The organism is Streptomyces sp. NPDC007896, assembly GCF_042959425.1.
In the GTDB taxonomy this organism is placed as follows: Bacteria; Actinomycetota; Actinomycetes; order Streptomycetales; family Streptomycetaceae; genus Streptomyces.
Genome location: NZ_JBIBKX010000010.1, coordinates 345,662 through 402,554, shown reverse-complemented (window position 1 = coordinate 402,554; position 56,893 = coordinate 345,662). Strand labels below are relative to the sequence as shown.

Here is a 56,893-nt window from a genome sequence, read left to right as displayed (position 1 = left end):
CCCCGACGCGCCCCGCCCTGACCCCCGCTCAGGGCCCCGCCCAGGTCCCCGCTCAGTGCCCGGCCTCGACCCCGCTCGGGGCCCGGCCCCGACCCCGCTCAGGCCCCCGTCCCAGTCCCCGCTCGCCCCCGACCTAGTCCCCGTGCCACGTCCGCCAAAGTGCCGCGTACGCGCCCTCGGCCGCCGCCAGCTCGTCATGCGTGCCGAGTTCGGTGAGCAGTCCGTCCTCCATCACGGCGACCCGGTCCGCGTCGTGCGCGGTGTGCAGGCGGTGCGCGATGGCGATCACGGTGCGCCCCTCCAGTACGGCGGCGAGCGCACGCTCGGTGTGGCGCGCGGTCGTCGGATCGAGCAGCGCGGTCGCCTCGTCGAGGATGAGAGTGTGCGGGTCGGCCAGCACCACCCGGGCCAGGGCGAGCTGTTGGGCCCGCGACCCGTCCGTCCGGCGGCCGCCGGTGCCGAGCTCGGTGTCCAGCCCGTCCGGCAGCTCCCGGACCCAGCCGTCGGCACCGACGGCGGCCAGCGCCGCCCACAACGCCGCGTCATCGGCGGCGGGTTCGGCGATCAGCAGATTGTCGCGAACGGTGCCCAGGAACACGTGGTGCTCCTGGGTGACGAGGACGACCTGTCGGCGCAGCTGCTCGGGATCGAGGTCGGCGATCGGTACGCCCCCCACCGTCACCGACCCGGACCGCGGCGCGTCGATGCCCGCGAGCAGTCGGCTCAGAGTGGTCTTCCCGGCGCCGGAGGGCCCGACGACGGCCAGCCGTTCCCCGGGCCGGACGGTCAGGTCGACTCCGCGCAGCACCTCGCCCCCGCGGTCGTAGGAGTAGCGGACATCCGTCACGTCGATCCGGTCGTCGGCCGGGGTGGGCGAGTCCGACGGCACGGCCCGTGGCGCCCGGGCCAGCCCCTCGACACGGGCGAACGAGGCACCGCTGCTCTGGAGTTGCTCGACCTGCATCAGGATCTGGTCGAGCGGCTCCGCGAGCTGGCGCAGGTACAGGGTCGCGGCGACCACCGCTCCCAGGCTCATCGACCCCCGCGCGTGCAGGGCACCGCCCACCAGCAGGGCGGCGACCACGGGAACGACGTACGACACCTCCACGGCAGGGAAGAACACGCTGCGCAGGAACAGGGTCCGCATCCGCCTGAGGCGGGACGTCTCCAGCGTCCGACGGCTCGCGGTGATCCGGCCGCGCTGAAGCCCGAACGCCTCCACCGTACGGGCACCGGACGCGGTGGCCGCGAGGATCTCGGCGACGTCCGAGGTGGCGGTGCCCTCGGCGAGATACGCGGTGCGCGCACGGCGCAGATACCAGCGCAGGGCGAACCAGATGCCGACGAGCCCGAGCACCCCGCAGACACCGAGCAGCGGGGCGATGACGAAGACCGCGCCGAGGATGAACAGCGCCTGGGCGCAGGAGATGAGCAGTTCGGGTCCGGCGTCGCGCAGGGTGTTGCCCACCACGGTGACATCGGCGGTGCCGCGCGCGGTCAGGTCACCGGTGCCCGCCCGCTCCACGACCGACGCGGGCAGACTCAGCGCCCGCTCCACGAACTGTTCCCGCACCCGGGCCAGCGTCCGCTCCCCGAAGCGGTGCCCCACGTACCGGGCCCACCGCGCCAGCAGCAACTGCGCCAGCGAGCAGACCAGGATGACCGACGCCAGCCGGTCCACCACGTCCACACCGTCCCCGGCCCGTACGTCGTCGATGATCCGCCCGAGCAGCCACGGCCCGACCAGACCGGCCGCGGCGGCCAGCGCGTTGAGGCCGAGCACGGCGGAGAAGGCCCGCCCGTCGGCCCGGATCAGCCGCAGTGACGCCCGGCGCACCTCGGCGGGCTCGGCGACCGGCAGGTGCGCGCTCATCGCAGGGCCTCTTCCGTGTCGCGGGCCACCAGCGCCCGGTATCCCGGCTCCGCGCCGAGGAGTTCGTGATGGCTGCCGCTCGCCGCGACCTTGCCGTCGACCAGGAAGTACACGGTGTCCACCTGGTCCAGCATCAGCGGAGAGGTACTGGTGACGACGGTCGTACGGCCAAAGCGGACGGCCCGCAGCCGGGCCGCCACGGCCGCCTCGGTGTGCGCGTCGAGCGCCGAGGTGGGTTCGACGGCGAGCAGGACCTCGGGGTCGGCGAGCAGCGCCCGCACCAGGCGTACACGCTGTCGCTGGCCGCCGGAGAGGCTGCGGCCCTGGGCGGCGACGTCCGAGTCGAGACCGTCGGGGAGACCGAGCACGATGTCGTCCGCCGCCGCCGCGCGCACCGCCCGGGCGATCGCCTCCTCGTCGTGCTCCCGGCGACCGCAGACCAGCTCGCGCAGGGTGCCGGCGAACAGGTCGGCCTCGTTGTCCGCGACCAGGATCCGCTCGCGCACCTGCGCCAGGGCGATCTCGTCGAGCCGTACGCCACCCCACGTGACCGCCGACTCCGCGTACCGGCCGAGGCGGTCGACGACGGCCTCGGACTCCGCGGGAAGTGCTCCGACCAGTGCGGTGAGCCGCCCCGGCAGCACCCGTACCCCGGAGTCCGGATCGTGCAGCACCGCCGGGGAGTCGGGCGCGTCCCGGGCATCGGGATGGTCGGCGACGGGCTCCAGGGACAGGAACCGTACGACGCGCCGGGCGGCGACGACGGCCCGGCTGAGCTGGTAGCCGCTCTCGATGAAGAAGTACACCGGCATCACGAGGACCGCGACATAGCCGTACACGGACACCAACTGGCCGATGGTGATCTCCCCCTGGGCGGCGAGCCGGGCCGCGAGCCAGGTCACGACGGCGAGGAAGAGGGTCGGCAGTCCTGTGCCCAGTGCCTGGATCCAGCTGGTCGCCGCCCCGACCCGGTACCCCTGCGCCCGCAGCTGCTGCGAGTCGCGGCGGAAGGTGTCCGCGAACAGCCCCTTGCCACCGAGGCCGTTGAGGACGCGCAGGCCGCCCGCGAGGTCGCCGATCCGCGCGGTCAGCACGCCCTGCCGCTCGCGGTACTCGGTCTCCGCACCCTGGAGCCGACCCATCAGCGGGCCGACGAGCCCGGCGATCATCGGCACCCCGAGGAGGATCACCACCGAGAGCTGGAGCGAGACCGACATCAGCAGCGCGGCCACCACGCCGTAGGTCACGATCGCGGCGATGCCGGGACCGACGACGGTCAGCGACTGGCTGATGGTCTGGACGTCACCGACGCCGATCGTGACGACCTCCCCGGCGCCGACCTGGCGGCCCAGCGCGGCACCCAGCCGCGCCGACTGCCCCACCACGACCTTGACCGTGCGGAAGTTGGCGTCCATCCGGACCTTGGTCATGGTGCGATGCCGCATGATGCCCAGCCAGGCGTTGAACACCCCGATGCCCAGCACGGCGGCCGTCCAGCCCAACAGCGCGCCCTCGTCGCCCGGCTCCAGGCCGTCGTCGATCGCACGGGACAGCAGATACGGCGGCAGCGCCAGGAGCGTCATCCACACCGTGGCGAGCAGCGCGCCGGCCGCGCTGCGCCCCGACTGCCGGGTGACCAGCCACCACAGATACCGCCACCCGCCGCGACGGTCGGGCGTCCCCGGGTCCTCGTGAGCGTCGATCATCCAGCCCTCATGCCTTTCACTCGCCGTCCGCTGTACGAGTCACTCGTCGTCCGCTAGACGAGGCTTTCGCGCCACGCCTGGTGCAGGACCGCGAATCTGCCGGTGGACGCGACGAGTTCGGCCGGGCTGCCGTCCTCGACCACCCGCCCGTGCTCCATCACCAGCACCCGGTCGGCGATCTCCACCGTGGACAGGCGGTGGGCGATGACCACCGCCGTCCGGCCGCGCAGGACCGTCGACATGGCGCGCTGCACCGCCCGTTCCCCCGGGATGTCGAGGGAGCTGGTCGCCTCGTCGAGAATGAGGACGGCCGGGTCGGCGAGCAACGCCCGTGCGAAGGCGACGAGTTGGCGTTGCCCGGCGGAGATGCGGCCGCCCCGCTTGCGTACGTCCGTGTCGTAGCCCTCGGGCAGCGCGCTGATGAAGTCGTGGGCGCCGATCGCCTTGGCGGCCCGCTCGATCTCCTCGCGGCTCGCGTCGGAGCGGCCGATGGCGATGTTCTCGGCGACCGTGCCGGAGAACAGGAAGGCCTCCTGGGTCACCATCACCACCCCGCGCCGCAGTTCGGGCACGGACAGCTCGCGCAGGTCGACGTCGTCGAGCAGGACGCGGCCGTCCGTGGGGTCGTAGAAGCGGGCCAGCAGCTTGGCGAGCGTCGACTTGCCCGCGCCCGTCGAGCCGACCACGGCCACCGTCTGCCCCGCGGGGAGCGTGAGCGAGAAGGTCGGCAGCACCTCGCCACCGGTGCGGTACGCGAAGCGGACGTCCTCGAAGGCGACCTCGCGGCCCGGCTGCGCGGAGGCGAGCGCGGGCAGCCGCCTCGGCTCGGCCGGCTCCGGCACGGACGGCGTCTGGGCCAGCAGGCCCGCGATCTTCTCCAGCGAGGCCGCCGCGGACTGGTACGCGTTGAGGAACATGCCCAGCCGGTCTATCGGGTCGTACAGGCGGCGCAGATACAGCACGGAGGCGGCGAGCACACCTAGCGCCAGCGAGCCACCGGCCACCCGGTACGCGCCCCACAGCACGATCCCCGCGACGACCGTGTTGGCGACCAGCCGGGAGCCGACGACATAGCGGGCCATCTCCAGCAGGGCATCGCCGTTGGTGCGCTCGTGGCGCTTGTTGAGCACCCGGAACTCCGCGTCGTTGGCCTCCTCACGGCGGAACGCGCGCACCGGCCGGATCCCGTTCATCGTCTCCGCGAACTTCACGATCACGGCGGCGATCGCGGTCGAGCGGAGGCGGTAGATGCGGCCCGCACGGCGCCGGTACTGCCGTACGAGGAGGTAGAGCGGCACGAAGGACGCCACCGCCACCGCACCCAGGCTCAGGTCCAGCCAGAGCAGCATCGCCGAGATGTAGACGAAGGACAGGATCACCGTGATGAGTTCCTGCAGGCCCTCGCTGAGCAGTTCGCGCAGCGACTCGACGTCCGTCGTGGAGCGGGAGATCAGGCGGCCCGAGGTGTAGCGCTCGTGGAAGTCGATGCTGAGCGCCTGCGCGTGGCGGAAGATCCGGCCGCGCAGATCGAGCAGCACGTCCTGGTTGACCCGGGCGGACGCCTGGGTGAAGGCGTACTGGAGTCCGCCGGCGGCCAGCGCGCACAGCAGATAGCCGACTCCCACCGCGATCAGCGGGCCGTGGTCGTGCGCGCGGAAAGCGGGCACGGCGCGGTCGATGGCGTACGCGACGAGCAGCGGGCCCGCCTGGATGGCGGCCTGCTGGAGCAGGAGCAGCACCATCGTCACCACCACACGGGCCTTGAGCGGGGCGAGGAGGGAACGCAGCAGCGCGGCGGTGGCGCCCGGGGGAGTGGGCAGGGTGTCGCGGTCGAAGGGGTCCTGGTGCTTGTGGGACTCCCGCGCGTCCGGACGGCCCTTGCCGGGCTCCCCGCCCTCGGGTTCCGTGCCCGGTTCCTTGCCCGGTTCCCGGTCCGGCTCCTTGTTCGGCGCGGTCGTCGTGGGCGCCGTCATCGGTCGGCCTCCTCGTCACCTGACATCAGATGGGCGTACTCCGCGTTGCTGCGCAGCAGTTCGTGGTGGGTGCCGACCGCGGTGATACGGCCGCCGGAGAGCAGGGCCACGCGGTCGGCGAGCAGGACCGTGGACGGGCGGTGCGCCACGATCAGCGCGGTCGTCTCCGCCAGTACGCGGCGCAGCGCGGCTTCGACCGCGGCCTCCGTGTGGACGTCCAGCGCCGACAGAGGGTCGTCGAGGACGAGGAAGCCGGGGCGGCCGACGACGGCCCGCGCGAGGGCGAGGCGCTGGCGCTGCCCGCCGGACAGGCTCAGGCCCTGCTCGCCGACCTGGGTCGCGGTCCCCTGCGGGAGCGCGTGCGCGAAGTCGGCCTGGGCCACGGCGAGGGCACGGTCCAGGTCCGCTTCTCCAGCGGTGTCCGGGGCGCCCATGAGCACGTTCTCCCCGACGGTCGCCGAGAAGAGGGTGGGCTCCTCGAAGGCCACGGCCACGCGCGCGCGAAGCTCCTCGCGGGGCATCGCCGTGATGTCCTCGCCGTCCAGCGTGATCCGCCCGGCCGTCACCTCGTGCAGCCGTGGGACGAGGGCGGTGAGGGTGGTCTTCCCGGTGCCGGTCGCGCCGACCAGAGCCATCGACTCACCCGGACGGATGTGCAGATCGATGCGGTCGAGGACGGGGGGTGCGTCCGCCGGGGCGTCGGGATAGCGGAACCGGACGCCGTGGAAGCGGAGTCCGCCCTCGCCCTTCCCGGCGGCGCCCGCGGTCGTACCGGTGGCGACCGCGGTCGTACCGGCGGACTCCGGCTTCTCGTCCATCACCTCGAAGTACCGCTCCGTCGCCGTCGCCGCCTCCTGGCTCATCGCGAGGAGGAAACCGATGGACTCGACGGGCCAGCGCAGCGCGAGCGCCGTGGAAAGGAACGCCACCAGCGTGCCGGCGGACAGGCGGCCGTCGGCGACCTGGACCGTGCCGAGCACGAGGGCGGCGCCGATGGCGAGTTCGGGCAGGGTGACGATGACCGTCAGGATGGCGGCGAGGAGGCGCGCCTTGGCCAGCTCCGTGCCGCGCAGGGTGCGGGACAGCTCGCGGAAGGCGAGGGCCTGGCTGCGGTGGCGCCCGAAGCCCTTGATGATGCGGATGCCGAGCACGCTCTCCTCGACGACCGTCGTCAGATCGCCCACCTGGTCCTGGGCCCGCCGCGCCACCAGCGAGTAGTGCCGCTCGAAGAGCCAGCAGACGACCATGAGGGGCGCCGCGGGAGCGAGCAGCACCAGGCCGAGGGTCCACTCCTGGGCCAGCATGATCATGACCCCGACCAGGATCGTCACGGAGTTGACCAGCAGGAACGTCAGTGGGAAAGCGAGGAACTGGCGCACCAGCATCAGGTCCGTGGTGCCCCGGGACAGCAGCTGACCGGAGGCCCAGCGGTCGTGGAAGGCGACCGGGAGCCGTTGCAGATGCCGGTACAGATCCGCCCGCATGTCCGCCTCGACCCCCGACAGCGGCCGCGCCACCAGCCACCGCCGCAGCCCGAACAGCACCGCCTCCGCGATACCGAGCAGCAGCAGATACAGCGCGCCGAGCCAGATGCCCGCCGCGTCGTGGTCGGCCACCGGACCGTCCACCATCCACTTCAGGACGAGCGGGAACACCAGCCCCGTACAGGAGGCGAGGACCGCGACGAAGGCGGCGCTGAACAGCCGCGTGCGCACCGGCCGCACGTACGGCCACAGGCGCAGCAGGCTGCGTACGGTCGAATGGTCGGCTCGGCTCGGGGGCACCGCATCTGGAGTGGACATCAGGAGCGAGCCTACGGTTCGGCACTGACAGAGCCCACCGAGTTTTGGCCGGACCTGAATCGTTCCACGGGCCTGGGCTCGGTGCCCCTGGGCTCGGTGCTCCTGGGCCCGGGGCTCGGTCGTATCGTCGCATCAACCGATCGGCTGATGCCGCTTCGAGCGCGATGGACGATGTGCCCGCTCCCCTCCCGCCGGGATCCTCGGGACATGTCAGTCATCGAAGTCACCGCACTGCGAAAGTCCTACGGGGGCAGGCCCGTAGTCGACGGTGTCTCCTTCGCCGTCGAGGAGGGCGAGATCTTCGGGATCCTCGGCCCGAACGGCGCCGGCAAGACCACCACCGTCGAGTGCGTCGAGGGCCTGCGGATCCCCGACGGGGGCCGCGTCCGGGTCACCGGGCTCGACCCCGTCGCCGACCACGAACAGGTCGCCCGCGTCCTCGGCGCCCAGCTCCAGCAGAGCGAGCTCCAGGCCAAACTCACCGTCCGCGAGGCCCTGGAGCTGTACGCGTCCTTCTCTCCGCACCCCGCCGACTGGAAGCCACTCGCCGAGCGCCTCGGCCTGACCGCCAAGCTCACCACCCGCTTCGCGAAGCTCTCCGGCGGCCAGAAGCAGCGCCTGTTCATCGCGCTCGCCCTCATCGGCAACCCCCGGGTCGTCGTCCTCGACGAACTGACCACCGGGCTCGACCCGCGCGCCCGCCGCGACACCTGGCAGCTCATCGAGGACGTCCGGGCGAGCGGGGTCACCGTCCTGCTCGTCACGCACTTCATGGAGGAGGCGCAGCGCCTGTGCGACCGGATCGCCGTGATCGACAAGGGCCAGGTCGCCGCCCTGGACACCCCGTCGGGCCTGATCCGGCGCTCGGCGGGCTCCACCGTCATCAGCTTCACGCCGTCCGCGCCACTGGACGAGGGTGACCTGAACGCGCTGCCCGCGCTCGCGTCGATCGAGCACAAGGACGGCCGGATCACGCTGTCCGGCACCGACGAGACCGTCAACGCGGTCATCACCCTCCTCGCACGGGGTCACATCACCGCCCACCAACTCCGCGTCTCCGACGCCACATTGGACGACGCGTTCCTGGACCTGACGGAGGTCACCGCATGAACACCGCAGTCCTGCGCACCGAGCTGCGCCTCTTCCGTCGCGAACCGGGCGCCCTCTTCTGGATCCTGGCGTTCCCCACCCTGCTGCTGGTGATCCTGGGCTCCATCCCGGGCTTCCGCCACCACGACGCCGACCTCGGCGGCCTGCGCACGATCGACGTGTACGTCCCGGTCACCGTCCTCCTCGGCATGATCGTCGGCGCGCTCCAGTCGATGCCGCAGAACCTCACCGGCTACCGCGAACGCGGCATCCTGCGCCGCATGTCCGCCACCCCGGTCCGCCCCTCCGCCCTCCTCTCCGCGCAGATGGTGGTCTACGGCGCGGCGGCCCTGGCCTCCGCCCTGTGCGCGCTGATCGTCGGCCGCCTCGCCTTCGACGTACGACTGCCGAAACAGCCGTACGGCTATCTCCTCGCCCTGCTCCTGGCGATCCTGGCCGCGCTCGCGCTGGGCGCGGTGGTCTCCGCGCTGTCGCGGACGACGAAGATCGCGGGCGCCATCGGATCGGCGGTGTTCTTCCCGATGATGTTCTGCGCGGGCGTGTGGATCCCGGTGAACTCCATGCCGGACGTCATGGCCCGGATCGTCGGCTACACCCCGTTCGGCGCCGCCGCCGAGGCCTTGAACCGGGCGGCGGCCGGGCACTGGCCGGGCTGGACGCACCTGGGCGTCCTGGTGGCCTGGACCGTACTGCTCACGGCGGGTGCCTCCCGCTGGTTCCGCTGGGAGTAGGGGCGGCGGCCGTGCAGACTGGGGAGATGACCACCAGGGACCGGCAGATCGATCGGCGCTGGGAGCAGCTGCACACGTGGGGGCCGTACGGGCTGCTCGGTATCAGTGTCGTCCTCGCGGTCGCCTCCGCCGGTCTGTTCGACTACACCACCGAGTGGTACGTCGCCTGGGCCCTGACCGGCGCCGCGCTCGCCCTCCAGCTCTGGTGGCACGGCACCCGTGCCCGCCGCCCCGACCGCGGCCGGACCCCGTCGCGGGCGGGGACCCTGTACTACGTCCTCCGCTGGGCCCTCGCCTTCGTCCTTACCTGGATCGACCCGTTCTTCGCCTTCTATGCCGCCGCCGGCTACATGGACGCCGACGAGCTGATCCCCGGCAGGAACCGGCAGCGGCTCGGACTGGTCGCGAGCTCGGTGACCGTGGCCGGTGCGCAGGCCGGCGGGATGCCGTTCGGGAGCGCGGTCCAGTGGATCCTCTTCTTCGCGCTCCTGGTCGCCATGTCCGCCCTGCAGTTGGTGGTCGCCCATCTGCAGGAGGCCGAGACGCGGCGCTCCCGCGAGCGCACCGAGACCATCACCGAACTCGAACGCACCAACACCGCCCTGCAACAGGCCCTCGACGAGAACGCCGCCCTGCACGCCCAACTCGTCGTCCAGGCAAGGGAAGCAGGGGTCGCCGACGAGCGCCGTCGGCTGGCCGCCGAGATCCACGACACGATCGCCCAGGGCCTGACGGGCATCATCGCCCAGCTCCAGGTCGTAGCCAGCGCACCCGACCTGACCATGGCCCGCACCCACCTCGAACGCGCCTGCGGGCTGGCCAGACACAGCCTCGGCGAGGCCCGCCGCTCCGTGCACAACCTGGCTCCGGTGGCGCTGGCGGACGACGGTCTGCCGGAGGCGCTGAAGAAGACGGTGGCCGAATGGGCCGAACGAACGGGCATACGCGCCGAGTTCACCGTGACGGGCACGGCCGAGCAACTCCACGAGGAGGTCGCGGCGACCCTCCTTCGGATCGTCCAGGAGGCCCTGTCCAACGCCGCCCGGCACGCGCACGCCACCCGCCTCGGCGTCACCCTCTCCTTCCTGGGCGACGAGGTCATCCTCGACATCCGCGACGACGGACAGGGCTTCGACCCTCTCGCGCTTCCCGAGCGCACTCGCGCCGGCGGCTTCGGCCTCGACGGCATGCACGCCCGCGCCGAACGCATCGCCGGCACCCTCACCATCGAGGCCGAGCCGGGGCACGGCGCGGCGGTCTCGGCTCGCGTACCGTTGGTCCGCGATGACCGATGACGTGACCGATGACGTGACCGATGACGTGACCGATGACGCTGTGATCACCCTGCTCATCGTCGACGACCATCCCGTCGTACGGGACGGTCTGCGCGGCATGTTCGAGTCAGCGCCGGGATTCACGGTCCTCGGCGAGGCCGCGAACGGAGTCGAGGCCGTCGCCCTCGCCACCTCCCTCGACCCGGACGTCGTCCTGATGGACCTCCGCATGCCCGGCGGCAACGGAGTCGAGGCCATCGCGGAACTCACCCGCCGCGGCGCCCGCGCCAAGGTGCTCGTCCTCACCACCTACGACACCGACTCCGACACCCTCCCCGCGATCGAGGCGGGCGCGACGGGCTATCTGCTGAAGGACGCCCCGCGGGAGGAGCTCTTCACCGCCGTGCGCGCGGCGGCGCAGGGCCGTACGGTGCTCTCGCCGGCGGTCGCCTCCCGCCTGATCTCGGCGGTCCGCGCGCCCGCCTCGACCCAGGACTCCCTCTCGGCCCGCGAGCGCGAGGTCCTGGCCCTGGTGGCCAAGGGCACCTCGAACCGTGAGATCGCCCGCGTCCTGTTCATCAGCGAGGCCACGGTCAAGACCCACCTCACCCACCTGTACGCCAAGCTGGGCGTCAACGACCGCGCGGCGGCCGTGGCGGTCGCGTACGACCGGGGCATCCTGGGCTAGCGCGGCCCGAGGCGGGGCCGCGCCCCGAATCCCCGCGTGTTCCCGAGTCCGTCGCCTGCGGGCCGGTGGGGGCTGGTCGCGCAGTTCCCCGCGCCCCTTGAGGGCGCCGGCGCGCATCCTTCAGCCCGTCCGGCGTGTGAGGACGAGGCCGTTCAGGCCGGTCGGGGGTTTGGGGGCGGAGCCCCCGAGTAGGGATGGGACGGGTAGGGGCGGCGGGGGCGAGGACAGGTCTCAGCCCACCACCCGTAGCAACAACACCGCCCGCGCCGGCACGGTGACCGTGCCGCCCGCCCGATGGACCACGCCCGGCGCCCGCGCCTGATCCTCCGCCGAGGTGTCGACCACGAGTTCGTAGCGCGAGGCCCACGGAGGCCCCGGCAGGACGAAGCTCACCGGACGGTCCCCGGCGTGCAGCACCGCGAGGAAGCTGTCGTCCACGATCGGCGCTCCGCGGGCATCGCGTCCGGGGATGTCCCGGCCGGAGAGGTACATCCCGAGCGTCGCGGCCGGCGCGTACCAGTCCCGTTCCGTCATCTCCGCCCCGCGGGGGGTGAACCACGCCAGGTCCCGCAGCCCGTCGACGGAGTGCGCCCGGCCGGAGAAGAACGCGCGGCGCCGCAGCACGGGATGCCGGTGCCGCAGCGCGATCAGACGGGAGGTGAGGTCGAACAGGGCACGCCAGCCCGGTTCGTCGAGCAGGCTCCAGTCGACCCAGCTGATCTCGTTGTCCTGGCAGTACGCGTTGTTGTTGCCGCGCTGGGTGCGCCCGAACTCGTCCCCCGCGACGAGCATCGGCACCCCGGTGGACAGCAGCAACGTCGTCAGCAGATTCCGCAACTGGCGTCGCCGCAACCCCCGTACCCGCTCCTCGTCCGTCTCCCCCTCCGCCCCGCAGTTCCAGGCCCGGTTGTCGTTCGTGCCGTCCCTGTTGCCCTCCCCGTTGGCCTCGTTGTGCTTGCGCTCGTAGGAGACGAGGTCGCGCAGCGTGAAGCCGTCGTGGGCGGTCACGAAGTTCACCGAGGCGTAGGGGCGCCGCCCGCCCCACGCGTACAGGTCGCTCGACCCCGAGAGGCGGTACCCCAGATCCCGTACGTCCGGCAGCGCGCCCCTCCAGAAGTCCCGGACCGCGTTGCGATAGCGGTCGTTCCACTCCGTCCACAGGGGTGGGAAGGCGCCCACCTGGTAGCCGCCGGAACCGACGTCCCAGGGCTCGGCGATCAGCTTCACCCGGCGCAGGACCGGGTCCTGGGCGATGACCGCGAGGAAGGGGGAGAGCATGTCGACGTCGTGCATCGAGCGGGCCAGCGCCGCCGCCAGGTCGAAGCGGAAGCCGTCCACCCCCATCTCCGTCACCCAGTACCGCAGCGAGTCCGTGATCAGGCGCAGGACGTGCGGCTGCACCACGTGCAGCGTGTTGCCGCAGCCCGTGTAGTCGGCGTACCGGCGGGCGTCCGACTGGAGCCGGTAGTAGCCCCGGTTGTCGATGCCGCGAAGGGACAGCATCGGGCCCAGCTCGCCGGCCTCCGCCGTGTGGTTGTAGACCACGTCGAGGATCACCTCGATGCCGGCGGCGTGCAGCGCCCGCACCATGCGTTTGAACTCGCCGACCTGCTGTCCCGTCGTCCCGGAGGACGCGTAGCCCGCGTGCGGGGCGAAGTAGCCGATCGAGTTGTAGCCCCAGTAGTTCTTCATTCCGCGCCGCAGGAGGTGGTCCTCGTGGGCGAACTGATGGACGGGCAGGAGTTCCACGGCCGTGACGCCCAGCCCGACCAGGTGCTCGATCGCCGCCGGGTGGGCGAGCCCGGCGTAGGTGCCGCGCAGTTCCTCCGGGATCCCGGGGTGCAGCCGCGTGAAGCCTCGTACGTGCAGCTCGTAGATCACCGAGTCCGCCCACGGGGTCTTCGGGCGGTGGTCGTCCGACCAGTCGTCGTCATCGTGGACGACGACACCCTTGGGGACGTACGGCGCCGAGTCCCGGTCGTCGCGCACGGTGTCCGCGACCTGCTGCTGGGGCCAGTCCCGGACATGCCCGTACACCTCGGGCGGCAGACTGAAGTCGCCGTCCACCGCACGGGCGTACGGGTCGAGGAGCAGCTTCGCCGGGTTCCAGCGGGCGCCGGTCCACGGGTCCCAGCGGCCGTGCACGCGGTAGCCGTAGCGGCGGCCGGGCAGCACGCCGGGGACGAAGCCGTGCCAGATCTCGTGGGTCAGCTCGGTGAGCGGTACGCGTGTCTCGTGGACCTCGCCGTCCCGCTCGTCGAAGAGACAGAGGTCGACGGCCTCCGCCCCGCCCGCCCACAGGGCGAAGTTGGTGCCCGCCGCGCCGTCGGGGCCGACGCGGAAGCGCGCCCCGAGCGGGGTCGGGGCGCCCGGCCACACGGACACGGCGGGCGACGGCGCCCGCTGGGCGCCGTTCAGTACGGGAGACGACTGCGCGGGCAGCTTCTCGCCCGTGGCCCGCCCCTCCGGCACTGCCTCCTGCTCGGCTGCGCTCGACACCGTTCAGCCTCCTGCGGCTCGGTGGACGGCCCGAAAAAGAGCGTGCGGCGTCCCGACACCTCTTGTCGGCCCGTTCGCCTCCGGGGCGCCACAGCCGGTGCCGGGAGGCCGACCGTGCTCAGCCCTTCGGGCCTTGGCGCGCTCGACCTCCCGACACCGGCACGCCCCTGCGGCTCACGGGCGCGGCTCCCCTTCGCGTCGTCCTCCCCACTGTTCTGCCCAGCGCTTGGCTCGCACTCACGTTTCCCCAGAGGTGCACACTCGTTGGGCCCGCTGTGAAGCACGAACAGACACGCGCGCGGCACGCAGGGGCCGCACTGGCCGCCGTACTGACCTGGGCCGGCCTGCTCGCCGGAGCCGTCGGCTGCACCTCGCACGGGATGGAGGAGGTGCTCGGCAAACCCCCCGCCGCCGAGGACGTCATCCGGATCTCTCCCGACGACAACAGCAAGGGCGTACGCCCGCGACAGGCGCTGCGGGTGCGGGTGCCCGACGGGCGTCTGGAGTCCGTGCAGGTCGTCAAGGACCAGGACGCCCAGGACTCCGCGGTGCCCGGGCACATCTCTGCCGACGGCCTGACCTGGGCCCCCGACGACCCGCGGCTCGCGCTCGCCGCCAAGTACACCGTGGACGTGGTGGCCCTCGACGGGCACGGGCGGCGCTCGGCGCGGCACACGACGTTCACGACGTACGTCCCCGAGGAGCGGTTCATCGGATACGTGACGCCGGAGAACCGCTCCACCGTCGGCACCGGCATGATCGTCTCCCTCGCGTTCAACCGGGAGATCGAGAACCGGTCCGCCGTCGAGCGCGCGATCCACATCGAGGCCAGCCCCGCGGTGGAGGTCCGCCCGCACTGGTTCGGCAAGAGCCGCCTCGACTTCCGGCCCGAGAAGTACTGGAAGCCGGGCACGAAGGTCACCGTCGGGCTGCGGCTGCGCGACGTCGAGGGGGCGAAGGGCGTCTACGGACTCCAGTACAGGACCTTCTCGTTCACCATCGGACGCAGCCAGGTCTCGCTGGTCGACGCCGCCGCGCACACCATGGAGGTACGCCGCGACGGCGACCTCCTCGCCACGGTGCCGATCACGGCGGGCGCCCCCAACAGGACGACGTACAACGGGAAGATGGTCGTCATGGAGATGCTGGAGGTGACCCGGATGAACAGCCGTACGGTCGGCTTCGGCGGCGAGTACGACATCCCGGACGTCCCGCACGCGATGCGACTCACCGACTCCGGGACCTTCGTGCACGGCAACTACTGGGCCTCGAGCGTCTTCGGCAACAGCAACGTCAGCCACGGCTGCGTCGGTCTCCAGGACGTGAAGGGCGGCAGCTCCGACACCCCCGCGGGCTGGTTCTTCGACCGCAGTCTCATCGGCGACGTCATCGAGATCGTCAACAGTGCCGACAAGGAAGTCGCTCCCGACAACGGCCTCGGAGGCTGGAACATGGGCTGGAAGGAGTGGAAGGCGGGCAGCGCGGCGAAGTAGCCCGAAGAGGCGCGCGCACGCGCCGTAGGGCAGGGGACTCCAGCGCGCCCCCACACGGCCGAACTTGGGACTGAACGGTGACAATCCCGGGGAGCCATCTCTCGGAGCCGTGTGATTAATTAGCGCGATACGCGCGGTGACGCGCTGGGGTGCGGGCCTGATCAGGCCGTGCGAGGGGAGAACAGACTTGAACGGGCGACCGATATCGGGGGCGTCGGTTGGAACGCGGGCACGGGGGAGCCGGGGGAGCAAGGGAATCCCGGCGCTGCTGCTGGGCGTGCTGCTGCTCGCCGTGACCGCGTGCGGTGGGGGAGGGGACTCGGACTCCGGGTCCGGGAAGGGCAAGAGCACGGGCAGCTCCGCCAAGGCCGACACCAAGGTCTCGCAGGCCGTGGTGACCATAGCCCCGAAGGACGGCACGAACGGCGTGGCCACCAGCGGGGCCCTCAAGGTCACCGCGGCCAAGGGCAAGCTGACCGAGGTCACGGTCAAGGACGGCAAGGGCAACGCGGTCGACGGCGCGATAACCGGCGGGGGTGCCACCTGGACGCCCTCGACCCACCTCGCCTCCGCCACCAAGTACAAGGTCCACGCGGTGGCCAAGGACACCGACGGCCGTGAGGCCGCCGAGGAGTCCGCCTTCACCACGCTGACCCCGAAGAACACCTTCGTCGGTATGTTCACTCCCGAGGACGGTTCCAAGGTCGGCGTCGGCATGCCCTTCTCGGTCCGCTTCACCCGGGGCATCACACACCCGGACGCCGTCGAGAAGGCCATCAAGATCAAGACCGAGCCGGCCGTCGACGTCCAGGGCCACTGGTTCGGCAACGACCGCCTCGACTTCCGCCCCGAGCAGTACTGGAAGTCCGGTACGAAGGTCACCGTCACCCTCAACCTCGACGGCGTCGAGGGCCGGCCCGGGGTCTACGGCAAGCAGGCCAAGACCGTGTCCTTCACGATCGGCCGCAGCCAGGTCTCCACGGTCGACGCCAAGACCCACAAGATGGTCATCAAGCGCGACGGCAAGGTCATCAAGACCATCCCGATCACCACGGGCAAGCCGGGCTACGACACGTGGAACGGCCAGATGGTCATCAGCGAGCAGCTCCGGGTGACCCGTATGAACGGTGAGACGGTCGGCTACGGCGGCGAGTACGACATCAAGGACGTGCCCGACGCCCAGCGCCTGACCGACTCCGGCACCTTCATCCACGGCAACTACTGGGGCGGCGACGCCTTCGGCAACTACAACGCCAGCCACGGCTGCGTGGGCCTGCGCGACGTGCGCGGCGGCGGCGACCGCAGTGTGCCCGCCGCCTGGTTCTTCGACCACTCCATCACCGGTGACGTGGTGATCGTGAAGAACTCCCACGACAAGACGGTCGCCCCGGACAACGGCCTCAACGGCTGGAACATGTCCTGGTCGGCCTGGACCGCCTGATCGTTGTGCCTCGACGGGCCCGCTGTGCCAGGTCACCTCGGTGACCGGGCACACCGGGCCCGTCGTCGTTGGTCCCCGTGCTGCACTTGCCCCGGGGGACAACCCCTCAGACCCCCCGATACGGTGCCCTCATGACTGTGCATCTCGAAGTGGCCGAAGGCGTCGGCACCCTCCGCCTGGACCGCCCGCCCATGAACGCGCTGGACGTCGCCACACAGGACCGGCTCAAGGAGCTCGCCGAGGAGGCCACACGCCGCGAGGACGTGCGCGCCGTGGTCATCTACGGCGGCGAGAAGGTGTTCGCGGCGGGCGCGGACATCAAGGAGATGCAGGCCATGGATCACGCGGCGATGGTCGTGCGGTCCCGTGGCCTGCAGGACTCCTTCAGTGCCGTGGCCCGTATCCCCAAGCCGGTCGTCGCCGCCGTCACCGGGTACGCGCTGGGCGGTGGCTGCGAGTTGGCGCTCTGCGCGGACTTCCGGATCGCCGCGGACAACGCCAAGCTCGGCCAGCCGGAGATCCTGCTGGGCCTGATCCCCGGCGCGGGCGGCACCCAGCGCCTGTCCCGCCTGATCGGTCCCTCCAAGGCGAAGGACCTCATCTTCACGGGGCGGATGGTGAAGGCCGACGAGGCGCTGTCGCTCGGTCTTGTGGACCGGGTCGTCCCGGCCGACGAGGTGTACGCCCAGGCACACGCGTGGGCCGCGAAACTGGCGCAGGGTCCCGCGCTGGCGCTGCGCGCCGCCAAGGAGTCCATCGACGTGGGTCTGGAGACCGATCTCGAGACGGGGCTCGCGATCGAACGGAACTGGTTCGCGGGGCTGTTCGCGACGGAGGACCGCGAGCGCGGCATGCGCAGCTTCGTGGAGGAGGGGCCGGGGAAGGCGAAGTTCCTCTGATCCGCCGGTTCCGCCGCTTTTCCGGGGCGTCGATTCTCCGAATCACCGGTTCTCGAAATCACCGCCGGAGCCCCCGTGGTGCCGCGAAACTCACTCTCCAAGTTCCGCTGATCCACTTGCAGTTGACGCGATGTCTTGTCCGGCGTCCCTCGAAGGGCTGGTTTATGCCAGCCTTAAGGGAACCTTAAGCTTGCCTTGTCGGGAGCGAATGGCGATTGCCGCCAACCAGGGCATTCCGCCAGGTCAGATGGGCCCTTGCGGGCCCTGAACTGCCGGGGGCATATGCCGATCGGATGTCGTGGAATGGGCGGTTCCGGGGGGCGTATTCCTCCGGAACGGCCCCGAAGCGGGCTCTGGGCGGCCATGATGGGGGGCATGGCGGGGCTGGAGGGTATCGAACAGCCGCGGCGGCACGGGAGTGCGACCGCGGCGCGCTGGTCGCCTGCGGTCGAGGACGAGCGGGCGCTCAAGGCGCTCGAGTTGTTCGGCAATCCGACGGAGGGCGAGGTCCCGCTGCCGTCCCGCCCCGAGTCCGCCGCCACCGCGCGGCGGCTCACCCAGGTCATCGTCCTGCGTCACTGGGGGCTCTCCCCGAAGATGACCGAGGACGCCGTGTTACTGGTGTCCGAACTCGTCGGCAATGCCGTACGGCATACGGGCGCCCGCGTCTTCGGACTCCGGATGCGGCGCCGCCGGGGCTGGATCCGCGTCGAGGTCCGTGACCCCTCCCGCGGTCTTCCCTGTCTGATGCCGGTCCAGGAGATGGACCTGAGCGGCCGCGGTCTCTTTCTCGTCGACAAGCTCTCCGACCGCTGGGGAGTCGACCTCCTGCCCCGCGGCAAGACCACCTGGTTCGAGATGCGCGTCGCCGACCGCTGACCGCTCGCCCCCGGGGCCCGCACCGCGACCCGCACCTCCACCAATCGGGCGAATCGCACGTTTTCTTACCATTACACCCTTAAATGGTGCGGGTGATCACGCCCGCTCGTCCCCCTCAGCCGTCCCCCGACGGAAGCCCCGACGCAAGCGTCGCGCGTGCGGCGCCGGAGCCTCGTACGGTTCCGGATCGGCGTGCGGCGCTGCGGTCGGGAGTCGCGCTCGCCGCCGGGACACTCGCCGCGGGGTGTTCCGCGACCGGCGTCGCCGCACACCCGGTCGCCGCGTCCCGCACGTCCGTCCCTCCCTCCGCGAACCCCTCCGCCAAGCCCGCCGCCGCGCCCGCGCCCCGCCGCTTCCCGCAGCAGCCCGCCGAGATCACCCACGGCCCCCGCGACCGTCCCCGGGTCGCCCTCACCTTCCACGGCCAGGGCGACCCGGCCGTCGCCAAGGCACTGCTCGGCGAGGCGGAGAAGGCCGGCGCCCGGGTCACCGTGCTCGCGGTGGGCAGTTGGCTCGACGAGCACCCCGGCATCGCCCGCCGCATCCTCGACGGCGGCCACGACCTCGGCAACCACACCCTGCGCCACCTCGACATCAACGCGATGTCCGAGGCGGACGCGGAGGCCGAGATCCGGGGCTGCGCGGACCGGCTGCGACGGCTGACCGGGTCCATCGGCACCTGGTTCAGGCCCTCCCGCACCCCGAGCGCCTCCGCCCTCGTGGCGGGCGTGGCCCGCCGTGTGGGCTACCCGCACGTCCTCTCCTACGACGTCGACTCGCTCGACTACACCTCGCCGGGCGCCCCCGCCGTCACCCGCCAGGTCATCGGCAAGGTCCGCGACGGATCCGTGGTGAGCCTGCACTTCGGGTACGCGGACACGGTCGCCGCGCTCCCCGCCGTCCTGGAAGAACTCGGCCGCCGCGGTCTGCGCGCGGTCACCACCACGGAGCTGCTGAACTGATGCACCGCAACCGGAACCTCACGAAGCGCGCCCTGCTCGCGGGCGCGGTACTCGCCGCACTCGCCGTACTTCCGGGCTGCGACAGCGAGTCCAAGAACACCGCGCACGAGGCCGTCGGCACCCAGGCCGCCGTCAAACCGGCCCAGCCGAAGCAGGTCGACGGCCTGCCCGGCATGCCGCCCGTGCTCGACCCGACGGACCTCTACGCCGCCGACCGGCCGAACAAGCTCTCGCCGGTCGTCAAGGACTTCCCGTCCCGCGTGTACGTCCCCAACACCAACTCCAACACGGTCTCCGTGATCGACCCGAAGACGTACGAGGTCATCGAGACGATCAAGGTCGGCGCCCAGCCCCAGCACGTCGTCCCCTCCTGGGACATGAAGACGCTCTGGGTCAACAACGACCGGGGCAACACCCTCACCCCCATCGACCCGAGGACCGGCAAGGCGGGCAAGACCGTCGACGTGCACGACCCGTACAACCTGTACTTCACGCCCAACGGCAAGTACGCGATCGTCATGGCCTCCCTCGACCGCGAGCTGGTCTTCCGTGACGCGCACACCATGAAGCGCGTGAAGACCGAGCCGGTCACCTGTTACGGCGTCAACCACGCCGACTTCTCCCTCGACGGCCGTTACTTCATCGTCTCCTGCGAGTTCAGCGGCGAGCTGCTGAAGGTCGACACCGAGCGGATGAAGGTGGTCGCCCAGGAGAAGCTGCCCTTCCGCGGCGCCATGCCGCAGGACGTCAAGATCTCCCCCGACGGCAAGCGGTACTACATCGCCGACATGGTGGCCAACGGCGTGTGGATCCTCGACGGGGACAAGTTCACGAAGCCGTCCTTCCTCCCGACCGGCAAGGGCTGCCACGGGCTGTACGTCAGCCGCGACTCGCGCGAGATGTACATCTCCAACCGGGGCGAGGGCACCATCTCCGTCTTCGACTTCACCCAGAACGGGCTGACCAAGAAGTGGCGCCTGCCGCACGGCGGCAGTCCCGACATGGGCGGCGTCTCGGCCGACGGCAAGGTCCTGTGGCTGTCGGGTCGCTACAACTCCGAGGTGTACGCCATCGACACCCGCACCGGCGCCCAGCTGGCCCGCATCCCGGTCGGCAGCGGCCCCCACGGCCTGGCCGTCTACCCCCAGCCGGGCCGCTACTCGCTCGGCCACACCGGTATCTTCCGCTGATCCAGGCCCGGTTGCCCCGAAGGCGGTGACACGCCGCCGTACGGGTGAAGATCCCCGGCCCGCCGCCGCAGAACCGAGATCGTGCTCCCCATGATCACAACTCGCCTGCGGCGTCGGGCCGCCGCCGTCGTCGTCTCCCTCTCGGCCGTCTTCGCGACCTGCGCCGCGACGCTCCCCGCGACCCCGGCCGCCCCGCTCGCCAAGGCCGCCGCGCCCACCTGTCCCCAGTTCGACGACCCGGTCAAGGCCGCCGCCGACCGCCGTGTGCAGGTCGACCGCATCACCCCCGAGCCGGTCTGGCGCAAGACCTGCGGCACGCTGTACCGCAGCGACAGCCGGGGCCCCGCCACCGTCTTCGAGCAGGGCTTCCACCCCAAGGACGTCATCGACGGGCAGTACGACATCGAGCAGTACGTCCTGGTCAACCAGCCCTCGCCGTACGTGTCGACGACGTACGACCACGACCTGTACAAGACCTGGTACAAGTCGGGCTTCAACTACTACATCGACGCGCCCGGCGGCGTCGACGTCAACAAGACCATCGGTGACACCCACAAGTGGGCCGACCAGGTCGAGGTGGCCTTCCCCGGCGGTATCGCGCGCCAGTACATCATCGGCGTCTGCCCGGTCGACAAGAAGACCAAGACCGAGATCATGAGCGACTGCGAGAGCAACCCGTACTACGAGCCCTGGCACTGACGCCTAACCGGCGATGAGCAGCGCCTCCGAGCCCACGGGACGGTAACCGGCGGCCTGGAACGCCCGCATGCTGCGGGCGTTCCCCGGCGCGACCTGGGCCCACAGCGGCTCCGTGACGAGCTGCCGGGCCGCCGTCACCAGGGCCCGGCCCAGCCCTCGGTGCCGTACTCCTTCGTCCACCTCGACGGAGACCTCCAGCCGCCCCGCGATCCCGCGCCCCAGCACCAGCACACCGCCCTGCGTCGTCCACGCGCGCACGTCGCCGCGGCGCCTACGGGCGTACACGATCCGCGGATGTTCGCCGTCCGACATCTCCTTCAGCGGGAGCGCCGGCTCGCCCGGCAGGGGAGAGCCCACGAGCATCGCGTCGATCGTCTCGGACGTACGCCCCGTCCGATCGAGGAAGGCCGCCAGGAACCGTGGGTTCATCGGCGCGGCGAGGGCGTCGCACGGCACGGCGGCCAGCGTGTCGTACACCCACCGCGGATCCTCGTCCGTGAAGACCACCGCGTGCGCGGTGAAGGCGAGCACACCCGCGTCCCGGTGGGACGCCTGCGCCACGACGGTCGTACGACCGTCCGGCGGTGGGAGGACGCCCCGTGCGGCCGCGTCGAGAATGTCCTGAAGAGTCTCCACCACCGCGCTCCTTGAGTCTCCACCCACTGGAAGGCCCAGACTCGCAGACATGATCGACGACGGCACCGGACTTCTCACCATCGGCGAGCTGGCCCGGGCCACCGGACTGACCGTGCGCACCATCCGCTACTGGTCGGACGAGGGAGCCCTGCCCCCGGTGGCCCGCTCCTCGGGCGGCTACCGGCTGTACGACGCCGCGTCCGTGGCCCGCCTCGAACTGATCCGCACCCTGCGCGAACTGGGCCTCGGTCTGGACGCCGTACGCAAGGTGCTGGCCGGCGAGACGACGGTCGCGGACGTGGCCGCCGCCCATGTGACGGCGCTGGACGCGCAGATCAGCTCGCTGAAGGTGACGAGGGCGGTGCTGTCGTCCGTGGCGCGACGCGGTTCGACCGCGGAGGAGATGACGCTCATGAACAAACTGGCGCGGCTGTCGGCCGCCGAACGGAAACGGATCATGGAGGAGTTCGTGGAGGAACTGTTCCACGGGCTCGACTCGGTGGATCCGGCCATCCGGGAGCGGATGCGCTCCACCGCGGTGGACCTGCCTCAGGAGCCGACCCCCGAGCAGGTGGACGCCTGGGTGGAGCTGGCGGAGATGGTCCAGGATCCGGAGTTCCGCGCGCAGATGCGTGAGGTGGTCGAGTTCAACGCGGCCGACCAGGACCACGCCGCGGCCGCCGGGCGGTCCGTGTGGTTCCCCATGCGCCTGCTCCAGTTGGGGACCGAGGCCCGCGCCCGGGGAATCGCCCCCGAGTCGCCGGAGGCGGCGGCGCTCCTGCGGGAGGTGCTGGGGGACGGCGACCCGGCCGCCGTACTCGAACGCATGGAGTCGGCGTCCAACGAGCGGCTCGCCCGGTACCGGGAGTTGCTGTCCACGGTGAAGGGCGCGGGGACCCCGTCCGCGCACCGTGCGGAGTTCGGCTGGGTGGTCGCCGCACTGAGGGCCGGCGCGGACCGTTAATCTGACCTCCGTCAACACAGCTGTCATGCACTACGAAGGGGCGGATCGGTGGCGGACATCGAGGAAGCACGCAAGCAGTTCGAGCGGATCGATACGGACGGTGACGGTTTCATCACCGCGGCCGAGTTCAAGAGCGCCCTCGCCCAGGGCGGCGACTGGAACGTCACCGACTCGGTGGCGGAGGCCATCATCGCCACCCGCGACCTCAACGGGGACAAGGTCCTCTCGTTCGACGAGTTCTGGACCCACCTGAACAAGTGACCCGGGCCCTGAACAGGTGACCTGGGCACAGGGGCGCCCGCCGACCATCCGGCGGGCGCCCCTTCGTCATGCCGGCCTTCGGATGCGTACGCTCCAGCGTCCGCCCCGCCGCTCCAGGGTCAGCGGCAGGTCGAAGCACTTGCCGACCTGATCGCCGGTCAGGACGGCCTCGACCGGTCCCCGGGCGAGTTCGCGGCCCTCCCGCAGGAGAAGCGCGTGCGTGGTGCCCGGCGGCAGCTCCTCCAGGTGGTGGGTCACCAGGACCGTCGCCAAAAGCGGGTGTGCGCGGCGGAGGATGTCCAGCGCGTCGAGCAGGTGCTCGCGGCCCGGCAGGTCCAGCCCCGTGAGGAGGGGGACGCCGTCGCGGACGACGTGCACCTCATGGGCGCGCAGTACCTCCGTCACAGCGCCCCCGCCCCGTTCACCGCGGACAGTACGGCCTGGACCGAGGCCGTGAGGACGGAGGTGTCGCGGCCCGCGCCCCAGCGGGTGACACCGTCGACGCGGCACTGCGCGTAGGCGACCGCCTCGCTGTCGGGGCCCGTGGTGGTCGCGTGTTCGTGGAAGTCGAGGATGTCGACGGTGAGCCCGGCGCCGGCGAGGGCGTCCGTGAAGGCGGAGAGAGGGCCGTTGCCGGTGCCCTCGTAGTCGCCGGACCGGTCGCCGACCTGAAGGGTGCAGACGAAACGGTGGGCGCCCGAGGGCTCCCGGTGCGTGGACCAGGCGTGGAGGAGCACGTCGCCCTCGGGGAGCAGATACGTCGCCCGGAACAGCTCGTACAACTCCTTCGGCGTCGCCTCGCGCCCGCTCGCGTCCGTCGCCTCCTGGACCACGCGGGAGAAGTCCGGACGCATGCGCTCGGGCAGGTCCACCCCGTGGTGGGCCTTCAGCAGATACGCCACTCCGCCCTTGCCGGACTGGGAGTTGACGCGGATGACGGCCTCGTAGGTACGGCCCACGTCGGCCGGGTCGATGGGCAGGTACGGGACGGCCCACGGCGCCCGCCCGGCCGGCACCCCCAGCTCCGCCGCCGTCCGGGCGTGGTGGGCCAGGCCCTTGCTGATCGCGTCCTGGTGAGTGCCCGAGAACGCCGTGTGGACGAGATCACCGACATACGGATGGCGCGGATGCACCGGCAGCCGGTTGCAGTGCTCGACCGTCTCGCGCACCCCGTCGAGGTCGGAGAAGTCGACCATGGGGTCCACCCCCTGGGCGTACAGGTTGAGGGCGAGCGTCACCAGGTCGACGTTCCCGGTCCGCTCCCCGTTGCCGAACAGGCACCCCTCCACGCGCTGCGCTCCCGCCAGCACCGCGAGCTCGGCGCACGCCACCCCCGTACCGCGGTCGTTGTGCGGGTGCACGGAGAGGATCACCGAGTCGCGGCGCGCCAGGTGCCGGTGCATGTACTCGATCTGGTCCGCGTAGACGTTCGGGGTCGCGATCTCGACCGTCGCGGGCAGGTTGTGCGTGACCGGGCGGTCGGGGCTCGCGTCCCACAACTCGGTGAGTCCGTCGCAGAGTTCGAGGACGTAGTCCGGCTCGGTGAGGTTGAAGGTCTCGGGCGCGAACTGGAAACGGACGTACGAGGACGGCATCGCGTCCGCCCGCCGGACCATGTGCGCGGCCGCGTCCCGTACCGTCTCCCCCACCTCGCCCCGGTCCCGCCCGAGCACCACCTCCCGCCACACCGGCGAGGTCGGGATGTACAGGTGGACGACCGCGCGCGGCAGCCCCTCGATCGAGTCGAACGTGCGGTCGATCAGATCTCGTCGGGCCGGAGTGAAGACCACCGGTGTGACGTCGTCCGGGACGGCGCCGCTCCGCACGAGGTGGACGAGGTGGCGTACGAAGTCGAAGTCCGTCCGGCTCGCGGAGGGATAGCCGACCTCGATCTCCTTGAAGCCCACCTGGGTCAGCAGATCGAAGAAGCGGCGCTTGCGGGTGGTGTCCATCGGCTCGGCGAGTGCCTGGTTGCCGTCGCGCAGGTCGACCGGAACCCACAGGGGCGCGCGCTCGATGCGGGCGGAGGGCCACCTCCGGTCCTCGGCGGGGACGTCGACCCGTTCGTGGAAGGGGCGGTAGCGGTGGTGCGGCATGGGTCCGGGGCGTTGCGGATTCCAGCGGGGAGTGCCGTACGACGTGGTGGTCATCTCTGGCCTTCGGCTCGGTCGGACGCGGACCGGCAGCACGGCGACCCGCGGCGGGGTGCCGGTCGCGTCAGGCCCCGCCGCGGCAGCCGAGGAGAAGGAGACCGCGAAGCGTCATGCCGGTAGGCTAGCCACGGTTCAACTCCTCAGACAAGTGAATTCCTTTCACTCCTCAGACAAGTTGGTGGAACGCCGATGCAACCGGGCCCCGTCCGCCCCAGCCCCCTGGTCGAGCAGGCCGCCGAACGGCTGCGCGCGCGGATCGCCGACGGCGGCTGGCCCGTGGGCACGAGGCTGCCGGGCGAGACCACGCTCGCCGCCGAACTCGGAGTGGGCCGCTCGACCGTCCGTGAGGCGCTGCGCGCGCTCGCCGGGGCGGGGCTGGTACGGCCCCGGCAGGGCTCCGGTGTCTTCGTCATCGCGACCGAGCCCGTCGAGGACTGGCCCACCCGGCTGCGCCGCGCCGCGGTGACGGACGTCTACGAGGTGCGGATCCTGGTGGAGGTGCAGGCGGCCCGACTCGCCGCCGCCCGCCGCACACCGGAGGACGTCACCGCGCTGGACACCGCGCTGGCCGGTCGCCGTGCCGCGTCCGCCGGGGACGACGCGGCCTTCGTCGACGCCGACATCGCGCTGCACGCGGCCGTGGTCGCCGCCGCCCACAACCCCGTACTCGCCGACCTCTTCAGGGAGTTCGTGCCCGCGCTGCGGGAGGGCCTGATCGAGATGCTGGACCTGGTGGGGATGCGGAAGCACGACCCCAACACGGGCGACGACGCCCACGCGGCGCTGGTACGGGCCGTCGCGGACGGGGACGCGCAGACGGCGGGGACGGTGCTCCGAGGGGAGCTGGAGGAGACGCTCGCCCTGTTGCGGCGGCCCTGAGGGGCCTGCTTGCGGTACTGGCCTGACGGTGCCCCGGGCCTCGGCGCGGGCGGCGGGCACCCGAACGCCGTACGTCCCGGAATAGGCGGGCGTGCACCGGGGTTGGCGCTCTCCGTCAGTCCAGTTGCGTCAATCCCGGAAGGGCCTGTCCATCATGAAGATCGGCATCATCGGAGCGGGCAACATCGGCGGCAACCTCACCCGGCGGCTCACCGCCCTCGGACACGACGTCTCCGTCGCGAACTCCCGCGGTCCGGGGACCCTCACCGCGCTCGCCGAGGAGACCGGTGCGACCCCCGTCAAGGTCGAGGACGCGGCGCGCGGCGCCGAGGTCGTCGTCGTCACGGTTCCCCTGAAGGCGGTTCCGAACCTGCCGGACGGGCTCTTCGACCAAGCCGCGAAGGGTGTCGCCGTCATCGACACCGGCAACTACTACCCCCAGCAGCGCGACGGCAGGATCGCCGCGATCGAGGACGAGGGTCTGACCGAGAGCGGCTGGACGGCCCGGGAGATCGGCCACACCGTCGTCAAGGCGTTCAACGGCACGTACGCCCAGGACATCCTGGACCGGCACCGCCCGGCCGGCGCCCCCGACCGACTGGCGCTGCCGGTGGCCGGTGACGACGAGGCCGCCAAGCGGGTCGTACGTGAGCTCATCGACGAACTCGGCTTCGACACGGTCGACACGGGCGGCCTCGACGACTCCTGGCGCCAGCAGCCCGGCACCCCGGTCTACGGCCTTCAGGAGGGCGTCGACGAGGTCACCAAGGCGCTGGCGCAGGCGCCCCGGGAGCGCTCCGCGGACTTCCGCGCGTAACGTCACACGATCCGCAGCGGAAGGTGCGGCCCGACCGGCAACTCGACCTCGACGATGTCCCCGGGCCGCACCACACCGCCTTCCCGTACGACGCTCATGACCCCCGACTTGTAGACGACGCCACCGCCGTCCTCGTCCCTCCCGACGACCTGCTTGAGCAGCCCCTTCTGGAAGTCGTCGATCTGCGCGCAGGGATTGCGCAGGCCGGTGATCTCCACGACGGCCGCGTCCCCGAGACGCAGCAGCGTGCCCACCGGCAGCCCCAGCAGATCGACACCCCGGGTGGTGACGTTCTCCCCGAGCTCCCCGGGAGCGACGGTGAAGCCGCTCTCGCGCAACTCGTCGAACAGCTCCTCGTGCATGAGGTGCACCTGACGCAGATTCACCTGCGACGGGTCCTTCGCCATCCGGAACCGGTGCTTCACGGTGGTACCCGCGTGCACATCACCTTCCACCCCGAGCCCGGCGAGCAGCGTGATGCTCTCCCGGTTCGGCTTGGTGAAGGAATACGTCCCGTTACTGCTGACCGCGGTGACCGTCCCACCCATGTGCGAGAGCTCCCCTCTCTCCTGCGACTCCCGCCGAGCCGCAGGTCAGAGCCTACGCGTCAGGAGAACTCATGGGTCAGCCGGATTTCTCCCACCCCGGCTCGCGGGCCGGATCCGGCGGCCCGTCAGCCCCCCGTCGCCCACTCCTTCAGCGCGGCCTCGCTGCCGAAGTTCGCGACGTTCCTGTCCAGGGGCTCGTCGGTGTACTGGTGGAATCGCCACGAGGCCTTGATACGGGGCTTGCCCGCGCTCACGTAGTCGGCGATCCACAGGCCGTCTCCGGCGTACGAGGTGGTGTCGACGGTGAGCCAGTAGTTGCGGTTGGTGTAGAGGAGGACCCGGTGGTTCGGCCGAAGCTCCTTCACCATCCGGATGAAACGGTCCTTCTCGGCGTTGCTCGCGTGCGTGCCGTCACCGGTGGACTCCCAGTCGACGGCGAGCAGGTCTCCGGCCTTCTCGGGGGCCTTGCCGACGAAGTACTCGGCCTGCGCGGCGATGTCGCCGGGCCACAGGAAGTGGTAGAACCCGACCACGCACCCGGCGTCCCGGGCCGTCTTCACCTGGGCGGTGAGTTTCGGATTGACGTACGTATGGCCCTCCGTCGCCTTGACGAAGACGAAGGAGAGACCGTCGGTGGAGAAAGACGACGACTGATAGGCGCTTACGTCGATGCCGCGCAGCATGGGCGACTCCTCCGTGCGTGGGGGGATGTACACGTACCGTTCTGCCTGATACGTGCAGAGGCCTACTTCTTTTCAAATGCCCCCGCTTCCCCCACCACACCCTCGAACACCGGCCCGGACACGGAACCTCCGACTCGCCCGCCCCGAGACCGTTGGCCGCCGCTTCGATCATTCGCTCGGGCCGGCTACCGGGCTTTCCTCGGTGTCCGCGGCATCGGTGTGCAGTTCAGGCCGACCCAGCCAGGACACGAACAGCCCGTCGGGGTCCCAACTGGCGCGGAGGGTGTCGAGCCGCAGGAGGTTCTCGTCGGTCACGAAGCGATACGGGCGGTTGACCAGGTTCTCGTCAGCCAGCTGGATGCCGCTGGCATACGGCTCCCACGCTCGCATGTGGTCGGTCACCCAGTTCGTGTACGTCCGGGTGTCGACTGGATCGGTCCAGGCCGCGTACAGCCCGTAGTACAGCTCGTCTTCCACCGAGTACGCCATCGACGGACGTTCGGGCTGTCTGTCGTATCCTCCCCAGTTGAACACCACCAGGTGCGACGGCGCCGGCGGCCAGGTCTTCAGCATGGCCTCGAAGTTGGGCCACAGGTCGTCGAAGGAGGCATGGGTCCACATGCTGTCGGCCAGATAGCGCTTGGTCTCGTCGTAATGTGGATCAGTGCCGTATCGGCTGAGGGTTCCGGTGTCCGTCACCTCGTTGAGCCGAGTCGTGAGCACCTGCGGGCGTGCGGGACAGGACTCGAAGATCGACAGTTGTTCCCTGGCCTCCTCCTCCGTATCGGTGAAGGCCGTCGCGTTGAGCGAGATGAGAGGCTCGCCGTCCGTCATCGGGTCGCGGCAGCACAGGAGATTGATCTCGGTCGGGGTCTGACGGCCGATTTTGTGGACGAACCGGTAGACGTCCTGTGCGGCCGAGGCCGGCCAGAAGTAGCCGCTGTTCATCGTGACCCGCATGCGCGGATACAGCTTGACGTAGAACCTGGTCACAACGGCGAAGAAGCCGGGACCGGCGCCGCGGGCTGCCCAGAACAGGTCGGCGTTCTGCCTCTCGTCGGCGTGGATTCGTTCGCCGCTCGCCGTGACCACGTCGATACCGGTCACCGACATGCACGCCGGTCCGTAGTCCCGGCCGGCCCAGCCGAACCCGCCTTGCAGCAGGTACCCGCCGATGGAGACACCCGTGCAGTGGCCGGTAGGAAAGAACAGGTTCTGCTCGGCCAACAGCGCATTGAGCTCCGACCCCTTGATTCCGGGCTGGGCGGTGCCGGCCATCGCCTCCCTGTCGATCGCCACGTGCCGCAAGTTCGACAGGTCGATGAGCACCGTGCCGTCACGCAGGTGCGACCCGGACCAGCTGTGGCCACCGGACCGCACCGCGATCCGCAGGCCCTCCTCCCTGGCGAGCCGCACCGCTGCGACGACATCGTCCTCGTTGTTCGCCAGCACGATCACCTCTGGGTAGCGGTCCGGCACCCCCGCGTGCCAGCACGCCTCACGGCGCCGACTCTCGTAGCGGTAGTCACCGCGCCGCAACACCCTGCCCTCGATCCTGGTCGACATGCCCTCTCCTTTCAGGAATCCTCGTGCACCGGCGCGACCAGCGAGCCTATTCAGACCGTTGGAACTCGTCGAAGATATCCGGGAGAAACGCGGCGAGATGGTTCATCTCCTGCGAGCAATGCACGACCATGGCGCGGGCGTGCGTGTCTCCGAGACGCCGCAGACCTTCTGCGACTGTTTCGAGTTCGTCGGTCAGGGATGCTTCTGCGCGGGGGGCGACGTATTTCCCGCCCATCCAAAAGCGAGAACGCATCTCGGCGCCGCCTTTCACCCGGCGTACGTAGTGGACCAGGTGGCCCCAATCGAGCGGAACTCGGGACAACCCGACCGTGGCGCAGATCGCGGTGGCTACGTCCGGATCGACGCTGTCGTCGCTGAATCCCAGCGTGTCGGGATGGACGAACCGGATAGCGAGCTCGCCGAGCGAACTGCCGACGTACTCGTCGACGAACGATGTACCCCCGATATACCTGTCGCGGTAGGGAGCACTCTGGTCCACCGTGCCTCCAGACCATTCCGCGTACAGGTGGGCACGCGGATACCACAGCTTGTACCGTTGGGTCTCGGTGGCGTGCCACCAGAACCACCAGTCCACCATGGCCGGCGACACTCTCGGCATGTGGGTCAGTGTGGCGATGTGCATGGATCCGTCGCCGAAGAGGCTGTATCCGTTCTCGAACTCCCCATAGCCGGCGCCGCTCAGCGTTGCCGCGCTGTCCGGACTCAGGCACAAAGGGGGCGGCTGCGGGCCAAGACCGATCGCCTCCTTGATGTGCTCCGGCATGGGTGCCATCACCGGGTTCCAGTACTTGGCGTACCACTTGCCGTCGAGTTCGCCGGCGTGCATTCCCAGATGGGGTCGGCGAGCGGGGTTCGGGCGCAGTTGTCTCACCTCGGTCATAGCGTGACTCCCCATGGCCCCCCTGCCGAAGGTCAGCCGGAGAGTTTCACCACGCGGGAGTCCCCGATGACCCTGCCTTTCGCATCCAGCGCCCTGACCTTGAAGTACGGTCCTGGATCGGGCGTGGTGACGGCGGTCTCGAATCCGGACCGTGGGGCGTGCCTGACGACGACCGACAGGGAATGGGGGTCGGATCCGGCGAGTACCTGCCATGCGGCGGTCTGCGTCGAGCCGTTCCAGGAGGCGTGGACGACGCTGTGCCCGCCGTGGGACCGTGCCGCCGCACTCGGTGGGTAGTAGGGCGTGCCGATCCATTTGTTGCGGAAGGCTCGGTAAGAGATGTCGGAGCCCGGCAGCTTCGCGTCGTAGAGCAGGTTCTTCGAACCGTTGCCCTCGGTGTTCCCCGCACCCGCGTACTCCGAGTAGTACGGGCTCTGGCCCCACCCGATGAATTCGTTGCCGTTGGAGAGCGCCTGGGTGTTTCCCTGGGTCGGTGACTCCAGCGGCGGCCGGTGGTAGTAGGTCTTGACCGCCGTCGCCTTGTGGCTGCGGAAATCAAGGCCGAGGATCAGGCCGTGCGAACGCTGTTCGGGGGCGCCGTCGGGGAGGTCGCAGCAGCCGTCGTCGAACATGCTGATCCGGTTTCCTGGCCGGAATCGGGCATCGTGCTGCCAGTAGAAGTCCGCGTTCGGACCGAAGGTGAAGTCGCTCTTCTTTCCACCGATCTGATAGCGGACCTTCCCGGATTTCTTGGTGACGTCGTAGATCGCCCACATGTTCCGGGCCGAGATCAGCAGCCGGCCGTCAGGGCCCTCGTCGACGGAGTTGATGTGAAAGGCGTCCCACACTCCGCCGGACGACGATGCGCTGGAGGCTGCCTCCTCGGAATCGGCTGGGTCGATATGGTCCAGCGCGTTCCATGAGTAGAGGAGTCTCCCCGTGGCGAGGTCGACCTCCTGGACCTCGCTGTTCTCGATGGCTCCGTTCTTCGGACCCCCATAGGGAGTGAGATCCATGGGCACCGGTTTGGAGGCGATGAACAGCGCGGTGCCCCTGCGGGTCAGGGTGAATTCGTGCTCGTCCGGGTAGTAGCCGTGATGCGCGAAGACCGTTTTGAGCAGGCGGTAGTGGGAGTCGTAGATGTAGTAGCACCCGCCCGGTTCCGGCGCACCGGCCGGCAGGTTCGTATACGCCGGGGGAAGGGCGAGAGTCCCCTGCCACCAGGTCAGCACCGGTTGTCCCCGGCCCCCGCGACCGCCGTAATAGGTCTGGACCTTGAAGTCGGCGTTCTGGAGGTTCGTGGAAGGCAGCGGGCGGAACCAGACCGGATCACCCGAGTCGTCGTTGACCAGTGCCCCCGTCTGGCCGACCATCTGGTCCGCGCTGAACGGGGCGACGAAGATGTCTCCGTGAGCCGTTCCCGGTCTGTTCGCGGTCACGGTCACCCGCATGGGGTGAAGGCCCGGTTCGGAGACGAAACTCCATACATCCCTGCCCGACAGGATCGGGGGTGGAGTGCTTTCCGACGGAGGGAAGGGTTTCGTCGCGCACGGGCGGGACGCGCCCCCTTGGGGACTCGCCGTGGCCGACGGCACGCAGTTCGCGAAGACACACCCCGCAGCGAGCACGCAGGCTCCGACGGTGCGACGGGTCCTTCTCCGTGTCCGGCGGACCCGCGGCGCTCGCGTCACCATTGCCGACCTCCTTGGCACCCGGAACCCTTCTCCGATGGCGGTGCCGCTCGCCTTCGAACGTCTTGTTCGGTTCACCTCTCCGACCCGGAACGATCAAGACCGGGAGTTGATCCTCTGGTGACGGTATGCAGCAAGAGGGGCCCACGCCTGTTGAAGGCCACTCAGGTAGGCCGTTCGGCAGGTACGGCCTCACCCGGACATGCGGCAGCGCAGTGCAGTCCCCTTGCGAGCAGCAGGCCGTCCTTGAGGACGGACAGGGTGCCATGAACCCCCAGGCCAGACGCCCGTCCCGTGGGATGTCCCGGGGACTTTCACGCCTGCCCCAGGGGCATGTCGAGGACTTTGCGCCGAGTGGGCAGGGAAGGCCCTGACAGCGCTGAAAGACACGAGCGCGCAGGTCAGGGCCTGTCCCTCAGCACTCGATGATGTTCACCGCCAGCCCGCCCCGGGCCGTCTCCTTGTACTTGACGCTCATGTCCGCGCCCGTCTCCTTCATGGTCTTGATGACCTTGTCGAGGGAGACGTGGTGGCGGCCGTCGCCGCGCATGGCCATGCGGGCGGCGGTGACCGCCTTCACCGCTGCCATGCCGTTGCGTTCGATGCAGGGGATCTGGACGAGGCCGCCGACCGGGTCGCAGGTGAGGCCGAGGTTGTGTTCCATGCCGATCTCGGCGGCGTTCTCGACCTGTTCGGGGCTGCCGCCGAGGACCTCGGCGAGGGCGCCCGCGGCCATCGAGCAGGCCGAGCCGACCTCGCCCTGGCAGCCGACCTCGGCGCCGGAGATGGAGGCGTTCTCCTTGAAGAGCATCCCGATGGCGCCGGCGGCGAGCAGGAAGCGCACGACGCCGTCCTCGTCCGCGCCCGGGATGAAGTTGATGTAGTAGTGGAGGACCGCCGGGATGATGCCCGCGGCGCCGTTGGTGGGAGCCGTGACCACCCGCCCGCCCGCCGCGTTCTCCTCGTTCACCGCCATCGCGTAGAGCGTGATCCACTCCATCGCGTGGGCCAGCGCGTCGCCCTCCGCCCGCAGCTGGCGGGCCGAGACGGCGGCGCGGCGGCGGACCTTGAGGCCGCCCGGCAGGATGCCCTCGCGGGACATGCCCCGGGAGACGCACGCCTGCATCACACGCCAGATCGCGAGGAGGCCCTCGCGGATCTCCTCCTCGGTGCGCCAGGCCCGCTCGTTCTCCAGCATCAGGGCGGAGATCGACAGGCCGGTCTCCTTCGTCAGGCGCAGCAGCTCGTCGCCTGTGCGGAACGGGTACTTGAGCACCGTGTCGTCGAGTTTGATGCGGTCCTCGCCCACCGCGTCCTCGTCGACCACGAAGCCGCCGCCGACCGAGTAGTACGTCTTCTCCAGGACGAGTGCGCCGGAGGCGTCGTACGCGAAGATCGTCATGCCGTTCGCGTGGTACGGCAGGGCCTTGCGGCGGTGCAGGACCAGGTCGTCGTCGAAGGAGAAGGCGATCTCGTGCGTGCCGAGCAGGGCGAGACGGCCCGACGACTTGATCTGCTCCACGCGGTCGTCGGCGCCCTCCACGTCCACCGTTCGCGGCGACGCGCCCTCCAGGCCCAGCAGCACCGCCTTGGGGGTGCCGTGGCCGTGGCCGGTCGCGCCCAGGGAGCCGTACAGCTCCGCCCGGACGGAGGCCACCGAGGCCAGCAGCTCCTCGTTGCGCAGCCGGCGGGCGAACATGCGCGCCGCACGCATCGGGCCCACCGTGTGGGAGCTCGATGGGCCTATGCCGATCGAGAACAGGTCGAAGACCGAGATGGCCACGGGGACTCCTCACAACAGGGGTGGTGCATGGGGGTGGGCGCCGCGCACAGCTCCGGTTCCAGTGTGCGCGGCGTCCTGGTGAATCGTACGTTCCGTGCGAATTTCCGCACGAAAGTGAACTTTCGCAGGAACTGGTTCTGTACTACTTCAGGCCGGGGTACAGCGGGTGCTTGTCGGCCAGGGCCAAGACCCGGGTCTTGAGGGACTCCGCGTCGTATGAGGGCTTCAGCGCCTCGGCGATGATGTCCGCGACCTCGGTGAAGTCCTCGGCCTGGAAGCCGCGGGTGGCGAGGGCGGGCGTGCCGATGCGCAGGCCCGAGGTCACCATCGGGGGCCGCGGGTCATTCGGGATCGCGTTCCGGTTGACCGTGATGCCGACCTCGTGGAGACGGTCCTCGGCCTGCTGGCCGTCCAGCTCGGAGTTGCGCAGGTCGACCAGGACCAGGTGCACGTCCGTGCCGCCGGACAGGACGTCCACGCCCACGGCCTTGACGTCGTCCTGGACCAGGCGCTCGGCCAGGATCCGCGCGCCGTCCAGCGTGCGCTGCTGGCGCTCCTTGAAGTCGTCGGAGGCGGCGACCTTGAAGGAGACGGCCTTCGCGGCGATCACATGCTCCAGCGGACCGCCCTGCTGGCCGGGGAAGACCGCGGAGTTGATCTTCTTGGCCAGCTCGGCGGTGGACAGGATCACGCCACCGCGCGGGCCGCCCAGCGTCTTGTGGGTCGTAGTGGTGACCACGTGGGCGTGCGGCACCGGGTTGGGGTGCAGGCCCGCGGCCACGAGGCCCGCGAAGTGCGCCATGTCGACCATCAGGTACGCGCCGACCTCGTCGGCGATGCGGCGGAACTCGGCGAAGTCCAGCTGGCGCGGGTACGCCGACCAGCCCGCCACGATCAGCTTCGGCCTGGACTCCTTGGCGAGGCGCTCGACCTCGGCCATGTCGACCTGACCGGTCTCGTCGTTCACGTGGTACGCGACCACGTTGTACAGCTTGCCGGAGAAGTTGATCTTCATGCCGTGGGTCAGGTGCCCGCCGTGCGCGAGGTTCAGACCCATGATCGTGTCGCCCGGCTTCAGCAGCGCGAACATCGCCGCCGCGTTGGCCTGGGCGCCCGAGTGGGGCTGTACGTTCGCGTGCTCGGCGCCGAAGAGCGCCTTGACGCGGTCGATGGCGATCTGCTCGACCACGTCGACGTGCTCGCAGCCGCCGTAGTAGCGGCGGCCCGGGTAGCCCTCGGCGTACTTGTTGGTGAGGACCGAGCCCTGGGCCTCCATGACCGCGACCGGAGCGAAGTTCTCCGAGGCGATCATCTCCAGGGTGGACTGCTGGCGGTGCAGCTCGGCGTCGACGGCGGCGGCGACGTCCGGGTCCAGCTCGTGCAGGGGCGTGTTCAGAAGCGACATCAGTCAGAAGTCCTTAAGAGCCGGAGAACTCGGTGTACTCGTCGGCGGAGAGCAGGTCGGCCGGCTCGTCCGTGACGCGTACCTTGAACAGCCAGCCACCCTCGAAGGGGGCGGAGTTCACCAGCGACGGGTCGTCCACCACGTCCTGGTTGGCCTCCACGACCTCGCCGGTGACCGGCGCGTACAGGTCGCTGACGGACTTGGTCGACTCCAGTTCGCCGCAGGTCTCGCCCGCGGTCACCGTGTCACCGACCTCCGGAAGCTGGGCGTAGACGACATCGCCGAGCGCGTTGGCCGCGAACTCGGTGATGCCGACCGTCGAGACGCCGTCCTCGGCGACCGACAGCCACTCGTGCTCCTTGCTGTAGCGCAGCTGCTGGGGGTTGCTCATGGCCTGAATTCTCCTGTACGCGGGGGAGTGCGGATGAACGGGATGACCGAGTGGTCCTGGGATACGAGACGTGACACAGCGGCGTGCGTCACGTGGGCGCGCTGAACGGGGCCCTTTCGGCCCCGAAGCTACTTCTGGCGCTTGTAGAACGGCAGCGCCACGACCTCGTACGGCTCATGGCTGCCCCGGATGTCCACGCCGACCCCGGCCGTGCCCGGCGCGGCGTGTGCGGCGTCGACGTACGCCATCGCGATCGGCTTGCCCAGCGTCGGGGAGGGCGCGCCGGAGGTGACCTCGCCGATCACCTTGCCGTCGGCGACGACCGAGAACCCGGCGCGCGGTACGCGACGGCCCTCGGCGACAAGCCCGACGAGCACCCGCGGGGGGTTCTCCTCGGCGCGGGCGGCGGCCTCCTGGAGCGCGGCACGCCCCACGAAGTCCCCCTCCTTCTCGAACTTCACGACCCGCCCGAGCCCCGCGTCGAAGGGGGTGAGCGAGGTGGTCAGCTCATGCCCGTACAGCGGCATGCCCGCCTCCAGGCGCAGCGTGTCGCGGCAGGACAGGCCGCAGGGGACGAGCCCGACGGGCGCGCCCGCGTCCGTCAGCGCCTGCCACAGCTTCTCGGCGTCGGACGGGGCCACGAACAGCTCGAAGCCGTCCTCGCCCGTGTAGCCCGTGCGGGCGATCAGCGCCGGGACGCCCGCGACGGTGCCCGGCAGGCCCGCGTAGTACTTCAGCCCGTCCAGGTCGGCGTCGGTCAGCGACTTGAGGATGCCGGGGGACTCGGGGCCCTGCACGGCGATCAGCGCGTACGCGTCCCGGTCGTCGCGCACGAGGGCGTCGAAGCCGGCGGCGCGCTCGGTCAGCGCGTCCAGCACCACCTGGGCGTTGGAGGCGTTCGCGACGACCATGTACTCGTGCTCGGCCAGCCGGTAGACGATCAGGTCGTCCAGGATGCCGCCGTCCTCCTGGCAGATCATCGTGTAGCGGGCGCGGCCGACGCCGACGGAGGCGATGTTGCCGACCAGCGCGTGGTTCAGCAGGGCGGCGGCCCCCGGCCCGGTGACCGTGATCTCGCCCATGTGCGACAGGTCGAAGAGACCGGCCCGGGTGCGTACGGCGAGGTGCTCGTCGCGTTCGGAGCCGTAGCGCAGGGGCATGTCCCAGCCCGCGAAGTCGGTCATCGTCGCGCCGAGCGAGCGATGCAGGGCATCGAGCGCGGTGAGACGGGGTGCGTTACTGCTCATCGGTGGGGCTCCCAAGGCATGACGGCGAGGTCGTTCCTCCCCATCTGTCATCGGAACCTGAGAGGTTCATCACGACCCCGCGAACGGAGGTCCTGACTTGCACCTTGGGTGGAGCCACTGGAGAGCGGCCCGCTTTTCAGATGTGCCTCGCCCGCGCGGTAACGGGGCCTGAGAGATTCAAGGGAGGGACTTGCTCCTTCGGCGCCCGGGTACCCGAAGGTTCCCGGAACTCTCCCGCGCGGATTCAAGCGGCCGGTATGCAGTTGGCGGGCACATCATCGCACGCGCCGCCCGATCACGGCAGTCCGCATCTGTAACCGGCCTGTGGCAGTCCGCGTACGGAAACGAGAGACACCGCGCATTACCTTCTCTTTACACTCGACGGGGATGGGACTCCACACCCAAGGGGAGGACGATCACGGTGAACAGGACCACGGCGTACGCCACGACCTCGGGCCTCGCGCTGCCCGAGCAGCCCGGCGCCCCGGCCGGGACCCGGGAGGCGTGCGGGGCACTGCCGACGGCCGTCGTCCGCGACCTCAGAGCGCGCGCGGGACACTCTCCGCACGGTCTGCACTTCGGAGCGGCCGACGTCGTCGTGGTCACCGGGTTGCCGGGCAGCGGCAAGTCGACCCTGATGCGCCGCGCCGTCGAGGGTCCGCGCATCGACTCCCAGGACGCCAGGGACCGCTGGGACGAGCGGGCGGCCGGCCGGCTGCCGTACGCCGTCTACCGGCCCCTCGTCCGCCTCGCGCACTACGCGGGCCTGCGCCGCGCCCTGCGCTCCGGCGTCGGGGTCGTCGTGCACGACTGCGGTACGCAGGCCTGGGTGCGCCGCTGGCTCGCCCGCGAGGCCCAGCGCCGCGGCGGCACCCTCCACCTGCTGTTGCTCGACGTCACGCCCGGCACGGCGCTGGAGGGCCAGCGCGAGCGCGGCCGGGGCGTCTCGAGGTACGCGTTCGCCCGTCACCGGGGCGCGGTCGCCCGACTGCTGCGCTCCGTCGAGCGGGGCGACCTGCCGGAGGGCTGCGGCTCGGCGGTGCTCCTCGACCGGGACGCGGCGGATGTACTGCGCAGGATCGGCTTCGGTGACTGAGAAACGGCCGCGAGTGGCCGGGAGCAGTCGAGGGCGGCCGAGAGCGGTAGGGAAGTCGTACAGGCCCACTAATCTTTCCAGCCAGAACACCAGAACAGTGGTTCACCGCAGGCGGTAGACAGGTAGACAGATGGACATCCCCGACTTCCCAGACTTCTCGGCACCGGCGTACCCGCAACCCGGCTCACACCCCCACTCGCACGGCGGCTGGCCGGGCAACGAACTGGAGGAGGTGCTCTCCGCGTCCCTCGGAGTGCCCTCGGCCGGCGGCCGCATCGTCGAGGTCCTCGGCCGCAGCTTCGTCTGGGTGCCGCTGCCCAACGGCGGCGGACCGCACGCGGGATCCCTCGACCTGCCCACCCTGGAGATCGACGGCCAGGCGTACGTGCCGGTCTTCAGCTCCGAGGAGCAGTTCCGCCAGGTCGCCGGCAGCCATCTGTCGTACACGATCGCGCCCGCGGTCGAGTTCGCCCGCGGGCTGCCTCCGCAGGTCGGCATCGCGATCAACCCGGACGGGGTGGTCGGTGTGCCGCTGCCGCCCCTCGCGGTCGCCGAGCTGTGCCGGGCCGGGCGCACCCCGCTGGACGGGCCCACGAGCGGGGGCCGGGTGAAGCTCTACGAGCCCGACTGGCAGGACGATCCGGTGGACTTCTTCGCCGCCGCCTCGGCCGAGTTCGCGGCGACGGGAGTCGTACGGACCGCCCGCCGCTGTCTGGCCAGCATCGAGGGCGACGACCCGGTCATGTTCGTCGGGGTCGAACTCTCCGTGTGGGAGGGAGACCTCCGCGCCCTCCCCATGGACGCCCTCTCCCGGGCCCTCTCCCGCGTCGCGGTCAGGTGGCCGGTGAACCTGGTCCTCCTGGACGTCGCCCAGGACCCGGTGGGCGACTGGATGCGAGCCCAGGTACGGCCCTTCTATCAGCAGACCCAGTAGAAGCGCCCCGAAAGGGGCGCGAGGCTGTGACCATGGTGCGGCTCCGCCGCGGGGGCGCGCCCAGCCACGATCAACCCGCAGCCTCCAGACCACAACGGGCCCCGAGCTCCCAACGGCTCCCCCAGCGGAGCGCATTCGCCGCTTAAGCTGGTTTCATGGCTCGGCCGGGGTTCGGCCGAGGGGTTGGTCGACGTCATGATTTCTTCGCGAAGGGGCGGTTGAAGGTGAGCGCGTCGGGCACGGCCGCGGCCGGTCAGGTCGAGCACATGCTGCGCCAGGTGACGCCCGGGCGTTACGACGCCTACGAGGCGCTCCTTCGCGCGCTCGCGACCCCGTCGTCCGGCCAGGTGTGGATGCTGCTCTGGCACGGCCAGGGCGGCTCCCCGGACGCCCAGTACGGGAACATGGAGGTGGACGGCTTCGGCTACGCGCCGTGCGTCACCTCCGCCCAGGAACTCTCGGCCAGCGGCTGGAACCGGTCGTACGAGGTCGTCGACGGCCTCGACGTGGCCCGCACCCTCTACCCCGACCACTTCGGGCTCTGGCTCAATCCGCACGCCCCGGGCGGCGGGGTCGGCATCCCATGGCTGGATCTGCGCAGAATCGCGGCGGGTCTGGAGCGCCAGCCCGCCGGTCCGCTGCGCCTGTCCGAACCCGGCATCGAGATCCCGCAGTTCTACGCCCTGCTCACCCAGAACGCACATCGCACCACCGCCGTGCGTTCGCTGCGCCGCGCCTGGGTGCAGCCGGCGCTCGGGGCGCCGTATCTGGCCATCGGGCTCGACGTCTACGACACCTCGCCGCCCGCCGTCGACTCGGTGCGGGCGATGATGCAGCAGTCCATCGGCGCGGTTCCGGACGGGCTGCCCGTGTCGACCGTCGCGATGTCGGACGAGTACGACCCGGTGGCGATGTGGCTGCGCGCCAACGCGCGGCCGTTCTACGACCGCGAGGCCCACGCGGCCCCCGCCCAGGCTCCGATGGCGGGTGGGTACGGCTATCCACCGGCACCCGGCGGATACTGATCCGACGTTCGGCGAACCGTGAAGGATCAGCACGGGTCCTTCACCGCGGCTCTGCATTTCTTCGCGCGTAGATGGCGATGGATCGTCCGGGTAACGCCCGTATTCACCCCCGGCGTCCCAACTGCCCCGTGTCCGACCCCCGTTACCCGCCGTCCGGATAACGGAACCCCCCTGACAGCATCACGTTTACGCATCCATTCACCTTCAAGTCTGGCTACAGATCGCCGAGGCGTTGAAGACTCCCGCTCCAGGGGGTTTAGCCCCTGTGTACGACGGACTGATCACGCCGCTACAAGCGGCACGTGTGGGCCGGCTACCGCCGGTTGAGAGGGGTCCCTGCCAGATGACGGCACCATTGCACGAGCCGACCGCGGAAGCGGCCCCGAGTGCGGCCGAAGAAGCGGCGGCTGCCGCCGCCGGTGAGAAGGTCGTGCAGGGACGTTCCCTGGGCCGGATCGCCTGGGAGCGGCTGAAGAGGGACAAGCTCGCCCTGACCGGCGGCATCGTCGTGCTCGTCCTCATCGTGGTCGCCCTGCTCGCGCCAGTGATCACCCACCTGCTCGGTCAGGACCCGGACACCTTCAACGAGAAGCTGATCGACCCTCTGTTCGGTACTCCCACGGGGTCATTGGGCGGCATCAGCGGCGACCACCTGCTGGGCGTCGAGCCCGTCAACGGCCGCGACATCCTCGCCCGCATCCTCTACGGTGCCCGCGTCTCGCTCCTGGTGGGCTTCCTCTCCGCCGTCGTAGCGGTCGTCCTCGGCACCGTGCTCGGCATCCTGGCGGGCTTCTTCGGAGGCTGGGTGGACTCGCTCATCAGCCGCGTGATGGACGGCCTGCTGGCCTTCCCGCAACTCCTGTTCACGATCGCCCTGGTCTCGGTGATGCCGAACAACATGCTGGGCCTGTCCGGCTCCAACGTGCGGGTGTTCGTGATGATCCTGGTCATCGGCTTCTTCGGCTGGCCCTACATCGGACGCGTGGTGCGCGGCCAGACGCTCTCGATGCGTGAGCGCGAGTACGTCGAGGCCGCGCGATCGCTGGGCGCCGGGCGCTTCTACATCCTGTTCAAGGAACTGCTGCCCAACCTGGTCGCACCGATCATCGTCTACACGACGATGATGATCCCCACGAACATCCTCACCGAGGCGGCACTCAGCTTCCTGGGTGTGGGCGTCAAGCCGCCCACGTCGTCCTGGGGACAGATGCTGTCGAGCGCGATCGACTACTACGAGTCCGACCCCATGTACATGGTGGTCCCTGGTGTGGCGATCTTCATCACCGTCCTTGCCTTCAACCTCTTCGGCGACGGCGTGCGGGACGCGCTGGACCCGAAGGCCTCCCGCTGAACTGCCACACCCCAAGCGTCCCGTGGCACCAACACGGGGTCTCTCATCAAATCCGGAGGATCCGAGATCGTGACTACCCAACGCACCTCAGGGCGGCGTAAGCAGGCGCTTGCCGCCGCTGCTGCGGTCGCCGCACTGCTGACCACGGCGGCGTGCGGCGGCGGAGGCAGCGGCGACAACAACGGTTCGAAGACCGGCGCCGCCGGCTTCGACGCCGCCAACAACAAGGTCGCCCAGGCCTCCCTGGTCAAGAAGGGCGGCACGCTGCGGTTCGGCGGTGCCCAGGACGCCGACTCGTGGGACACCACGCGTGGCTACTACGGCTTCATGTGGGACTTCGCGCGCTACTACAGCCGCCAGCTGGTCACGGGCAAGACGGAGCCGGGCAAGGCCGGCGCCGAGCTCACCCCGGACCTCGCCACGGGTCTCGCGAAGGTCACGGACGACGGCAAGACGTACACGTACACCCTGCGTGACGGCGTCACGTGGGAGGACGGCAAGGCGATCACGTCCAAGGACGTGAAGTACGGCATCGAGCGCGTGTGGGCGCAGGACGTGCTGTCCGGCGGTCCGACGTACCTCAAGGACTTCCTGGACCCCAAGGGCGAGTACAAGGGTCCCTACAAGGACACGTCCAAGGACAAGCTGGGCCTGAAGGCCATCACCACGCCGGACGACAAGACGATCGTCTTCCACCTCCCCAAGGCCAACTCGGACTTCCAGGAGGTGCTGGGTCTGGTCTCGGCCTCCCCGGTCCGCCAGGACATGGACACCAAGTCCAAGTACGGCCTGAAGCCGTTCTCCTCCGGCCCGTACAAGTTCGAGTCCTACAGCCCCGGCAAGAGCCTGACGCTGGCGCGCAACACGAACTGGAAGCAGTCCTCGGACCCGATCCGCAAGGCGTACCCGGACAAGATCACCGTCCAGTTCTACTCGGACGCCAACCAGCTGGACCAGCGCCTGCTCAACGGTGACCTGGACCTGGACATCAACCAGACCGGCATGTCCCCGCAGGGCCGCACCACCGCCCTGAAGGAGCACAAGGCCAACCTGGACAACCCGATCTCGGGTTACATCCGGTACGCGGCCTTCCCGCAGAGCGTGAAGCCGTTCGACAACGTCGAGTGCCGCAAGGCCGTGATCCTCGGCGCGGACCACGTCTCGCTGCAGACCGCGCGCGGTGGCCCGATCGCCGGTGGTGACATCGGCACCAACATGCTCCCGCCGTCCGTCCCGGGCGCCGAGGGCCAGAAGTACGACCCGTACGGCATCTCCGGTGCCGACAAGAACGGCAACGTCGAGAAGGCCAAGGCGGCGCTGAAGGCGTGCGGCAAGCCGAACGGCTTCTCCACCACCATCGCGGTGCGCAACAACAAGCCGGTCGAGGTCGCCACGGCCCAGTCGCTCCAGGCGTCGCTGAAGAAGATCGGCATCAACGCCCAGATCGACCAGTACGACGGTTCGCAGACCACCGGCATCATCGGCAGCCCCTCGAACGTGCAGAAGAAGGGCTACGGCATCATCATCATGGGCTGGGGCCCGGACTTCCCGACCGTCCAGGGCTTCGGTCTGCCGCTGTGGGACAGCAAGTACATCGCGCCGAGCGGTAACAACAACTTCGCCCTGATCAACGACAAGACCATCGACGGTCTGTTCAACCAGTACGTCACCACGCTGGACGACGCGGGCAAGACCAAGATCTCGACCGAGATCAACCACAAGGTCATGGAGGGCGCGTACTACCTGCCCTTCACCTTCGAGAAGTTCATCAACTGGCGCAGCGACAACCTCGCGAACGTCTACACGACGGACAACTACAGCGGTACGTACGACTTCGTCAACCTCGGTCTGAAGAACCCGAAGAAGTAAACCGGCACACCCGCCGTACAGGCACGAAAGGCAGGTGAAGGCCGGCGCGGCGTGGTCGCGGGCCATCGGATGACCTCCGGTGGCCCGCGGCCCCGCGGCGGGCCGTAAGCTGTGCTCGCTTACCTCATCAGGCGGCTGTTCGCCGCCGCAGTGATGCTCGTGGTCATCGTCATGGTGGTCTTCGGCATCTTCTTCCTCGTCCCCAAGTGGGCGGGCGTCGACATCGCCTCGAGCTTCGTGGGCAAGCAGGCCGACCCGGCAGCCGTCGAGGCCGTACGGCAGAAGCTGGGCCTGAGCGACCCGATCTACTCCCAGGTCTGGGAGTTCTTCAAGGGCATCTTCGCCGGCCGCACCTACTCGGGCGGCGGCGACGTCACGCACTGCGCCGCGCCCTGCTTCGGCTACTCCTTCCGCAGCGAGCAGGCCGTCTGGCCGGTGCTCACCGACCGCTTCCCGGTGACCCTGGGGCTCGCGCTCGGTGCCGCCGTGCTGTGGCTGGTCTTCGGTGTCGCGGCCGGTGTGCTCTCCGCGCTCAAGCGGGGCAGCATCTGGGACCGCGGTGCGATGGTTGTCGCCCTCTCCGGTGTCTCCCTCCCCATCTACTTCACCGGCATGCTCAGCCTGGCGATCTTCACCTTCGGACTGCATTGGATCAACGCGCAGTACGTGCCGCTCGACCAGAGCGTCAGCGGCTGGTTCGGCGGCATGATCATGCCCTGGATCACCCTCGCCTTCCTGTACGCGGCGATGTACGCCCGGATCACCCGCGCCACCATGCTGGAGATCCTCGGCGAGGACTACATCCGCACGGCACGTGCCAAGGGCCTCAAGGAGCAGGTCGTCATCGGCAAGCACGCCATGCGCTCCACGATGACCCCCATCCTCACCATGCTGGGCATGGACCTCGGCGCCCTCATTGGCGGCGCCATCCTGACGGAGTCGACGTTCAACCTGCCCGGCCTCGGCCGCGCGGTGCTCGACGCCATCAAGAACCAGGACCTGCCCATCATCCTGGGTGTCACCCTGATCACTTCTCTCGCGGTGCTTCTCGCCAACCTCGTGGTGGACGTCCTGTACGCCGTGATCGACCCCCGAGTGAGGCTCTCATGACCGAACTCAGCAAGAGCGGAGCGGTGGCCGAGCCCGTCAAGGACTCGCCCGCGCCCTCCGCCTTCCTCGAAGTACGCGACCTGAAGGTGCACTTCCCGACCGACGACGGTCTGGTCAAGTCCGTCGACGGGCTCAGCTTCCAGCTGGAGAAGGGCAAGACCCTCGGGATCGTGGGCGAGTCCGGCTCCGGCAAGTCGGTGACCTCGCTCGGCATCATGGGCCTGCACACGGCCGGCCAGTACGGCAAGCGCAAGGCGCAGATCTCCGGCGAGATCTGGCTGAACGGCACCGAACTGCTGTCCGCCGACCAGGACTACGTACGCAAGCTGCGCGGCCGCGAGATGGCGATGATCTTCCAGGATCCGCTGTCCGCGCTGCACCCGTACTACACGATCGGTCAGCAGATCGTGGAGGCGTACCGCATCCACCACAACGTGGACAAGAAGACGGCGAAGCGCCGCGCGGTCGAGATGCTCGACCGCGTGGGCATCCCGCAGCCGGACAAGCGCGTCGACAGCTACCCGCACGAGTTCTCCGGCGGTATGCGCCAGCGCGCGATGATCGCGATGTCGCTGGTCAACAACCCCGAGCTGCTCATCGCGGACGAGCCGACGACCGCCCTGGACGTGACCGTCCAGGCGCAGATCCTCGACCTGATGCGGGACCTGCAGAAGGAGTTCGGCTCCGCGGTCATCATCATCACCCACGACCTGGGCGTCGTCGCGGAGCTCGCCGACGACATCCTGGTGATGTACGGCGGCCGTTGCATCGAGCGCGGTCCGGCCGAGAAGGTGTTCTACGAGCCCCGGCACCCCTACACCTGGGGGCTGCTCGGCTCGATGCCGCGCCTGGACCGTGAGCAGACCGAGCGCCTCATCCCCGTCAAGGGCTCCCCGCCCTCGCTGATCAACATCCCGTCCGGCTGCGCCTTCAACCCGCGCTGCCCGTACGCGGACGTTCCCAAGGACAACGTGACCCGCACGGTCCGCCCCGAGCTGACCGAGGTCGGCGGACGGCACTGGGCCGCCTGCCACATGACCCAGGAGCAGCGGGAACGCATCTGGACCGAAGAGATTGCGCCGAAGCTGTGAGCGAGAAAGCCAAGGACGCGGAAGTGACCATTCCCGCACAGGCACAGGACGAAGGCGGCGCCACCCTCACCAAGGACGCCGCCCCGGGTGACGTCCTGCTGAAGGTGACCGGGCTGCAGAAGCACTTCCCCATCCGCAAGGGCCTGCTGCAGCGTCAGGTCGGTGCCGTGCGCGCCGTCGACGGCCTCGACTTCGAGGTGCGCTCCGGGGAGACCCTGGGCGTCGTGGGCGAGTCCGGCTGCGGCAAGTCCACGATGGGCCGGCTCATCACGCGGCTGCTCGAACCGACCGCGGGCAAGGTCGAGTTCCAGGGCAAGGACATCACGCACCTCGGTGTGGGCGGTATGCGCCCGATGCGCCGTGACGTCCAGATGATCTTCCAGGACCCGTACTCGTCGCTGAACCCCCGGCACACGATCGGCACGATCGTCAGTGCCCCGTTCAAGCTGCAGGGCGTCACTCCCGAGGGCGGCGTCAAGAAGGAGGTCCAGCGACTGCTGTCGGTCGTCGGCCTCAACCCCGAGCACTACAACCGCTATCCGCACGAGTTCTCCGGCGGCCAGCGCCAGCGCATCGGCATCGCCCGCGCGCTCGCGCTCAACCCGAAGCTGGTCGTGGCGGACGAGCCGGTCTCGGCGCTCGACGTGTCGATCCAGGCGCAGGTCGTCAACCTTCTCGACGACCTGCAGCAGGAGCTCGGCCTCACGTACGTGATCATCGCGCACGACCTGTCGGTGGTCCGGCACGTCTCGGACCGGATCGCGGTGATGTACCTCGGCAAGATCGTGGAGCTCGCCGACCGCGACTCGCTCTACAAGGCGCCGATGCACCCGTACACCAAGGCGCTGATGTCCGCGGTGCCGATTCCGGACCCCAAGCGCCGGAACGTGAAGAGCGAGCGCATCCTGCTCAAGGGCGACGTGCCCTCGCCGATCTCGCCGCCGAGCGGCTGCCGCTTCCACACGCGGTGCTGGAAGGCCACGGAGATCTGCAAGACGACCGAGCCGCCGCTCCTGGAGCTGAAGCCCGGCCAGCAGGTCGCCTGCCACCACCCGGAGAACTTCGAGGACCAGGCGCCGCAGGACACGGTGCTGCTGTCCGCGGCGAAGGAGGCCGCGGCGCTCGTGGCCGACGAGGTGCTGGCGGAGTCGGCGGAGACGTCGGCTGCGGTGGCCGCGGAACTGGAATCCACGGAGGAGACTCCGGAGCCCGCCGCGGCGACGGCCACCGAGCCTGCCGAGGAGGCCGCCACCACCGAGGAGGCTGTCACCGAGGAGGCCGCCCCCGAGGAGGCCGCCCCCGAAGAGGCTTCCGAATCGGCCGCCGTCGGCGAATCGGACTCGTCGGAGGAGTCGGGAACCGACAGCCAGAAGTGAACAGGGCGGTGTGAATTCACCGAAACGTATGCCCCGGTAACCAGAGAAATGGTTACCGGGGCATTTGTTTTGAAGAATTGTCAGGAACTGGTTTCCCAGTAGTGCCAGCCGACCGAAGTCGCCGGAAGCTTGGCCGTACCCCTCGCGAGCGTCGTCACCGAACAGTTCGGGTTCGTGCGGTTCGATTCCCATCCGACCTTGAAGCCGTTGGAACCGTACTGCAGATTCCCGTATTTGTTGGAGTGGATGTTGTGCGAGTACGTGTGGCCGGTCGTGACCGCCACGGACTTGGTGATGCTGCCGCTCACCGAGGCCTTCGCCGAGGCGAACAGGTAGCTCGCGCTCACCTCCAGGGAGGTGGAGAGGCTGTACGTGATGGTGGACGCCCTGGTGACGGAGGCGGTGATGGTGCCGCCCGGGCCGTCCTTGAAGTACGCCCCCGAGGCGGGAATCCGATAGGACGAGTGCGAGGTGATCAGGACCCCGTAATCGACCGGGCACGACCTTTTCGGAGTGACGACCGCCGAGGCCGGCGCCGCACCCGCGACGAGCGGCATTACTCCGGCGACGACGAGTGTGGCCAGCTTGGTTCTCTTACGCATGAATTTCCCCCATGCAAGTGGTCCGGCCTCCGTTTCGGCGGAGCCCGTCAAGCTGGAATGAGCGTATGAAGTTGACCGAGACCGGTCAATCACATTCTGTGGAGTTGAGCAACAATTGAGCCTGCCGATCCGGGCGGTAAAGACTCGGGAATGCCAGGGTCTTCGTGCGGTCAAATGGCGGACTGTATCCGCCCGTCCGGGGGGACCGGAAGGCGGTCGTCAGGAGTCAACTGGCGGGTAGGGCATGACGATTGGGTAAAGTCATGAACATGCCCGGATGGAAGAGTGCAGAGTCTCGCGTGTCCAACTGATCGGGAACGATCGGAACACGTACGAAAGGGACGCTCATGGCACTCTCCCGTTCGGCACGTTTAGGGGCCCTCGCGACCGCGGCGGCCTCCTTCCTCGTCATCGCCGCCTCCTCCGCCCCGACCCCGGGCGCCGACGGCATCGGCGACTCCTACTTCCCTCAGCTCGGCAACGGCGGCTTCGACGCCCGCCACTACGACCTGAACGTGGCGTACAACCCGGACACCGACCGCCTGGACGGCCGTACGACGCTCACGGCCCGCGCCACCCAGTCCCTCTCCTCCTTCGACCTCGACCTCCAGAAACTGGAGGTCACGCGCGTCGAAGTGAACGGCAGACGCGCCGACTTCACCCGCGACGGCGACGAGATCCACATCACCCCGCACGGGGCGATCCGCAAGGGCGGGACCTTCACCGTCACCGTCACCTACGGCGGCGTTCCCGAAGCCCTCAACGGTCCCATCGTCTTCGGCTCCGACTACGGGTGGATGAAGACCGCCGACGGAGTCTTCGTCGCCTGTGAGCCCAACGCCGCCTCCACCTGGTTCCCCTCCAGCGACCACCCCTCCGACAAGGCCACCTACGACATCCGGATCAAGGCACCCAAGGGCCTGACGGGCGTCTCCAACGGGCGGCTGATATCGACGTACGACAAGGGCGACAGCACGTTCGCGCACTGGCGCGAGAGCAGGCCGATGGCGACCTACCTCGCGACCGCGACCATCGGGAAGTTCGACGTGAAGACGGGGACGACCCCGGCCGGGACGCCGATCTACGTGGCCATCGACCCGGTGCTCGCGGGCAGCAACAGCGTCGACGTGTACGCCGTGACGGCCGAGGCCACCGACTACTGGTCGCAGGTCTTCGGGCCCTACCCCTTCGAGGAGACCGGCGCGATCGTCGACGACATGCCGGAGGCGGGGTTCTCGCTGGAGGTGCAGTCGAAGCCCGCGTACTCCGCCGTGCGCTCGGAGTCGACCATCGTGCACGAGCTGGCCCACCAGTGGTTCGGCGACTCCGTGTCGGTGGAGCGCTGGAAGGACATCTGGCTGAACGAGGGCTTCGCGACCTACGCCCAGTGGCTGTGGTCCGAGCACAAGGGGATCCGCTCGGCGCACGACTCCTTCCTCGCCGGGTACAACGCGCGGCCCGCGGACTCCGCCTTCTGGGGGACCGTCGTCGCCGACCCGCAGCGCGACACCATGTTCGCCTCGGCGGTCTACCAGCGCGGCGCGATGACCCTCCAGATGCTGCGCGAGCGCATCGGCGACACCGCGTTCTTCAAACTGCTGCCCGCCTGGACGAAGCTCCACAAGTACGGCAACGCCAACACCGCCGACTTCATCCACCTCGCGGAGAGGATCTCGGGACGACAGCTCGACGACCTTTTCCAGACCTGGCTGTTCACCACAGGGAAACCAGCCCTGTAAGCCTTCCTTTGTAAGGCGCAAGCCCCGCGACAGGTGAGAATGTCCGGGTGCTTCAGGAACTGTTCACCCCCTCCGTCCAGCATGTGCTCGACCTCGTGGGGATCTTCGTCTTCGCGATCTCCGGCGCCCTGCTGGCCGTCCGCAAGAACTTCGACGTCTTCGGCATCGCCGTCCTCGCGGAGGTCACCGCACTGGGCGGAGGGCTGTTCCGCGACATGGTCATCGGGGCCGTACCCCCGGCCGCGTTCACCGATCTCGGCTACTTCAGCACCCCGCTGCTCGCCGCCCTGCTGGTGTTCTTCCTCCACCCCGAGGTGGAGCGCATCCAGGTCGCGGTGAACGTCTTCGACGCGGCCGGACTCGGCCTGTTCTGCGTCGCGGGCACCACGAAGGCGTACGAGTACGGCCTCGGCCTGACCCCGTCCGCGGCCCTGGGCCTGGCCACCGCGGTCGGCGGCGGTGTGCTGCGCGACGTCCTCGCCAACGAGGTGCCCTCACTGCTGCGCTGGGACCGCGATCTGTACGCGGTCCCAGCGATCGTCGGCGCCACGATGGTGGTCCTGTGCATCCGCTACGACGCGCTGTCCCCGTTCACCAGCGGGCTCGCCGCTGTCACCGCTTTCGTCCTGCGGTTGCTCGCGATGCGGTACCACTGGCGAGCGCCGCGTGCTTGGCACCGCCGGTCGACGGCGACGGAGTCGGAGACTCCTTAGCGTGGGCCCCCGGCCCGATCTGCAGGGTCAGCCAACGGAAGGTCTCCGGGATCTGCGGCCGCCACAGGGCCATGTTGTGGCCGCCCGCACTCCGCGGCAGCAGCACCACCTGGACGCTCGTCGGCGCCTTCGCGATCGACTGGAGCGCCGCGCCGGCCTCGTAGCCGTCATGAGCCTCGCCGGAGATGTAGAGGGAGATGCGGGGCGGCGTGCGGTAGGCCTTGAGCAGCAGGTAGGGATTGTTCTCCCGGCGCAGCGTCAGGGTCCGTGCCGTGAGCGAGTTGCGTTCGCCGATCGGGTCGTTGTACCCGGACATGCTCACCGCGGCCCGGTAGCGGTCGGGGTGAGCGACGGCGAGCTTGGCCGCGCAGTGTGCCCCGGCCGAGTAGCCGGCCACGCCCCAGCCGTCCGGCGCGGACTTCGCCCGGAAGTTGTCCACCACCATCTTCGGCACGTCGATGCTGAGCCAGGTGTCGGCGTTCACCTTGCCGGGCACGTTCGCGCAGCCGGTGTCCGTCTTGGCCAGCAGATTCGTGCGCGGCGCCACCAGGATGAACGGCGCGACCTGCCCGTCGCGCATCAGCGGCAACAACTGCTCATGCACCTTCAGCGAACCGAACCACGCCTTCGCCGAGCCCGGATAGCCGGGCAGCAGCTCCACGACGGGGAACTTCCGGTTGCGGTAGGCGGGTTCGTTGTACTGCGGCGGCAGCCAGACGTAGACCTCCGCGTCCACACCCGACACCTGGCCGTGCAGCTGGGTGACCTTCACCCCGCCCGCCTGGGACATACCGGGGCCGTCGGCCGCCGAGAATGTCTGGCGGACCTTGGGGAGACTGTGCAGCGAGATGCCGCCGGTGCCGTCACGGCCGAGGTTGGCGGCCGTCCGCACGTGGTTGCCCGTGCCGAGCAGGTCGGCCCAGTTGTCGTACAGGCTGTTGGCGTTGTTCACGAGCACGAAGACCAGGGTGATCGCGGTGCCCTGGGCGAACAGCAGCATCACCATCCGGGCCACGCTGCGCAGCACCTTGGGGCCGGGAATGCGCGACCACAGCACGAGGGGAAGGATCAGGGCGACCGCGACCAGGACGATGGCGGTGAGGAGGAACGGCGTTCCGGTGAGGCTCACGGTGTGTGCGGCTCTTCCTGTGACGGGCTGGATCAACGGTCTGCAGCTGCATCGGGTTCTATGTCCTTGGAGAGGGGGATCCGATGCCGTTGGTTCACGGAAGAGTTCGGACACTTACCAAGAAATTGCCGAAACCTCACTCTGGGGTGACGGGGTTCACATGCCCGAAACAGTAAAAGCTACCGCTTAGTAATCACCTGTTGTACCGTTCAGGCATGTCAGAAGCAGCTACCGCACAGGCCGCGCGCGCCGCGATCGGTGACAGCGAGTTCGACCGCGACACCGCGGTCACCCTGCGCGAACCCGGCGTCTACGACATCGACCTGTCCGCCGGATGGACCATCATCAGCGCCGTCAACGGCGGCTATCTGCTCGCCGTCCTGGGCCGCGCCCTCGCCGACGCCCTGCCGCACAGCGACCCGTTCACCGTCTCCGCCCACTATCTGACCGCGTCGCAGCCCGGTCCGGCAGTGGTCCGAACGGACGTTGTCCGGACGGGGCGGACCCTGTCGACCGGGCAGGCCTCGCTCTTCCAGTTCGACGACGAGGGCCGCGAGGTCGAACGGATCCGCGTGCTCGCCTCGTACGGCGATCTCGACGCCCTGCCCGACGACGTCCGCACCACGGCGACACCGCCCGCGATCCCGCCCATGGAGCACTGCTTCGGGCCGCAGGACGGACCGGCGCCCGTCGACGGCAGCTCCGCCATCACCGAGCGGCTGATGCTCAAGCTCGACCCCGCGACCCTCGGCTGGGCCCTGGGGGCGCCGTCCGGGAAGGGCGAGATGCGCTCCTGGTTCGGGCTCGCCGACGGCCGTGACCCCGACCCCCTCTCGCTGCTCCTCGCGGTGGACGCGCTGCCGCCCACCGCCTTCGAGCTCGGCATCTCCGGCTGGGTGCCGACGGTCGAACTGACGGTCCATGTGCGCTGCCGTCCGGCGCCGGGCCCGCTGCGGGTGTCGATCACCACCCGCAACCTCGCCGGCGGCTTCCTGGAGGAGGACGCCGAGGTGTGGGACAGCGCGGACCGGCTGGTCGCGCAGTCCCGCCAGCTCGCCCGGGTCCGGCTCAGCTGAGCGGTCGCCGGCCCAGATAGGCCGCGAGCAGTCCGTAGGCGTCGGCCCCTTCGGGGGCCGGCACCGCCGAGTCGAACGGCAGCTCCTCGTCGTCGTCGCGCCGCTCGTCCGGCAGCACACGCCGGGCGATCCCGAGCGCGAACTCGGCCAACTCGGGATCGAGTGCGAGCGGCCGTCCGAGGGACTCGGAGAGGTCCCACGTGTGGGTGACGGCCTCCATCACATAGCCCGCCAGGGCGATACGTCCGGGGGCCTCGCCCCACGGCACGGTGACGAGGGCGTCCAGGCGCGCGTCGTCCGCCCAGGACTTCTGGACCTCCGTCCTGACCTCGTCGTACGCCGCGCTCCAGCGGTCGTCCTCGACGCCGTCGAGGAACGGTCGTACGGCCATTCCGTCGCCACCCGCGCCGACCACGGCGATCCGGCGGGTACCGCCCGCGATGTGCGACAGCAGGGTCCGTACGTCGAACTCGGCGCACGGGGTGGGACCGGTGAGCTGCTCCGGGCGAGCCGTCTTGACCAGAGCGGCGATCTGCTCGGTGGCGCGGGAGTAGAGGGGGCGGGGGTCGATGTTCATGGCGGACCTCTGTCGGCGTAGGTGTGGCGGTGGCGCGTATCAGGTAGCGCGTGTCGGCGTTGCGCTGTCGTGCCGTTGCGCCTCAGGTTCGCTGGATAACCTGACAGTTTCCGTCAACATTTACGGTGGGCTTCGGACGAGCTTCGGCGGGCATCGGCGGCCGTGATCCGCGGTGCGCGATCCTGGTGCGCGTGAAGTCCGACCGCCTGCTCTCGATCCTTCTGCTGCTGCAGACCCGCGGCCGCGTCCCCGCACACGAACTCGCCGACCGGCTCGAGGTGTCGGTGCGCACCATCTACCGCGACATCGAGGCCCTCTCGGCCTCCGGCGTCCCGGTGTACGCCGAGCGCGGGCGGCACGGCGGCATCGAACTGCTCGCCGGATTCCGTACGGACGTCACGGGACTGACCGCCGACGAGTCCCGCGCGCTGTTCATCCTGGCCGCGCAGGGCGCGCACGCCGCGCTCGGTCTGGACGCGGCGCTCGGTTCCGCGCTGCGCAAGGTGATGGCCGCGCTGCCGGCGCCGCACCGCCCGGCCGCCGAGGTGACCAGCCGCCGGATCCTCGTCGACGCGACGCGCTGGAAGGGCGGCCCCCAGCGGGCCGTGGACCTGGAGGTGCTCCAGGACGCGGTCTTCGCCGACCGCAGGCTGCGGCTCAGCTACCGGCACGGCGGGCACACCGAGCCCAGCACCTACACCGTCGACCCGTACGGGCTCGTGTCCAAGGCGGGCGTCTGGTATCTCGTGGCCGACCGGCGCGGGCAGCCGCGGCTGTTCCGGGCCGACCGGGTGCGCTCGGCGACGCTCCTGGGCGATCCCGTGAAGCGGCGCCCGGGCGTCGAACTGGGAGACGTCTGGGAGGTGTTGCGGCGCCAGGTCGAGGAGCGGCCGGGCGGTCTCGATGTCACAGTTCGGGTACGGCGTGCCCGCCTCGACATGTTCCTCAGGCTCAACGCGGCCTCCCTCACAGCGCTCCCGGAGGACGACGGCGAGAGCGAGTGGGTCCTCGCGCACCTGTCGTACGGCGTCGTCCGCGAGGCCCGCACGCTGCTGGCCTTCGTGGACGCGGTGGAGGTGCTCTCGCCGCCGCAGGCGCGGGCGGAACTGGCCGGGGCGGCGGCCGCGATCGGTGCGGTGTACGGCGGGGATCGGGCCCCGCACGAGGGAAGTTGACCCACAGGTAACCACAGGTTCGGCACAGCGCGGCCCTACGTGGATCTGGTCCTCTGGCCACGCTCATCCCGCACTCATCCGGCCTTCATAAACCGGTCCACGTGACTTGACTGGGAGTTACCTCATGAACCGTCGTGCCCGACTCGTCCCCGCCGTCGCCCTGCTGGCGCTCTCGCCGTTGCTGGCGGCCTGCGGCTCGGGCGACTCGTCGTCCTCGAACAGCGGCAACTCGAGCCAGAACTGTCAGCGGCCCTCCGGCATGCCGAGCGGAGGCCCGTCGGGCATGCCGAGCGGCGGGCGCTCCGGGATGCCCACGGGCTCGCCCTCCGGGACGCCGTCGAACATGCCCACCGGCAAGATGCCCTCCGGCGGTCCCTCGGGCATGCCGTCCGGCGGTCCGGGCGGTGGCCAGGGTGGCGGTCAGGGCGGCTGCGGCGGCGGCCCGGGCGGCGGGGGGCAGCCGAGCGGGCAGCCCAGCGGGCAGGCGGCACAGGGCTGAGCCCGTCCCGGTTCTCTCAGGGGTGACGTACTCGATACTCGGGTGCGTCACCTCGCCCTTTGGTGAACGGGTGTCGTCACCCCGCCCTTTGGGGACGGGCGCGTCACCCCAGCCAGTTGCGGCGGCCGATGGCGATCAGCCGCATCTGGCGGGTCGCGACACGGGCCACCCGCTCCCGCTCCTCCTCGGACGCCTCCAGCGCCTCCAGATAGAGCGAGGCCGTCATCAGCATCTGGTCGACGTACAGTCCCGCGAGCATCAGCAGATCGTCGTCGCTCCAGCCCTCCGACTCGGGGTGCTTGGCCAGCTCGACCTTCACCTCCTCGGCGAACCGCTCCAGTTGCTCCCTGATCGCCTGCCGCACCCGCTGGACGCCGCCGTGCCGCTCGCGCGCGATGAAACGGACGTGCGCGGGATGGGAATCGACATGGTGGGCGATCAGGTCGACCGCGCGCTCGATGCGGCCGGCGCTGTCGCCGGCCGCGGAGACCGTGTCCCCGATCATCGGGTGCAGACTGCCGAGCGCCTCCTCGACCAGCGCCACGCCGAGGTCCTCCGTCGAGCGGAAGTGCCGGTAGAAGGCGGTCGGCGCGACTCCGACCGCGCGCGTCACCTCGCGCAGACCCAGGCTGCTCAGGCTCTGCTCCTCCAGCAGTTCCAGCGCCGCGTCCAGGAGCGCCTGACGGGTCTTCTGCTTCTGGGCCTGCCGGATGCCGAGAGTGTGACTCATACCATGCAGTTAACAACTGTTCTCTGTAATTGAAAAGCCGGGCGACGCGCTAGACTCTGGAGTCAGTGAACAAGTGTTACTACAACCGTTCACTGAGTCGTCAAGTCCCCGAAACAATCGGGGTTCACCGTCGAGAGGCACCTCATGCTGTTCCTCGTCGCCGTCCTGCTGCTGCTGGGTGTCGTGATGGGCTCCGTAGCCCACGCCCCGCTGCCCGTCACCCTCGTCGCCGCGGCCGTCATCGGCGTCTGGCTGGCCGTCTTCGCGGTCCGCGAGCGCAACGCCCGCCGGCGCCACACCTCCACCAACTGATTGTTGGGAGCTGACTCACGTCATGGAACTCACCGAGCGAACCGGCCTCACCACCGCGCCCGCGCCCACCGCGCCCACCGCGCCCGCGCCCACCGCGCCCGCGCCCACCGCGCCCGCGCCCACCGCGCCCGCGGCCAATGCGCCCACCCGCGGGACCGGCACCAAGGACGCCGACGGCATGGCCGTCGCCTCCTTCATCCTCGGCCTCCTCGGCCTGCTGGTCCTGAACGTCTTCCTGGGTCCGATCGCCATCGCCCTGGCCTCCGTCGCCCTCTGGCGCGGCACCGCCCGCCGGGGCCGCGCCTTCCTCGGCCTGAGCCTCGGCATCGCCGATCTACTGGTGCTGGTGGCGTTCATGCAGTTCGACAGCACGGTGTCCTGGAACTTCTGAGCCGCCGCCGAACGAGGCGTTCGATCCAGCGCGGAACGAGGGGCGGGCAGACGGCTACCCCGACGGGGGCCGAGGCCGTGGACGGACGGCCCGTAGAATCGGGCCCATCATGGCTTACCTCGACCACGCCGCGACCACACCGATGCTCCCCGAGGCGGTAGAGGCGCTGACCGCCCAGCTGAGCGTCACGGGCAACGCCTCCTCCCTGCACGCCGCCGGCCGCCGCGCCCGGCGGACGGTCGAGGAAGCCCGCGAAACCCTGGCGGAGGCCCTAGGCGCCCGCCCCAGCGAGGTCGTCTTCACCTCCGGCGGCACCGAGGCCGACAACCTCGCCGTGAAGGGCCTGTACTGGGCCCGCCGCGACGCCGACCCGGCCCGCACCCGGGTCCTCGCGAGCCCGGTCGAACACCACGCCGTCCTCGACGCCGTCCACTGGCTCGGCGAACACGAGGGCGCCACGGTCGAGTACCTGCCCGTCGACTCCTACGGCCGCGTCCACCCGGACGCCCTGCGCGAGGCCATCGCCCGAAACCCCGACGACGTCGCCCTCGTCACCGTCATGTGGGCCAACAACGAGATCGGCACGGTGATGGCGGTCCGCGAACTGGCCGACGTCACGGCCGAGTTCGGGATCCCGCTGCATGCCGACGCGGTCCAGGCCTTCGGCCAGGTGCCCGTCGACTTCACCGCGTCCGGTCTCGCCGCGATGACCGTCTCCGGCCACAAGATCGGCGGCCCGTACGGCATCGGCGCCCTGCTGCTGGGCCGCGAGTACACCCCTGTACCCGTGCTGCACGGCGGTGGCCAGGAGCGGCATGTGCGCTCCGGCACCCTCGACGTACCCGCCATCGCCTCGTTCGCGGTCGCCGGGCGGCTCGCCGCCGAGCAGCGCGAGTGGTTCGCCCGCGAGATCGGCGCCCTGCGCGACGGCCTGGTCGAGGTGGTACGCGCTGC

Annotated in this window: 52 protein-coding genes and 1 riboswitch (1 of these 53 only partly in view); of the genes, 31 read left to right on the top strand and 21 right to left on the bottom strand. The window is 70.0% G+C overall.

The annotated features are described in order from the left end of the window. Positions 1-133: 133 nt before the first annotated feature. Genes ACFZDJ_RS31415 through ACFZDJ_RS31400 form a run of 4 tightly spaced genes read right to left on the bottom strand, consistent with a single transcriptional unit; the run spans position 134 to position 7,354 of the window. Positions 134-1,873, bottom strand: coding sequence for an ABC transporter transmembrane domain-containing protein (locus ACFZDJ_RS31415; RefSeq protein ID WP_391063840.1), 1,740 nt, complete (start codon positions 1,871-1,873; stop codon positions 134-136). Next, positions 1,870-3,579: an ABC transporter transmembrane domain-containing protein gene (locus ACFZDJ_RS31410; protein WP_391063838.1), complete on the bottom strand. Its 1,710-nt coding sequence runs from the start codon at positions 3,577-3,579 to the stop codon at positions 1,870-1,872. Before ACFZDJ_RS31410 ends, ACFZDJ_RS31415 begins: the two co-directional genes overlap by 4 nt. 53 nt (positions 3,580-3,632) lie before the next feature. Further along, positions 3,633-5,552: an ABC transporter transmembrane domain-containing protein gene (locus ACFZDJ_RS31405; RefSeq protein ID WP_391063836.1), complete on the bottom strand. Its 1,920-nt coding sequence runs from the start codon at positions 5,550-5,552 to the stop codon at positions 3,633-3,635. Beyond that, complete coding sequence (locus ACFZDJ_RS31400) at positions 5,549-7,354, bottom strand: ABC transporter transmembrane domain-containing protein (RefSeq protein WP_391063833.1); 1,806 nt, start codon at positions 7,352-7,354, stop codon at positions 5,549-5,551. Before ACFZDJ_RS31400 ends, ACFZDJ_RS31405 begins: the two co-directional genes overlap by 4 nt. A gap of 207 nt (positions 7,355-7,561) precedes the next feature. Between ACFZDJ_RS31400 and ACFZDJ_RS31395 the strand changes: the two genes are divergently transcribed. The 4 genes from ACFZDJ_RS31395 to ACFZDJ_RS31380 are packed head-to-tail and all read left to right on the top strand — an operon-like array spanning position 7,562 to position 11,157. Further along, positions 7,562-8,464, top strand: coding sequence for an ATP-binding cassette domain-containing protein (locus ACFZDJ_RS31395; RefSeq protein ID WP_391063830.1), 903 nt, complete (start codon positions 7,562-7,564; stop codon positions 8,462-8,464). Further along, the gene (locus ACFZDJ_RS31390; protein ID WP_390933700.1) at positions 8,461-9,195 is read left to right on the top strand and encodes an ABC transporter permease; all 735 of its coding nucleotides are present in this window, start codon (positions 8,461-8,463) and stop codon (positions 9,193-9,195) included. Before ACFZDJ_RS31395 ends, ACFZDJ_RS31390 begins: the two co-directional genes overlap by 4 nt. A 26-nt stretch (positions 9,196-9,221) precedes the next feature. Beyond that, positions 9,222-10,490 carry an ATP-binding protein gene (locus ACFZDJ_RS31385; protein ID WP_391063828.1) on the top strand — a complete coding sequence of 423 codons (1,269 nt, stop codon included), beginning with the start codon at positions 9,222-9,224 and terminating at the stop codon, positions 10,488-10,490. Next, on the top strand, positions 10,480-11,157 hold the full coding sequence (locus tag ACFZDJ_RS31380) for a response regulator (protein WP_391063825.1): 678 nt from the start codon (positions 10,480-10,482) through the stop codon (positions 11,155-11,157). Before ACFZDJ_RS31385 ends, ACFZDJ_RS31380 begins: the two co-directional genes overlap by 11 nt. Before the next feature lie 231 nt (positions 11,158-11,388). Here the strand turns inward: ACFZDJ_RS31380 and glgX are convergent, their stop codons facing one another. Then, the gene (glgX, locus tag ACFZDJ_RS31375; RefSeq protein ID WP_385381985.1) at positions 11,389-13,656 is read right to left on the bottom strand and encodes a glycogen debranching protein GlgX; all 2,268 of its coding nucleotides are present in this window, start codon (positions 13,654-13,656) and stop codon (positions 11,389-11,391) included. Between the two features lie 275 nt (positions 13,657-13,931). Here glgX and ACFZDJ_RS31370 point away from each other — a divergent pair, with 275 nt between their 5' ends. The 7 genes from ACFZDJ_RS31370 to ACFZDJ_RS31340 all read left to right on the top strand — a co-directional run bounded on the left by ACFZDJ_RS31370 (position 13,932) and on the right by ACFZDJ_RS31340 (position 21,219). Further along, on the top strand, positions 13,932-15,149 hold the full coding sequence (locus ACFZDJ_RS31370) for an Ig-like domain-containing protein (RefSeq protein ID WP_391063821.1): 1,218 nt from the start codon (positions 13,932-13,934) through the stop codon (positions 15,147-15,149). A gap of 187 nt (positions 15,150-15,336) precedes the next feature. Beyond that, a complete protein-coding gene (locus ACFZDJ_RS31365) occupies positions 15,337-16,590 on the top strand; it encodes an Ig-like domain-containing protein (protein ID WP_391063819.1) in 1,254 nt (417 codons plus the stop codon). Positions 16,591-16,721: 131 nt separating this feature from the next. Further along, positions 16,722-17,489 carry an enoyl-CoA hydratase/isomerase family protein gene (locus ACFZDJ_RS31360; protein WP_143602965.1) on the top strand — a complete coding sequence of 256 codons (768 nt, stop codon included), beginning with the start codon at positions 16,722-16,724 and terminating at the stop codon, positions 17,487-17,489. 375 nt (positions 17,490-17,864) lie between these two features. Further along, positions 17,865-18,368 (top strand): ATP-binding protein, encoded by a 504-nt coding sequence (locus ACFZDJ_RS31355; protein WP_054234655.1) that lies wholly within the window; start codon positions 17,865-17,867, stop codon positions 18,366-18,368. Between the two features lie 83 nt (positions 18,369-18,451). Next, positions 18,452-19,330: a polysaccharide deacetylase family protein gene (locus tag ACFZDJ_RS31350; protein WP_391063814.1), complete on the top strand. Its 879-nt coding sequence runs from the start codon at positions 18,452-18,454 to the stop codon at positions 19,328-19,330. Continuing rightward, positions 19,330-20,520 (top strand): YncE family protein, encoded by a 1,191-nt coding sequence (locus tag ACFZDJ_RS31345; protein ID WP_390933693.1) that lies wholly within the window; start codon positions 19,330-19,332, stop codon positions 20,518-20,520. The genes ACFZDJ_RS31350 and ACFZDJ_RS31345 overlap by 1 nt, the downstream gene beginning before the upstream one ends. 90 nt (positions 20,521-20,610) lie before the next feature. Next, on the top strand, positions 20,611-21,219 hold the full coding sequence (locus ACFZDJ_RS31340; RefSeq protein WP_385382002.1) for an ADP-ribosyltransferase: 609 nt from the start codon (positions 20,611-20,613) through the stop codon (positions 21,217-21,219). A 3-nt stretch (positions 21,220-21,222) separates the two neighbouring features. Here the strand turns inward: ACFZDJ_RS31340 and ACFZDJ_RS31335 are convergent, their stop codons facing one another. After that, positions 21,223-21,855, bottom strand: coding sequence for a GNAT family N-acetyltransferase (locus ACFZDJ_RS31335; protein ID WP_391063812.1), 633 nt, complete (start codon positions 21,853-21,855; stop codon positions 21,223-21,225). A gap of 49 nt (positions 21,856-21,904) precedes the next feature. Between ACFZDJ_RS31335 and ACFZDJ_RS31330 the strand changes: the two genes are divergently transcribed. Both ACFZDJ_RS31330 and ACFZDJ_RS31325 read left to right on the top strand, forming a co-directional pair. After that, on the top strand, positions 21,905-22,819 hold the full coding sequence (locus tag ACFZDJ_RS31330; RefSeq protein ID WP_391063809.1) for a MerR family transcriptional regulator: 915 nt from the start codon (positions 21,905-21,907) through the stop codon (positions 22,817-22,819). Between the two features lie 48 nt (positions 22,820-22,867). After that, positions 22,868-23,080 (top strand): EF-hand domain-containing protein, encoded by a 213-nt coding sequence (locus tag ACFZDJ_RS31325; protein ID WP_095852504.1) that lies wholly within the window; start codon positions 22,868-22,870, stop codon positions 23,078-23,080. 66 nt (positions 23,081-23,146) lie between these two features. On the opposite strand, the gene ACFZDJ_RS31320 is transcribed toward ACFZDJ_RS31325, so the two are convergent. Beyond that, a complete protein-coding gene (locus tag ACFZDJ_RS31320) occupies positions 23,147-23,485 on the bottom strand; it encodes a hypothetical protein (RefSeq protein WP_391063807.1) in 339 nt (112 codons plus the stop codon). Beyond that, on the bottom strand, positions 23,482-25,230 hold the full coding sequence (leuA, locus tag ACFZDJ_RS31315; protein ID WP_391063804.1) for a 2-isopropylmalate synthase: 1,749 nt from the start codon (positions 25,228-25,230) through the stop codon (positions 23,482-23,484). Before leuA ends, ACFZDJ_RS31320 begins: the two co-directional genes overlap by 4 nt. A gap of 192 nt (positions 25,231-25,422) precedes the next feature. On the opposite strand from leuA, the gene ACFZDJ_RS31310 reads away from it, so the two are divergent. Beyond that, the gene (locus tag ACFZDJ_RS31310; protein WP_391063801.1) at positions 25,423-26,112 is read left to right on the top strand and encodes an FCD domain-containing protein; all 690 of its coding nucleotides are present in this window, start codon (positions 25,423-25,425) and stop codon (positions 26,110-26,112) included. Positions 26,113-26,236: 124 nt separating this feature from the next. Then, positions 26,237-26,929: an NAD(P)-binding domain-containing protein gene (locus tag ACFZDJ_RS31305; protein ID WP_390933687.1), complete on the top strand. Its 693-nt coding sequence runs from the start codon at positions 26,237-26,239 to the stop codon at positions 26,927-26,929. A 2-nt stretch (positions 26,930-26,931) separates the two neighbouring features. Here the strand turns inward: ACFZDJ_RS31305 and ACFZDJ_RS31300 are convergent, their stop codons facing one another. The 9 genes from ACFZDJ_RS31300 to gcvT form a co-directional block, all read right to left on the bottom strand. Continuing rightward, a complete protein-coding gene (locus ACFZDJ_RS31300) occupies positions 26,932-27,477 on the bottom strand; it encodes an MOSC domain-containing protein (RefSeq protein ID WP_391063798.1) in 546 nt (181 codons plus the stop codon). A gap of 125 nt (positions 27,478-27,602) precedes the next feature. Beyond that, positions 27,603-28,160, bottom strand: a complete 558-nt coding sequence (locus ACFZDJ_RS31295) for a GH25 family lysozyme (protein WP_391063795.1) — start codon at positions 28,158-28,160, stop codon at positions 27,603-27,605. Positions 28,161-28,328: 168 nt separating this feature from the next. Beyond that, positions 28,329-29,726 (bottom strand): FAD-binding protein, encoded by a 1,398-nt coding sequence (locus ACFZDJ_RS31290; RefSeq protein ID WP_391063792.1) that lies wholly within the window; start codon positions 29,724-29,726, stop codon positions 28,329-28,331. Between the two features lie 46 nt (positions 29,727-29,772). Further along, the gene (locus ACFZDJ_RS31285) at positions 29,773-30,627 is read right to left on the bottom strand and encodes a DAPG hydrolase family protein (protein WP_391063789.1); all 855 of its coding nucleotides are present in this window, start codon (positions 30,625-30,627) and stop codon (positions 29,773-29,775) included. Positions 30,628-30,659: 32 nt separating this feature from the next. Continuing rightward, positions 30,660-32,066: an arylsulfotransferase family protein gene (locus tag ACFZDJ_RS31280; RefSeq protein WP_391063787.1), complete on the bottom strand. Its 1,407-nt coding sequence runs from the start codon at positions 32,064-32,066 to the stop codon at positions 30,660-30,662. Positions 32,067-32,733: 667 nt separating this feature from the next. Beyond that, the gene (locus tag ACFZDJ_RS31275) at positions 32,734-34,101 is read right to left on the bottom strand and encodes an L-serine ammonia-lyase (RefSeq protein ID WP_390933681.1); all 1,368 of its coding nucleotides are present in this window, start codon (positions 34,099-34,101) and stop codon (positions 32,734-32,736) included. A 142-nt stretch (positions 34,102-34,243) separates the two neighbouring features. Continuing rightward, positions 34,244-35,506, bottom strand: a complete 1,263-nt coding sequence (glyA, locus tag ACFZDJ_RS31270) for a serine hydroxymethyltransferase (protein ID WP_391063784.1) — start codon at positions 35,504-35,506, stop codon at positions 34,244-34,246. 13 nt (positions 35,507-35,519) lie between these two features. Beyond that, the gene (gene gcvH / locus ACFZDJ_RS31265) at positions 35,520-35,897 is read right to left on the bottom strand and encodes a glycine cleavage system protein GcvH (RefSeq protein ID WP_054234610.1); all 378 of its coding nucleotides are present in this window, start codon (positions 35,895-35,897) and stop codon (positions 35,520-35,522) included. 128 nt (positions 35,898-36,025) lie between these two features. Next, positions 36,026-37,144 (bottom strand): glycine cleavage system aminomethyltransferase GcvT, encoded by a 1,119-nt coding sequence (gcvT, locus tag ACFZDJ_RS31260; RefSeq protein WP_391063781.1) that lies wholly within the window; start codon positions 37,142-37,144, stop codon positions 36,026-36,028. 146 nt (positions 37,145-37,290) lie between these two features. Then, positions 37,291-37,391, bottom strand: a riboswitch (glycine riboswitch). 168 nt (positions 37,392-37,559) lie between these two features. Here gcvT and ACFZDJ_RS31255 point away from each other — a divergent pair. From ACFZDJ_RS31255 to ACFZDJ_RS31220, 8 genes are all read left to right on the top strand, one after another. Continuing rightward, complete coding sequence (locus tag ACFZDJ_RS31255; protein WP_391063865.1) at positions 37,560-38,240, top strand: AAA family ATPase; 681 nt, start codon at positions 37,560-37,562, stop codon at positions 38,238-38,240. Positions 38,241-38,370: 130 nt separating this feature from the next. Next, a complete protein-coding gene (locus ACFZDJ_RS31250) occupies positions 38,371-39,174 on the top strand; it encodes an enhanced serine sensitivity protein SseB (RefSeq protein WP_384919289.1) in 804 nt (267 codons plus the stop codon). 224 nt (positions 39,175-39,398) lie between these two features. After that, positions 39,399-40,199, top strand: a complete 801-nt coding sequence (locus ACFZDJ_RS31245; protein WP_390933678.1) for an enhanced serine sensitivity protein SseB C-terminal domain-containing protein — start codon at positions 39,399-39,401, stop codon at positions 40,197-40,199. Positions 40,200-40,542: 343 nt separating this feature from the next. After that, positions 40,543-41,550: an ABC transporter permease gene (locus ACFZDJ_RS31240; protein ID WP_384919283.1), complete on the top strand. Its 1,008-nt coding sequence runs from the start codon at positions 40,543-40,545 to the stop codon at positions 41,548-41,550. Between the two features lie 69 nt (positions 41,551-41,619). After that, a complete protein-coding gene (locus ACFZDJ_RS31235) occupies positions 41,620-43,419 on the top strand; it encodes an ABC transporter substrate-binding protein (protein WP_390933677.1) in 1,800 nt (599 codons plus the stop codon). Between the two features lie 111 nt (positions 43,420-43,530). Next, a complete protein-coding gene (locus tag ACFZDJ_RS31230; RefSeq protein ID WP_101400798.1) occupies positions 43,531-44,529 on the top strand; it encodes an ABC transporter permease in 999 nt (332 codons plus the stop codon). Next, positions 44,526-45,620, top strand: coding sequence for an ABC transporter ATP-binding protein (locus ACFZDJ_RS31225; RefSeq protein ID WP_382315507.1), 1,095 nt, complete (start codon positions 44,526-44,528; stop codon positions 45,618-45,620). Before ACFZDJ_RS31230 ends, ACFZDJ_RS31225 begins: the two co-directional genes overlap by 4 nt. Positions 45,621-45,643: 23 nt before the next feature. Further along, the gene (locus ACFZDJ_RS31220) at positions 45,644-46,996 is read left to right on the top strand and encodes a dipeptide ABC transporter ATP-binding protein (RefSeq protein ID WP_391063777.1); all 1,353 of its coding nucleotides are present in this window, start codon (positions 45,644-45,646) and stop codon (positions 46,994-46,996) included. Between the two features lie 80 nt (positions 46,997-47,076). Here ACFZDJ_RS31220 and ACFZDJ_RS31215 read toward each other — a convergent pair whose 3' ends face one another. Further along, positions 47,077-47,598, bottom strand: a complete 522-nt coding sequence (locus ACFZDJ_RS31215) for a hypothetical protein (protein ID WP_129592101.1) — start codon at positions 47,596-47,598, stop codon at positions 47,077-47,079. Between the two features lie 347 nt (positions 47,599-47,945). Here ACFZDJ_RS31215 and ACFZDJ_RS31210 point away from each other — a divergent pair, with 347 nt between their 5' ends. Together ACFZDJ_RS31210 and ACFZDJ_RS31205 are read left to right on the top strand one after the other, a co-directional pair. Continuing rightward, complete coding sequence (locus ACFZDJ_RS31210; protein ID WP_390933675.1) at positions 47,946-49,337, top strand: M1 family aminopeptidase; 1,392 nt, start codon at positions 47,946-47,948, stop codon at positions 49,335-49,337. A 47-nt stretch (positions 49,338-49,384) separates the two neighbouring features. After that, positions 49,385-50,050 carry a trimeric intracellular cation channel family protein gene (locus ACFZDJ_RS31205; protein ID WP_082417539.1) on the top strand — a complete coding sequence of 222 codons (666 nt, stop codon included), beginning with the start codon at positions 49,385-49,387 and terminating at the stop codon, positions 50,048-50,050. Here the strand turns inward: ACFZDJ_RS31205 and ACFZDJ_RS31200 are convergent. Continuing rightward, positions 49,950-51,179, bottom strand: a complete 1,230-nt coding sequence (locus ACFZDJ_RS31200; protein ID WP_391063775.1) for an alpha/beta hydrolase-fold protein — start codon at positions 51,177-51,179, stop codon at positions 49,950-49,952. The two genes, ACFZDJ_RS31205 and ACFZDJ_RS31200, sit on opposite strands and share 101 nt — an antisense overlap. Before the next feature lie 215 nt (positions 51,180-51,394). Here ACFZDJ_RS31200 and ACFZDJ_RS31195 point away from each other — a divergent pair, with 215 nt between their 5' ends. Beyond that, complete coding sequence (locus ACFZDJ_RS31195; protein WP_391063773.1) at positions 51,395-52,255, top strand: acyl-CoA thioesterase domain-containing protein; 861 nt, start codon at positions 51,395-51,397, stop codon at positions 52,253-52,255. On the opposite strand, the gene ACFZDJ_RS31190 is transcribed toward ACFZDJ_RS31195, so the two are convergent. After that, the gene (locus tag ACFZDJ_RS31190; RefSeq protein WP_390933673.1) at positions 52,248-52,832 is read right to left on the bottom strand and encodes a TIGR03086 family metal-binding protein; all 585 of its coding nucleotides are present in this window, start codon (positions 52,830-52,832) and stop codon (positions 52,248-52,250) included. The genes ACFZDJ_RS31195 and ACFZDJ_RS31190 overlap by 8 nt on opposite strands. 191 nt (positions 52,833-53,023) lie before the next feature. Here ACFZDJ_RS31190 and ACFZDJ_RS31185 point away from each other — a divergent pair, with 191 nt between their 5' ends. Next, the gene (locus ACFZDJ_RS31185) at positions 53,024-54,007 is read left to right on the top strand and encodes a helix-turn-helix transcriptional regulator (RefSeq protein ID WP_384919262.1); all 984 of its coding nucleotides are present in this window, start codon (positions 53,024-53,026) and stop codon (positions 54,005-54,007) included. 124 nt (positions 54,008-54,131) lie between these two features. Continuing rightward, positions 54,132-54,506 carry a hypothetical protein gene (locus ACFZDJ_RS31180; protein WP_217568373.1) on the top strand — a complete coding sequence of 125 codons (375 nt, stop codon included), beginning with the start codon at positions 54,132-54,134 and terminating at the stop codon, positions 54,504-54,506. A gap of 103 nt (positions 54,507-54,609) precedes the next feature. On the opposite strand, the gene ACFZDJ_RS31175 is transcribed toward ACFZDJ_RS31180, so the two are convergent. After that, positions 54,610-55,236, bottom strand: coding sequence for a TetR family transcriptional regulator (locus ACFZDJ_RS31175; protein ID WP_168511404.1), 627 nt, complete (start codon positions 55,234-55,236; stop codon positions 54,610-54,612). A 144-nt stretch (positions 55,237-55,380) separates the two neighbouring features. Here ACFZDJ_RS31175 and ACFZDJ_RS31170 point away from each other — a divergent pair, with 144 nt between their 5' ends. The 3 genes from ACFZDJ_RS31170 to ACFZDJ_RS31160 form a co-directional block, all read left to right on the top strand. Continuing rightward, positions 55,381-55,548, top strand: coding sequence for a hypothetical protein (locus tag ACFZDJ_RS31170; protein ID WP_168495772.1), 168 nt, complete (start codon positions 55,381-55,383; stop codon positions 55,546-55,548). A 178-nt stretch (positions 55,549-55,726) separates the two neighbouring features. Then, entirely contained in the window at positions 55,727-55,939 is a 213-nt protein-coding gene (locus ACFZDJ_RS31165) for a DUF4190 domain-containing protein (protein ID WP_248297770.1), read from the top strand. 109 nt (positions 55,940-56,048) lie between these two features. Further along, positions 56,049-56,893, top strand: partial view of an aminotransferase class V-fold PLP-dependent enzyme gene (locus ACFZDJ_RS31160; RefSeq protein WP_391063770.1) — the 5' portion only. Its footprint extends 325 nt past the window's final position; 845 of the gene's 1,170 nt are visible here — the first part of the coding sequence; its start codon is at positions 56,049-56,051; its stop codon lies off the right edge, out of view.

Coding starts and splice junctions, on each gene's coding strand:
- ACFZDJ_RS31195 (WP_391063773.1), top strand. CDS start 51,395: ATGTCAGAAGCAGCTACCGCACAGGCCGCGCGCGCCGCGATCGGTGAC.
- glyA (WP_391063784.1), bottom strand. CDS start 35,506: ATGTCGCTTCTGAACACGCCCCTGCACGAGCTGGACCCGGACGTCGCC.
- gcvH (WP_054234610.1), bottom strand. CDS start 35,897: ATGAGCAACCCCCAGCAGCTGCGCTACAGCAAGGAGCACGAGTGGCTG.
- ACFZDJ_RS31285 (WP_391063789.1), bottom strand. CDS start 30,627: ATGACCGAGGTGAGACAACTGCGCCCGAACCCCGCTCGCCGACCCCAT.
- ACFZDJ_RS31165 (WP_248297770.1), top strand. CDS start 55,727: ATGGCCGTCGCCTCCTTCATCCTCGGCCTCCTCGGCCTGCTGGTCCTG.
- ACFZDJ_RS31330 (WP_391063809.1), top strand. CDS start 21,905: ATGATCGACGACGGCACCGGACTTCTCACCATCGGCGAGCTGGCCCGG.
- gcvT (WP_391063781.1), bottom strand. CDS start 37,144: ATGAGCAGTAACGCACCCCGTCTCACCGCGCTCGATGCCCTGCATCGC.
- ACFZDJ_RS31380 (WP_391063825.1), top strand. CDS start 10,480: ATGACCGATGACGTGACCGATGACGTGACCGATGACGTGACCGATGAC.
- ACFZDJ_RS31175 (WP_168511404.1), bottom strand. CDS start 55,236: ATGAGTCACACTCTCGGCATCCGGCAGGCCCAGAAGCAGAAGACCCGT.
- ACFZDJ_RS31355 (WP_054234655.1), top strand. CDS start 17,865: ATGGCGGGGCTGGAGGGTATCGAACAGCCGCGGCGGCACGGGAGTGCG.
- ACFZDJ_RS31215 (WP_129592101.1), bottom strand. CDS start 47,598: ATGCGTAAGAGAACCAAGCTGGCCACACTCGTCGTCGCCGGAGTAATG.
- ACFZDJ_RS31340 (WP_385382002.1), top strand. CDS start 20,611: ATGATCACAACTCGCCTGCGGCGTCGGGCCGCCGCCGTCGTCGTCTCC.
- ACFZDJ_RS31190 (WP_390933673.1), bottom strand. CDS start 52,832: ATGAACATCGACCCCCGCCCCCTCTACTCCCGCGCCACCGAGCAGATC.
- leuA (WP_391063804.1), bottom strand. CDS start 25,230: ATGACCACCACGTCGTACGGCACTCCCCGCTGGAATCCGCAACGCCCC.
- ACFZDJ_RS31400 (WP_391063833.1), bottom strand. CDS start 7,354: ATGTCCACTCCAGATGCGGTGCCCCCGAGCCGAGCCGACCATTCGACC.
- ACFZDJ_RS31415 (WP_391063840.1), bottom strand. CDS start 1,873: ATGAGCGCGCACCTGCCGGTCGCCGAGCCCGCCGAGGTGCGCCGGGCG.
- ACFZDJ_RS31240 (WP_384919283.1), top strand. CDS start 40,543: ATGACGGCACCATTGCACGAGCCGACCGCGGAAGCGGCCCCGAGTGCG.
- ACFZDJ_RS31310 (WP_391063801.1), top strand. CDS start 25,423: ATGCAACCGGGCCCCGTCCGCCCCAGCCCCCTGGTCGAGCAGGCCGCC.
- ACFZDJ_RS31300 (WP_391063798.1), bottom strand. CDS start 27,477: ATGGGTGGGACGGTCACCGCGGTCAGCAGTAACGGGACGTATTCCTTC.
- ACFZDJ_RS31250 (WP_384919289.1), top strand. CDS start 38,371: ATGGACATCCCCGACTTCCCAGACTTCTCGGCACCGGCGTACCCGCAA.
- ACFZDJ_RS31295 (WP_391063795.1), bottom strand. CDS start 28,160: ATGCTGCGCGGCATCGACGTAAGCGCCTATCAGTCGTCGTCTTTCTCC.
- ACFZDJ_RS31170 (WP_168495772.1), top strand. CDS start 55,381: ATGCTGTTCCTCGTCGCCGTCCTGCTGCTGCTGGGTGTCGTGATGGGC.
- ACFZDJ_RS31390 (WP_390933700.1), top strand. CDS start 8,461: ATGAACACCGCAGTCCTGCGCACCGAGCTGCGCCTCTTCCGTCGCGAA.
- ACFZDJ_RS31180 (WP_217568373.1), top strand. CDS start 54,132: ATGAACCGTCGTGCCCGACTCGTCCCCGCCGTCGCCCTGCTGGCGCTC.
- ACFZDJ_RS31405 (WP_391063836.1), bottom strand. CDS start 5,552: ATGACGGCGCCCACGACGACCGCGCCGAACAAGGAGCCGGACCGGGAA.
- ACFZDJ_RS31290 (WP_391063792.1), bottom strand. CDS start 29,726: ATGTCGACCAGGATCGAGGGCAGGGTGTTGCGGCGCGGTGACTACCGC.
- ACFZDJ_RS31210 (WP_390933675.1), top strand. CDS start 47,946: ATGGCACTCTCCCGTTCGGCACGTTTAGGGGCCCTCGCGACCGCGGCG.
- ACFZDJ_RS31350 (WP_391063814.1), top strand. CDS start 18,452: ATGGTGCGGGTGATCACGCCCGCTCGTCCCCCTCAGCCGTCCCCCGAC.
- ACFZDJ_RS31345 (WP_390933693.1), top strand. CDS start 19,330: ATGCACCGCAACCGGAACCTCACGAAGCGCGCCCTGCTCGCGGGCGCG.
- ACFZDJ_RS31225 (WP_382315507.1), top strand. CDS start 44,526: ATGACCGAACTCAGCAAGAGCGGAGCGGTGGCCGAGCCCGTCAAGGAC.
- ACFZDJ_RS31395 (WP_391063830.1), top strand. CDS start 7,562: ATGTCAGTCATCGAAGTCACCGCACTGCGAAAGTCCTACGGGGGCAGG.
- ACFZDJ_RS31410 (WP_391063838.1), bottom strand. CDS start 3,579: ATGATCGACGCTCACGAGGACCCGGGGACGCCCGACCGTCGCGGCGGG.
- ACFZDJ_RS31360 (WP_143602965.1), top strand. CDS start 16,722: ATGACTGTGCATCTCGAAGTGGCCGAAGGCGTCGGCACCCTCCGCCTG.
- ACFZDJ_RS31385 (WP_391063828.1), top strand. CDS start 9,222: ATGACCACCAGGGACCGGCAGATCGATCGGCGCTGGGAGCAGCTGCAC.